The sequence below is a fragment of the Bacteroidales bacterium genome (assembly GCA_014860575.1).
Lineage (GTDB): Bacteria > Bacteroidota > Bacteroidia > Bacteroidales > JAAYJT01 > JAAYJT01.
Map to the genome: position 1 here is coordinate 1 of JACZJK010000056.1, position 57,671 is coordinate 57,671.

Genomic DNA, 57,671 nt, shown 5'->3' on the forward strand with positions numbered 1-57,671 from the left:
ATTATGTTCATCCCGATTCTGTTGAAATCAAGGCCTTGTTGGCAGGCAATGATATTTTGATCCTTCCGGTAGACACCCCCCACGCTATCCGCAATATCAAAAATGCAATAGACAAAGGAATTGTTTCAGAAACTTTGTTGGAAGAAAGGTGCCGGAAAGTACTGGCGTATAAATTTCGGTCAGGGCTTTATCGCAGGCCGCAAATTACTGTAAGCAACCTCAATGTTGATTTGAACAGTGAGGAGGCCAAACTGCTTAACCGCCGTCTTATTGAAGCCACCCTGACAATCACAAAAAACAGTGATAGCCTGCTGCCATTCATGCGGCCGGATACAATGAGGATCGCAACACTTGAGATCGGATCAAAGGGAAATGCATTCTCGGATCGCGTGGGCAATTATGCCAAAGCTACAACTTTTACAATGGATAAGGCGGCTTCTGAGGAGCAAATGAAAAGGTTGTTAAGCAATCTTGAGAATTACGATATGGTATTGGTTTGCGTTCGAAGCACAGGTCAGGACCCTAAAGAATATGGCATCAGCAAACAAACCCGGAACTTTGTACAATCGCTGGGCAATAAAACCCGTGTGGTGTTGGTGCTTGCCGGAAATCCCTACAGTCTTTCATTGTTTGAGCCTCTTGATAAAATCAGTGCAATCATGGTCGCTTATCACGATACTGATTTGAGTGTCGATCTGGCAGCCCAGGCTTTATTTGGCGCTTTCCGGGTCACTGGCGAATTACCCGTAAGCACTACTGCCTCTTTGAAATCCGGTGATGGCTTCAGCACTGAATCATTGCAGCGGCTCAAATACAGTGTTCCTGAAGAATGCGGGATCGAATCGGCATGGCTCAGAAATGTAGATTTGATTGCAATGAATGGGATCGCACAAAAAGCATATCCTGGTTGCCGTGTAATGGCCGTGCTTGATGGCAGGGTGATTTTCGACAAAAGCTACGGCCATCATACCTACGACCGCAAACAGGAAGTGAAGTCAGATGATATTTACGATGTGGCTTCACTTACAAAGATTGCTGCCACAACCTTATCGGTCATGTATTTACAACAACATGGATTGATTGATATTGACCAGCGGGTGTCTCATTACCTTCCTGAGCTTCAGCAAACTGATAAGCGTAACATCATTATCCGAGACCTGATGGCCCATCAGGCCAACATACAGTCATGGATACCTTTTTACAAAAAATATTTAACAAACAATGTTCTTGATCCCGCGGTTTTTAGCACTAAAAAGGATAATGATTTCAGCATCGAAGTGGCCAAGGATTTGTATATGAACAACAACTACCTTCCATATATTTTTGACACTATTGCGACTTCTCCTTTGCTTAAGAAACAAGGATATTTATACAGTGACCTCGGATTTTACTGGCTCAAAGAAATTGTGGAACGCGTTTCAGGAATGCCTTTTGACGTTTTCAACAATACATATTTTTATGAACCACTTGGAATGCACAACACGGTTTTCAATGCGCATAAACATTTCGGTTTGAACCGCATAGTTCCGACTGAAGATGATAAGGAATTCAGGAAACAGCTACTGCATGGCTTTGTTCATGATCCGGGCGCCGCAATGATGGGTGGAGTTGCCGGTCATGCCGGCTTGTTTTCAACCGCAAATGATCTTGCTATTGTAATGCAAATGTTGATGAATGGGGGTTCGTACGGAGGCAAGCAATATTTTGCACCACATGTGCTGGATGAATTTACCCGTACACAAAGTCCGCTGAATGATAACCGTCGAGGCCTGGGTTTCGATAAGCCCCAACTGAAGCGAGAAAAAGATGGCCCCACAAGTTTGTCGGTTTCTAATTCCAGCTTTGGTCACTCAGGTTTTACGGGTGTTTATGCCTGGGCTGACCCGGAAGTCAACCTGGTGTACATTTTCCTGTCCAACAGGGTTCATCCTTCGGCAACTCCGAATAATCTTGGTAAACTCAACATCCGCACTGCAATTCATCAGGTGTTTTATGATGCCATCGAAAAAAGGAATGCGGCAGGGATTTACCATTTGGAATGATGATTTGAATTGAATGATGCAAGCGCCTAGTAAACCACAATCCGCTTACTTTCAATCCGCGTTCCACCGTCATACAGGCTCATAATATAAATGCCGGCAGGGTAATCTTTTAGTGATACCAGCAACTGGTTTTGCAATTTGCCCAGTTTTATCGAACTCAGATTCCGCCCTTCTGCACTGGTAATGATAATTTGTTGGTCATCGTTTTGCGATGGGTTCAGGATGCTAAGATCATAATCCACCAAAATATAATCCAGCGCAGGATTTGGAAAGACATTCATAATTGAAATCCTGGGGGGATATTCAACAATATCAGGAGGCTTAGAGGGTGGAGCTTCAGATTGCTTTGGGTAAATAAGATGTGGTTCGTAAGTAAGAGCGTCTGCGGAAATTAAGATGTTTCGGGCGTAAGTTGCGGCCGGTTCTAAGCCGGTATTTCTGATCCCGAACAACCATTGAATGGTGACGCTGTCGGGGACTAGCAGGTTTTTTCTTTGCAGCGAGAGAAAATACATTTTTTCTATCATGGATTTTACATTGCCATGAGCTGCAGCTTCGCTGGTGTTAAAAGCAAACCTGGCCGGCATGGCATTGAGAGTTCCGCTGGCATCAAAAATATTTCCCTGCTCCATAAGCATCATGGCTGCTATATACCAGTATTCCGGTAAAGCTTGTTCAAGTAATAGAGTTAGAAGCTCATCGTCAGTTCCGGGATCATATGAATCATTCATTAAATGCAGCATCAGTTGCATTAGCGTTTGTTGAAGGCCCGCTTTTGTATTCAGGATTTCAGCCTCTAATGCTTCCCTTGCAGATAATGATTGCTTTCCAAGAATAACAATTTCAGCAAAATCATCCTTCAATTTACCGAACCGGGAAATCAGCGCTGCATTTAGCTGTGGCGATTTGGAGGCATGGGAATTTGCTTTTATGATTTCACGGATCATAAAATCTGGCAAGACATGACGCAGACCGATGGCGCTTATTAAAACGGTATCAGACAGCCAGGGCGAAAAGTTGAGCAATAGTCGGCGCAATTCGATTGCATCACCAGGATGGCTCAGATTTATTTTTTGTAAAAGTAATTCCGTATCCCCACCATCAATTAGCCGCTGGTATTTATCAAGCTTTTCTTGAAGTAGGACCAACCTGGTTTCGTAATTAATTCTTAGCTCATGGTAATCCGGTTCGAACCACTTATTCATTGTTGAAGTACAAGACGCTGGTTTGAAATAGGGCTTGTTATTTGGCAGCAGGAACACAGCATTTGGAGTGAGTTGGGTTGGTTTTACAAGCGCCTCTGTACTAGTGGTATTAGGATAAAAATACACCATTGGTTTTCCATGAACGTAAAAATGTGACTCCCATAAATCAGAGTTCAGGAAAGTATTTCCACCCAGTGCATTTGTGCTGTTTCCAATCCCTCCCTGGTAATGTGCAATACCTGAGGGACCCGTCGAAGTACTGTCGTGGATCACCAAAATAGCATGTCGGTTCAGGCCAAAATCATTGCAACTAATGCAGAGCCCAGAGTAATTGTCACGGCCGCGGTTTTGGTTCATGGCATGAATCGCAATGTACAAGGAATCAAATTGGTTGTTGTAAAGCACATTGCTGTGTGAACCGGTATTGTTAAATGCAATACCAGTTGCGGAGCCACTGCCAAAAGATGTTCCTGAGTAATTGCCAGTAAATTGATTTTCGGTTATCTGAAACCCATATACAGGGCCATCCACATATAAACCGCTTTTTCTCGGTTTCGAAGAACTGAGATTTTGGATCTTAAAATCCGATCCCACTATCGAAAAGTTATAATTTGCGCTGGAAAAGATGCCGAGGGTGTTGTTGACAAAAAGTGCGTTTTCAACAGCAAATGTTTTTTCTGAGCCGGTTCCAAGGGCTTTAATGCCATATCGAAGGTTTTCAAACCTGCTGGCTTGAGTTTGCTTTGATATGGTTGAACGATCAGCACCGTATTCTCCAACCCTGAAACTTGAATTGAGGCTTAAAATTCCGGTTGTTGAAGCATTCAGCGTTGGCGGCTGGGAAAAGATGTTTCCATTGATTTCCAAGCCCCTTACGCCAATTAATTTAATGAAATCCATCTGGCTGAAAAGCATACTGGTGCAATTGAAACCGCAGTTCTCAATCCTGCTGGCATTGTTAAGGATCAAACCGTTTTCATGATTGAGGTTCTCATATGGTGCCAGAAAGATTCCTGTTTGGTTGTTATTGAAAAAGGCCATGTTTGCAACTACAATTCCACCTCCAAAAGCCGGGTCAATATCTGTAGCATCCGTTTCAAAAGTTTCGCTGAATGTCTTTCCGGCCAATACGCCAATGATTGCGTTTTCGATCAATGCACGGTCAGAAATATAGAGCAGACCTTGCGCACCGGGTTCCAACTGGCTTTTTTTTGCATCGCCCCACACTTCAATACCACTCCAGGCTTGGTTCGCACAAAGATTTGTAAGCTTGCTGTCGGCAATCGATAGGCTGGCGCCTCTTTCCACAATAAGTTTTTTGCCCGCTGCAAAGCGAAGTTCACTTCCACCACTCAGATTGAAAACTGCGGCCGAATCAATGCGCAGGTCTTCAGTATAATTGTAAGTTACATTGTTCCACTCAACATTTCCCTGGATGAGAAAAGTTGGCGGCGCTGCAATTACAGTATGCTCAAAATTTGCTGGTGTGAACTCCATGCAGTTTCCTGTGCTGAACCCAAAACTAAATTGAAGGTTCTGCATAGAGTCAATAATAAAAAATGCACCAGGATGAAGGCAGATTTCAGCAAAGCCCTGGATAGCCAACATTCCCCCGTTGCGTATTTCAATGGTTGCGCAGCTTTCAATTTCGAGCCTGCCGCCGGGTTTAATGGTTGTGTTGCCGCCGTCAATGATGTAATGGCCACCTTGCTCAATGAGCAAAGTGCCAGAATTTTCAATATTTGTCATGGCATTTTGACGCTGCTCAAAAACTCCTCCCGAAGCAACGCGCAGGAAGCTTCCGTTGGTTATGCTTAGTAATCCGCCTTCGGATAGAAAATGGCTTCCGGATTCCAGCAGCAAAGTACTATTATTATCCAGTTTCACTGTTGATTCATCGTGTTGAACCATGAGTGAACCACCGGCACAGCGCAATTGTGTTGGCGCAGAAAACATTCCGCTGACAGGATGACGATAAATGCTGCCCGCTGTACCGCTCTGATCGAGCAGGAGTGTGGCACCTGGTTTCACATAAAGCATTTCGTGAAGCACAATCTGCCCCGTCCAGCGAACTTCAGTGTGCAGGTCATAGTTGTCCCACGAAATGTCTACCAGGTAATCATCTTCATCAATTGGGGTCATAGCGATCTTCAGGCCTGAAATATAGACCTCAGGCAAATTTCTGAACGTTTCAACCGTCTCAGTAAGCCTGGTGTTATTTTCCACATACGGGCTGTGGTAGTATGTTGCCGTATTAAACGGCGCTGGATTTGTGTTCAGGCTCATTTCATTAAACCCCTGAAAAGCATTGATGTCGCTCATCAGGTAGGGCAGGTGTTTGACAGTATCATTCGGGGAATGGAAATAAGTTTTTGCCATCGCATTTTTAGCATGGATGCCTGGCTTCAAAGTGTCATCGCCGGGGATATCAAGAAAATACGCACTAAGATCATTATTACCTGACAATGGATTGGGCGATTGATCGGCAAAATAGTCGAACGCTCCTGTACCAACACAACTGCCGGGGATCGTGCCTTTATACACCTGATCATAAAATCCGTTGGCACAAATCATTTTCAGGTTATCAGTATCATGGCCCGGGTAAACAATTCCAGTTGAACCGTCAATTGTATCTTTTCCAACCTGATAGTAGGCATAAATACCTTTCTTTGCCTGGGGCCGGCATTCAGGGTTGGTGTTGGAATATTGCAGGAAATTCAGCGTGCTGTCAAGCATTTTATGGTTTTCAAGCCAGATGTACTGGTTGGATGCCGGCGCCTGAATAAAAGGAAGTTTAATGCGAACCACATCTCCGCTTGTTATAAAATCGCGGAGCATAAAAGACTGGTTTCCATTTTCCCTGCTAATGTCTGAAATAACTCCCAATGCTGTAATGGGCCAGCTGGTAGTGTTCTCATCACTCATCCATCCAACCCTGAAGCGATCAAACCCATTGCAGTTCACCAGGCCGGAGCTTGCGGCACCCATCAGTCCATAACCATATTGAATAGCCGGAAAGCACATTTTGCCTCCCCAGCTATGCCCGCCCGAAGTGTGAAAACTATTTGGGCCAAAGATCAGATGAGAAAATTCATGAATGATGATCGAGGTTGGATTCAGAGAAATATCAATATTTCCGACACATTGAACAGAGGATTGAAGCGCAGAATATGTTTCTCCATCGCTGGTTTTTAACCTGATCCAATCGCCTGCGCCTGCTGAACCGTTTCCGGGCCAGTAATCACCATATCCGGACCGGGCATTTCTGATTATGAAATGCACAAGGTCAAATTTGGTTGGGTCAGAACTTGCGTAATCCTGAATGCTGTTGTAACCGTTTAGTGTATTCAGTCCTCCATTTAGGTTGATCATTTGCATCACGCTGTCAAGAAGCGGGATGGATTTGAATTCTCCACCCAGGCTGACGCTGCTGTGCTTAATGTTCACAATCATGAAATCGCCTGTTAGAATCAGCTTGTTGAAAGATGATTCGGCAAAGAGTTTTGTGAACATTCCGTGAATGTTTTCAGGATCGTATTCAACATCAATAAAATCAGTAAGATAAGTTGGCCAGGAAGCCGTATCAACATTGATGCCTTCGGTTTGCGACTGAGGCCAGATTTCATTGCTTGCCACAGAATCGGCAACAGAGGCATCATAAATAATATTCACATAAATGAAAAGCGAGCGGTACGAACCATGCGGCGACAACATAAAACCATTCCAACTCCTGGGCAGTGAAGCGCTGTTTTTATCAACCTCACATAAAGCAGTGTTGCTGCACAAAAGCAGTGATATCAGGAAAATAAAAAGTCGCGGCAGGAGTTTGAAACACATCGGTGAAAAAAGGATATTGATTGAGAGTGTAAAGCTAATGGTTATTATCCGAATTTGAACACGGCAATTAGTTGATCAGATCAAATTCGATAATAAGAAGCCTCGCCTCGGGGCTTGTCCATCTCTCAGAAAATTTATACATTTGCACCCGCTTTCAAATTTGCGGATGTGGCGTAATTGGTAGCCGCGCCAGACTTAGGATCTGGTGCCGAAAGGCGTAGGGGTTCGAGTCCCCTCTTCCGCACGAAAACGCTATAAATAGTTCTAAAAGAAATAGTTGCGCATACGGTTTGTAATTACAGACAAAACCGTTTTCCTGAATGCCTGTTAAATCAAGCAATCCACAACAAATGAGCAGACAAAAACTGATAATCATGCCGCAACTGCATGATTATAAAGGCGATCTTACAAAGCAGTGGTTTGTTTTTTACTCCCTACGAAACCCGTCTACTGGCAAGATGCAGCGCTTCCGGGAATACAAAGGTTTTTCAGGATTTAAGACTAAAGAAGCCAAACACCGATGGGCTAAAAAGCTCATTGAAGAGTTACGTTTGAAATTGAAAAACGGCTGGAACCCTTTTACAGGTGATCAGAAAGTAATTTATACTGACAACCTGGAATATCAGCATATAGCTAAAGAGTATGGCCGGCAGCGATCGAGCATCCGGGATATCAGATTCTATGCATCAAGGTTCCTGGATCAAAAGAAAAAGGAAGTAAGGCCCTCAACCTACACAACATATAAAAGCAAGTTCAGGTACCTTGAAAACTTTATAAAGAATAAAGACTTGTCTGGATCTCACCCTGCGGCATTTTCAAAAAAACATGCCGATGCTTTCATTGATTATCTTCAAACAGATAGGGGTATCGGAAACAAAAGCATTAATGAATATACTACATTGATGCGATCGCTATGGAACTTCATGATAGATGAGCAGGCAATTAAAGAGAATGTTTTTAGTCGTGTGAAGCGCTTACCAGGTAAATCCAATAAGCCGCGTATCTACAACGAAACGCTGATAAAAAAGCTTGTGACGATCATGGAAAGTATGGATCCGCAAATGCTGATAGTTATAAAAATGATTTTTAACTGTCTAATCCGACCCGGGGAGCTTCGCAAGCTCAAGATAAAAAACATAGATTTTTCACGCGGACGGATCACGGTACCGGCTGAAATTGCGAAAACAAACAAGCAACGCATTGTTGACATACCGGATTACTTCCTGCAGGAGCTTATTGATAAAAAGTATGAGAGAGCTTCAGGAAATCATTTTATCATAGGCGTTAATGGCGAACCGGCAGCCCGGATGGTTGGCCGCAACTACATGTATAACCGGTTTAAAAATATAAGAAAAGAGGCCGGGTTAAGCCAGGAGTATTGGTTGTATGCATTCAAGCATACTGGTATGGTTGAGTTAAAATTGGCCGGAACCGACTGGCTTGAGATCATGAACCAGGCAGGGCACCAGAGTTTGGATCAAACAATAGAATATACACAGGAATTGATGGGCACAAGTTCTGTGAAGATTAAGAAAGAGGGCCCTAGGATCTAACGCCTGTAAGCAATAATCTCAGCAACTGTGATGTGATCATTCCGGATACTGAACCGGATCTCTTTGAACAAGTAATCCACTCCGAGAATCTTATGCCATTTGAACCAATCGAGGTTGGAGATTTCGAGGGGAGTAAGGTGTTTTTCAATAGTGTATTCGCCTGGTGAGCTCAGGCGCCACTGGATAAAGTTTTTCCAACGTTTTTCGTATAGGCCGTATTGCCCATCGGGCCGCAAACCAAGGTTGGCATCGCTGATCTTATCGTTATTGTAATCATTCACATCGTTGCTGGCCATGGGATAATTGGCGGCGTTACTGTCCGTTTGTAAGCCGCGGTAGTGAACGAGCGCGAAACCGGGTTCAGAACGATAGGCTTCGGGCAGAATTTCAAAATTGCCGGCATGGTGGTAGGCGGGAATATGCCAGCCACGGGAATTGCCGCCGATGGTTGGATCAGTGTTTGGATATTCGGGATGATAAACAAAAGCGGCCGGGGCTGCTAATGGCAACTCAAGCTTTAATGCTTTGTCTTCTTCTTCCGGATCGAAGCTGCTTACTTCTTTAGAATAGTCAATGCTATGGAATATCCAGTTATAGACGCCGAAATCGGGATCATAATTCCAGATGAACCAGGCACGCCAGCGCCTTACAAAGAATGCATCGTTTACCTCATTGCCTGTGGATGGCAGATTGTTCCATAAACTTACTTCTCCCTTTATAGTGATACCATCGAGAGATTTCTGGAAGCTACCAATGTAATTACACTTTGGCGGCGTGGTTCGCATGATATAACCCTCAAAATCTTCGGCGCTAAGCCTGGGAACGCTCACAATATTATTACTGAACTCAATACTGCCGGTATCGTTGATGATATCGTCAATGTGCGCGAAAGTGATGGTTCGCAAAAGGTTGTTGACTTTGAACACAATGCCTAGGGTGGAGCAGATGTTTCGAAGGAAATCCCTGATTTCTGCATCGGGCAGGAAGGTTTTCAGCAACGGCGCATTGCCTGCAGGGAAATAATTGTTGATAATATCGGGGGTGATGCATGCGATGGTTTTGAGATCGGCCTGGTTGAAAACGTTGTTTATAATATGATACCCGGTGTGGTTGAAAATTTCTTTGATGATGAAAGCCAGGTAAGGCGAGGGTGAAAAAAGGTTGAGTAAACTATAATAAATGCCGTTTACCGGGCCGTGAACGACCCAGGGAAACACTCCATCGCGATAGTAATTTACCACGGGTGCGAAGCGCGAAAGTTGATCTTTTGTATCGTTGATATCAATCTTGAAAAGGCTGTCGGGCAGGTTGCCCATGGCCTCGGGGTTGTGATAGGGATAGACTGAAAAATTAACATCGGGCCAGGTTTGCTGGGGTATTTCAGCGAATGGTGTGGTACCATCATCAATAAAGATATTACATCCAGGATCGAAGTGAAATTGAAGCCAGTACACCGGCCAAAAAAACACTGGTTCAACATTAAATATAAACCTTATTACATCCCCTTCAAGAAGTCCCAAAGGTCCATTAAAGACAAAGTTGTTACTTGTAATATCTGTGAAGTACAACGTTGCCATTCCGTTTTTCTCGACAATAAATTTTGGATTTTTACCAGCATCCACCTGATCATCGCCAACGGTACGCTTTTTAAACGCCCAGTTTAAAACAACATTCAAGTAATAGATTCCATCTGCAGGGCATGTCCATTCACCTGAAGTCACATCGAAGGCCGAAAAACTATCTATGGTAAGTACATCTGGAATTATAACAAAATCGCGTGGGTTAACATTATTGTCTGAATATTCAAATAACTGGCTGTAGGATGCAAAGGTGATTTTCGGATCCCAGGGAACTGTTTCATCAATATCCAGGTCGCGGAGCCTGGTATTGCCAAATGCTGCGCTCAGGCTGCCAACATCAACGGGCATGCTTACTTCTACCTCATTATTGTTGAGTTCGGTAATGTTTGCTGTGCCGGCAAATTTCAGGATCCCAAAGCGCAGCAAGAAAGGATGCTGCCACGTTGGCTTTCCTTTTCTTGCCGGGCGGTGGGCGAATGAGAGCTCGCGCTTCAGTTCCTCAGTCAATGGTACACTAAAGTTAAAGATGAAGGATCCGGGGATTTTTCCTTCATCTGTAACAAATAGCGGATTGCGAAGAACCACCGGGATATCGGCGGACTTTGTGTTGACGAGAGTGGAACCGAGGCGGAGGCTTAACATGGTAAATTCAAAATTCAAGATTCAAAATTCAAAGAAAACAGCCAGTTTAGGGTTAAAAGCTTACTTGCTTTCCAATATCTTGTGCCGACTTAGCACCAATTCCGGAAACACGTTCCAAGTCCTTAACGTCAGTGAAAGGTCTGGCGTCAAATATACGCTTTGCCAATACTTTGCCCACCCCCGTTATACCCTGCAACTCTTCCAGTGATGCAGTGTTAATATTGATCATATTGCTTACCGGTGCTTCCATCACAGTTGGTTCTTTAGCCGGGAATACACCGTTTGGAAATGGAAATACAGTAGGTGCTTCGCTTAATATCCAAACTTCCCATACCGGTTTAAGCACTAGTCCGGAAGGATTAAAATCTTGAACGTCTCCCATAATGTATTGCGCTTGGTTGATCTTTGAAGGATCAACATCGTCAGCCCGCCAAATAACTTTAAAAGGGTAATTAGTAGTTGATGCACCGTTAACAATACTTTCCTTATGTACATATTTACCGTTTACATCAAGTCCGGTGATTGATTGATTGACCGGGTGATTCATCTGTATCATCAAATCTGCTAAATTTGTTGCCCATGTAGGGCGTGGTGTTTGCCAACTTATAATAGTTGCTGCAATAGGAACAACTGTTGGTATCGGTTCAACAGGAGTTTTCAGGCTTTCTACAAAAAAGACTCCACCCACCATCTCAGGAATGGTAAAAGTTCCCGTCGCTGTAAATTTCAGTGTTAGATAGCCAATGTAGCGTTTTCCCGTTTGTTGCTCAGGGAGTACGGAATGTGTTCCCCAATACCAATCTGGACCTCTCCATAGTTTCCAATCTCCTTCTCTTGACCAATACGTGGCAGGGGTGATCTTCAGCGTGATTAGATTGTCCTGGTGCGTTCTTTCTACATAAAATATATTAAGGGCAGTAGCACCGTAACTAATCTGGTAATTTTCGACGGCACTGCTTACGAACTCAATGCCCTGCGGCAAAGTGATTGTATGAGTTCCCGGGGTGCCCCACAGATCAACAATAAATTCATTACCTGTTGCAAGGTTAGAAGAACTGTATTTGAACTTGTTTGAAATAATAAATGCACCTTCCGGGTTCACCTTCATCATGTCAATCCTTGCCTGAGTAGTGGCTTCATACGGTTCTTTTACTTCAAAGGTTTTACCGTTGTTAATGCCTGGAACCCGGACAAACAAAGTTCCCTTTGCTCCTTTAACCCACGACGTAAAATCAAATACAGAAACTTCATGCTTCTGATTGTTTTTCTTTACCGTGATTTCAATTGTTTGTGCAAAGCTCATCATCCCAATGAGCATAATGCTAAGAAATGTCATTAACTTTTTCATTGTTTTTGGGTTTAAGTTGATTGAAAAATTGGTACACTATGTTTAGGTATCCGGCATCAAATGCACCGTTTGATGCTAGTCCGATAAATATTCCCCATGACATTGAGTAGAAAAGATTAAGCTCAGAAAAGAATCCAAGGTTAAACTTCCATCCCAAAAAGGATAGTAACATTGCAACTACTTGACTGACTATCTGAGCTGTTACAATTTCTCGTTTGAATACAGTGAATAACACTTTGTGCTTCCACTTAAGTTGCTGCTTTAGTGCCTCCACAATGAGAGGAACCAACGCAGCAAGGGCTAAGGGATGAATAAAATATTCCATGTTACTCATCTTTTATCATCCACGCTATTGCCGTGAATGACATTTCTGAAATATCAGGGTTCACATCTTCAAGTGAAATGGTATGCAGTTTCAGTTCTTCCGGGAATTCAAAATCTAAATTGAGGAAGTCAATGTACTTTTCCCGGTTGTCTGCCATTTCTTTAATTGCATCAGCATATTCCTTTTCAAGTTTTGCCTTTGCCTTCAAGTATTTATCTGAGGTAATATCCACATCAAAAACTTCGAGTGATTGACCTGTTTGTGGATTTGTTATTGTCTTAGTTTTTGGATTTCCTTTCTCATCTTTAGAAAGGTCCTCAAACATTTGCTGATTTTTTTTCTCATATTCCTTGTATGCAGCTGATTTCGGGAAACGTTTTTCAAAAGATAAATCCCTTGGTGGTTTTCCCTCAGCAGCATTTCCAGGGTGCGCCAGTGCTGCAAGCTTTGTTAAGTTACGATCCCGTGCATAAAGCAGTTTCACGCCTTTGAGGTTTAATACCTGGTTAAGCATGTTGTAGCGTTCAACAATGTCACCATTTTTTAATTTGATTTCTGTGTTCATAAAAATTTGTTTTGATGAATATTAAGAAGGATTTTCGGTATCAAAATATGCTGGTATTTCTACTATATTCCCATTTATTCTTGTTCTGATTTTCCGGTTTGGGGTAACTGTGCCTGTGAGAAGGCTCTCAAACAAAAACGTGCTGTTTCCTGCTCCCGTTACTATTGCACCGTTGTGCATTACCGCAAAGTTTTCCTGTCCGGTGTTTTTCAGTGCAAACAATTTACCCGAAGTCATATCATTCCATGTTCCCATCATAAAAGCGATGTTAGTTGCTCCTGATACTTGCCTTGCATTGAAATCCAGCACAGTCATGCTGCCACTATCCTCAATAGTTGCTTTTATCAAAGAACCAGCCTTTACCCCTGAACCACTAAGAACATCCCTTATTCCCAGTATAGTTCCGGTAACATTGTAACTGCTATTGTAAACTCTCTGCAAATACATGGTTTCAACTGAGTTATTTGCTGTCAAAGTTCCACTACGAATAATATCCGCAGCCCTACCAGCCAATGAAGTTGCTTTTATAGCATGAACAGAACCAGAAACATCCAAACCTAATGCTGTGTATTTGAAATTAGATGACGCTCCAAATACTCCATTATTATTATACTGAATCTCTGTATCACTGCCTGCTGGTTGAGTTGCAGTGATTGTGTGAAGCACAAATTTACCGCTGGCATCTATGCCTACATTCCTTACTCCGCTACCTGCTAATGGATTGCATATAATGGAGCCTGCTGTATAAAGTGATATTCCAGCGTCAGGTGTGAAAATATTAGCATTCGGTACTCCCAGGATTAAAGAGGTTTCGATAGCAGCCCTACCACCATTACCAACTACTAAATCAGCCAGCGGACTTGTTATACCCAATCCAAACCTACCATCATTACGAAACGTAAACATCTGCGTTCCTGTACTACTGAAAAGCCTCAATACAGAAGCGGCAGAAGTAGCAGTACTTCCGTAAAACAAATAATCTCCGTATCCCGTGCTTCCTCTTGAACTTAGCGATAATACAGATTCAGAAATACGAGCATTAGGAAATGTATTAAATAATGAAAAAGTGCCTAAATATATGACTGATGAAGCTCCGTATCCAACGGCACCACGTATTGAAAGCCTGATTGCTGATGCGCTTCTTGCTCCTGCCGTATAAGCGACCGAATCCATAGGTGCAAACGAAAACATAGAAGTCAATGACAATCCTGCGCCTGAATAATCTTTTGTTGTGTACCAGTTACCATCGTGTGTACTTTTGATTTCAAACTTGAATGAGGTTATCATGTTGTTATTCGTGTAACCACCCAAATAACCCCAACCTTCCTGAGTACCTATCAGTACTGTTGCTCCTGCCCAATCAATTCTATTAAACAAAGCTGTAGCAGTGTTACTGTGTGCAATTTCTATAACTGCCCATGTGGAAGGATTGCCCTCACTCATAGCAGATATATCAATCGTAAGGTTCCCTGTGGAGTTATTCCCATCAAACAAAGCCGAAGCACTTCCGGGTATATTCTGCATTGAAATAGAAATGCCAGTATCAACCAATGCTCTTCTATCAATATTGTACAATAAATCCTCTCTGCCCATTACGAAAGTAGGAGCAATTAGATACTGGTTATTTGCGAATCTTATGTTACTTGTTATTGCAGGCGTACTTGCCCAAGCTAACTGGCTTCCGAAATTGTAGTTAACTCCATTATGACAAAACGTGTCCTTAACTACATATCCTAAACTATTACTATTATCAGCAACAGCTACTCTTGTGAATGAAGTATTCACTGCCAAACCCTGAAACCTGACACTGCCTGTGGTATGAAGTTGCGATGTAGGAGAAATGCCGATGCCAACGTTTCCTGTAAAACTAACGACACCCGTATTAAGAAAACTGTAGTTAACTATGCCACTCCTAACCTCAACATTTCCGGTAGCTGCGTTTATTTGGAAGAATTCTTTCCATGTGGATGAAATAGGGTCAAATATGGATTGCATACCTTCATGTGCACCATCACTTCTTTTTCTAAGGGAATTTATTAAAATTGCACCGTTTCCGGCAACAGAACTTGAATTTTGTAACCTAATATTTGCTATTGTTTCCTGCGTACCAGGTGTTGCAGAATAATCTCGCTCCAAATATAAAATAGCCGATGCATCATTCCTTGATACTCTAATGTTTCCATTTGATACGTGTAACCTCTCAGTAGCAACAGCAATATTAACTCCCAAATTTCCATCAATTCGCGCATTTGCTCCAACGTGCAAAGCTTCTGTAGGATCAACATTGAATATGGCCCCTGTCATTGGTAAAGCGATGCCTAGGTAGCCATTTGGGGCAAGTAGCATAGCATCTGTTACGACTTGTTCCCGCGATGTTCTGAATGTAATAGAACCGGCGGCAAGAGTACCCGTTCCTGCTTTGACTTTGAATTGAATATTACCTACTGTTCTCCATCCATTATTATAATAGGCTCTTGAAGCAATTGCTCCGATAACATCATCTACATCACAATTTACAGGTACGTCAAAAGTTCCTCTTGATTTATTATAAACAACACCGGCAGCAATAGCATCGTCTTTATGTCTATCAAACCAAACCTGATCATCTGAGACAACTTGGAAAGGTTTCTGTGGAGCAGTCGTACCGAATCCAATTCTGCCATTAACGCTGTCCTGGTAAAGTAAACTATTTCCAAGTGTATTAACACCTGTAGCAACAGGAATATAACCATTAGCTAGTGTTCCTGAAATAAATCCAGAAACACTTGGAATGTTATCGTCAACATATTTTTTATTTACAAGACTGTGGTCGCTTGTAGGCACATATAAAGTTGAGTCATACTTTCTAATCTGTTGATCATCTGCTCTGAGTGTTATGCTATTTTCACAAATCAGTTCTATTATCCCATCATCGCCTAAATAAAAAAGCGTTGTAGGCAATAGTCTATTCCTGATATAGCCGTAACCATACATTTCTAAATTTGTAGCAACCCAGCCTCCGCTGCCATTAGAAGTATTGAAAGTATTAAGAGAGCCTTCTGACTGAATATCTAACCTCTTTGTAGCACCATTCACCCTTGCAAATACTCCGCTTGAAGTAGTCCATATATCGCCATTGGCAAAAGCAGTAGGAGTTGCGCCATGAGGTAGATTAATAGAAGCATACCCGGTTGCAGGTGTAGCAAATAGTGTTTTCTGCTGCGAAAAGAAATAACCGTCAGCTGAAAAGTCTATATTATTACCACTCCCTGTGAAATCAATTTGAATCCTAACAGGATGAATATCAATAATATTTACAGTGCCTTTTACTACTACTCTTCCTGAAGTTAGCTTAAATTTTCCAAGGTCAACATCGCCAGTTGCACCGGTGTAGGGAACAAGGCCAGCAGAACTAATATTTCCTGAGTGGTAAATTAAACTTTCGACACCCGCTGGGGTCTTGTGATATAATTCACCAGATTTTACTCCAAAGCCAATTGCGCCAGCTTCTACTGCTACCAAATCAGAGGTATCAGCAAACTCAACTAAGTAAGCAAACCGCTTTCCCTTCCCCATTGTATTAGTCTCCTACAACCGATCCTTTGAATCCTGTAATTACCAAGTAAGAGCCTGCAGGCCAGTTTTCACTTGAATCACAAACAACAGATTTAGAGGAAGCGTTAACTTGATAGTCAACTTCGTATTTCCGGTAAGTTCCGCTTTCAGCTCTCCAAATCATTACATCCACAATTTCATCAAAACCGTGGGTAGCTGCTGTAACCGTAACTGTATTTGCTGCTGAAGACAGGCGAACCGGGTATGTGGCAAGTGTGCGGGCTGGAAGCTCCGTGAAAGAAATGGCCTCTAAGCCAATTGCTCCTGTTGATGTTGCCCTTAGAAACTTTCCGACATCTCCCTCTGTAATTGTTGCAGGCATTGCATAAGATGAGTATGAATTTCCCGTTCCATGAGATTTGAGAAAATGGTTTGCAGTTCCTATTGCTAAAACAACTAATGGATTTGTGCCATTGCCAAGTAACAAGGCTCCATTTGTTACGGTTCCTAATCCTGTACCACCCCTGGGTACTTCAAGATTTTCTTGTGTGGTAACTTTACCGTCGATTCCTACAACAACCACAGTGCTTGTGGGCAGATTGGCCATTTTACTCCATGCAATAGCGGCTGTAGCTGAAATATTAGCGTTGGTTATTTCCGCAAAAACAAGCGCACTTGATGTTTGCATTAACACCCTACCATCTGCACCACATTGTAATTGAGCCGGAACACCTGATGAATTTGTAGCACGGGCAAGAATTGACCTTGCTGTAATTGTAGCCAAACTGATTACATTCCCGGTTGAAATAGCAATTCCTGTTCCGGCTGTGTAAAATCCTGTTCCACCAATTTGAACCCATGCGGTACTGTTAAAAGTCCATTTGGTATCCTCATATGTTTGGCCTTCCCCTACCCAAACAGTATGACCTTCCTGTGGTAAATCAGCACCAGTTCCGTCTTGCTGAATTGTCCATGTCCAGTTACCAGTAGTACCGCTTGCTTGGTATATTTTGTTAATTTGTGTCGCACTACTTGAATCAAAAACAACTACCCTCATTCCAGAAATTGTTGTAACGTTATCAATTGTGTTTGTCGTAGTTGTTAATTGTGCAGCAGGATTATCAAATGCTACCTTACAAGCAGGACGATTGTGTATACCAAGTGTAACAAGGTCATACAGATTATTTACCTGCCCCTGAGTTTTCCCAAAGGCTTGCAATATGTTATCTGTTGCAAGAATAGTTGTTGATGCTCCTGATGTAAATCCAGTTAAAACTGTACCTAAAACAGTTGCAGAAAAGTTGGAAATATGACTTGATGTTAGCGAAGTCCAAGCAATATCAAAATTTTCGGACATTAATACCTGACCAGTTGACCCTTTAGCCCTTCTTTGGTATTTGGCTCCCAATGTATTATACACAAGCAAATCACCACCAGAATCATCACCTGATTTACCTATGAGTGTATTCAAGTCAGCAGAAAACGTTTTATTCGTCAACGTTTGCACCGCGTTTAGATACACAATATCGTTTGGAATGCTCCCAATATCAGACCAAGTAATATTAGCCCAAGTAGCAGTACCTGATGCACTATATTTCAACCAATTGCCTGCTGAGCCACCCGTAGGGATATGTTTGTGTCCAGCTGTAGTCAAATGGCTAATTTGAGCAGCCCCGCCAATAAGTTGTCTGGTACTGTTATCCAAGCTTATTGATCCGGTTGCTGTCAATACTCCCATTGTGGGTTGGATGTCACTCCACACCTGGGCAGTGGTTCTGAACTCCAACCCGTTTGGAGTTGAATTTACCCGCATGTAATTACCGGCTGCTCCTGAGTAGTTAGCAGGTGTATCATTCAATTCAATGAAGTTATTTTTCACATCTGATGAAACCGCCAGGGTGTGGTTTGCGCTTTCACCACGGTACATTAACCGACCACCGGATTCCGCATGATATACAATTTTGCGCTTAATGGTTCCAAGGTAAGTGGCTGCGTTTGCAGCTGTAGCAACACCATACATAAGCTGATTAAGAATGTCGTTGTGCTGGATATCCAGCCCCTGACCAAAAGTTCTTCTTTCTGCCATGATTTCTGTTTATTTGAGGTTATTTAATTACTGCAATATGGGAATCAAGTATAAATGTGGATTCCCAATAAATTCTGCCAACACTATTAATATCGTAATGCACAAATATCATTTTCCTTTTTGTTTCCTCACCATCAGGATAAACATGATAGAAATCCACCTGTATATCTGCGCCAAGATTATGTTGATGTGTTTCAATGTAACCAGCCATTCCTTCAACCAACACTATTGCTACACCCTGTAATGGTAAGTCATCAAATATGATCTTTCCAGTTCCCGGTTCTGCTCTGACGTACTTCCCCCAATGTTCTTGAGGCGCTGGGGCGTGATCCGCTTCGCTGGTTATTGAGTGCAGCCGTGAGTGAACTTCGCCAATGCTGTTTATTCCTCCACCAATTAGCACGACAAGCTTCTCACCATTTTCATCAATCCTCAAACCCCAAAGCTTTCCATCTGCCTGGTTCCATATCGCAGTTTCACTGTCAGGGAAATGGTTTACATTGGGCTTTACTCCTGGCTTTCTAGTTCGTTTGATTTTAAATACCTCTGACATAGTATTGTTAGTTTAATGCCTTTACCCTTACTGGCCGGTAGTAGTAAGCTGATTCTTTATCTGAAAGCAGTTCGTTGTTTGGATCCATGGAGCGTGCCCATGCGCTGGCGCCATCGTCTTCGCTGGTCCAGTGGTAGTGGTCTTCAAGTTCTGCCGTTTCGTTATGGCTGAGAAAAATGTTCATTCGAATGGTCAGCAGCTCGTCCCGGGTTGGGAGACGCCAGTCCGTAAACACACCACTTTGATAAGCGGCTGCAGCAGCAGTGGCCTGGTTCCAACTTAAAGGTTGGGTGGGAGTAAGGGCAAGGATAAGTATGGTGGTTTCATTTACTCTGGCAACAATGCCGCCTTCATAAGGGTCACCCACCTGCAATGGTGTAGCTGGCGCAACCACTTCTGGAACGAGTGACTGCAGATGATAGTAATCAAAGTCAACGTGGTACAATCCGCTTTTATCCCGGGACCGGAGAATGGTTTGATTGTTGAAAACAATGGGAATTAATTTACCGTCCAAGATCTCATACACTTCTTCCGAACCAAAGAATTCAGGCAAGTATGCAAGCAGGTCTTTAGATACGTAGCCGGTATTGCACTTGATTGATTCTTCCTGTGTGGTGCGGATGTTCTTTTTGTTTGCCGTTGAAGCGCCTGGCCAGAAGGGAGTGTTCACAACTTCATACTCATAAGCTACTTCGCTGGATGCCTGGCCAGTGGTAACAATTGTATCAAACGCCCCTGCCGAGTTGCGGAAAAGAAACTGGCGGCGGTAAGGAGAGTAACTTTCATCAATGATATATGTATGTTGAAAGTCAAGTAAGGCAGTAGTTTCGCCATCGTAAGGTGTGACGGTATATGAGGCAACGGTTTTACCAGGAAAGAATGCTGGAATCAATCCCGGGAGCCCCAGGTCGTTATAACCGGCATCAATCTCAATTTGCTGGCCTTTTTTAGCTGTAAGGGTTTCAGATAAAAAGAAGTCTTCTCCAACTGAGCCATCGGTAAATACAAAGTCGAGTTTGATTTTGACAGTTGAAGCCGGATCTTCGGTAAGCAAAATGAAAAGCTTGAGTATATCAGACTTTGATACAAGGCGTACATATTTCTGATTTCTGACAACAGAAATCAGATGCATAAAGCTCAGTAAGGTATCGCCTGCTTTTAGCTTTGCATCGAAGCTTGAGTATTTCCTGTAGAACAGATTGTGTGCCCACTTTGGGATTAAGCCTTTCACGGCATAATAAGGTTCTGGCACCAAAAGCGTATGCCTCGGAATTGGTGGATTGCCATAATACTCATTACACCACAGCGTGTATCTGCGAGCGGCTGCTTCATGCTTTTTGATAGCGCTGGTGCCCGGAAAGGTAAACCCGGGTTTAATAATGGCATTAAAGTATTCGCTGATTTCAAAATCACAGTTGCCATCTGAACCGGGCGTCTGGCTGTCGGTTCCGATCAACTCAATAGTGTCATCCCACTTAAAATGAATTACACTCAGATCAATCCGGATATTGGGTTGAGCAGCCTGGTCGGTATGCACCTTAACGAAGGTGGGGGTACCGGAGAGGCGGAATTCGTGTATGTTGGTTGCGAGGGTAAGCATGGGGTCAAATTCAAAATTCAAGATTCATCATTCAAAGATCGTTTGGAGGGGGGTTAGAGAAAAGGACAGTTTTTTAATTCCGGTTATAACGCATTGTCGTTTTCGGTTTGAGATACTTTGTCTTCGAATTTGCGGAACTTCTGGTAAACCAGGTATGATTCTATGCCCTGATCGAGTTTATCGTTGAGGCGGTTTAGGGCGGCGAGTAGGGCGGGGTCGGTTGCTGGTTGTGGGTTGTTGGTTGCTGGTTGCTGGTTGGTGGTTGCGGCCGGTGGATCCGATAAGCGCCCTTGTGAGTATTGTGGAACCCTGGCAGCGTGAATGGCCTGCATTACTTCCGGGAAGTTTACACGGATATTGCGCAGTGTGGGGTTATCAATGATAAGCTCATCGCCTTTCTCACCTACCAAAGCGTTTCTGTAAATTCCTGTTTTGGCAGGGCCCATAAAAGGAACATCCTTGTAGAGTTTGTTGTCATCCTTACCGATAACATTGTAGCGGCCTTTGACAAACTGAGGCATTTTCTGAGAAGCAATTACCGCAGTTTGTAAAGCTCCTGAAATACCGGCAGCAACTACCATAGGTAAATTAGCCCAGCCTCCTGGAGCTGCTGACCATGCCCGGCTTACAGCAAGCGCTGTATTGATTATACTTTGTATTATATCAGCACGATGTTGGCGTTTCCATGCCTGTTCTTTAATCTTCGCCTCTTGTACCCGGTAGCGTTCCTGTATTTTTTCCCGCTGTTCAGCGGTAAGGTTTTCATTGTTGAGTTCAGCATCCCGGCGTTGATTTAGGGCATACATTTGCCGGTCATACTGAGAATTGATATAGTTTGTGAACATCTGGAAACCGGCATTGAGAGAATCATCAACAATTTGCTTACGCGCACTTTCCCAATCCTTTTCCAGCTTTTCCTTTTTCGCGTTTTTCTTAGCCTCTTCATCAAGCTCAAACTGAATACGGTTACTGGTTCTATCCAAATCCTCCTGGTGATCCTGTTCCTTCCGCGACTTAATTTCATCAAAGGTGCCTTTCCAATCTTCAAGGAATTTTTTATTAAAAGCATCGCTTTCCTGCAGAAGGCTTTCTTCTGAATCAGTGAGATTATCCAGGAATCCAATAACATCACCACCATTGGCAATGATACCATCAATTACCAGTTTTTGAGCCTCAAGGGTTTTAATTACGACATCAGCTTGCCTGGCAGCAGCATAATTCCCCTCAGCCACGAAAGCAGCCTGGGCTTTACGCGCGTCGTTGATGGCTTTGGTAATATTTTCGTATGCTGTAGAAACATCTCCGTTTGGATCCGGATCCGGTGTATCATCTTCACCACCACCAGCAGGAGGGGGAAATGCTCCCGGGGTTTTGGCAACCTGGTTCATCAATTCATTATATACTTCGAGTATTTCATTAATCTCTTTCTTTAATCCATTAATGGCTCTTTCACGTGCTGCTCCGCGTACACCTTCAACGATGTTGTTCTGCTTGTTATATTCGGCAGCAGTCATTCCTTCAATAGCCTTCAGTTCATCTTTTTTAATATCAGCTTCAGCAAATAGCTTTTTCGCTTTTTCCTGTTGAACCTCCATCTCAATTTTATTTCTGAGAGCGGTAGCAACATTATTGTATGCAGTTTCAATTTCCTGAAGTGTTGATTTTTCTGAAAGCAGGCTAGGCAAATAATCTTTGTATTGATCATTTATTTGCTTGATTAGTCTATTACGTGTTTCAGCAGTAATATTCGTATTTTTTAATACTGTAAAAAGCTTATCGAGTTGCGCCACTTCTTCTGCAGCGCCTTCAGTAGCTTGCTGCCTTATTTCATTATAAGCCTTTTGCTTAATTGTAAGGCTCTCTGTTTCGCGGCCGAGCTGCCTGATGTAAACCAGTAGGCCGATAATAGCGCTAGCTGCCAGCGCCCATGGGTTAACTTTAACAACTAAATTAAAAGCTTGCATTGCTTTCGTTCCCAGCCAAAGTACAGCAGTAAATGTTTTTTTTGCTATGATAGCTCCATTGGTGGCAATAGTATAAGCTATGATGGCGCTGAGAGTTGCAATGATCAGACTGCGATTTTCCTCCCAGAATTTAATTCCGCCCATGATGGCCTTTATCAGGTAGCTGAACGCATTGGTGCTGAAAGTAAGCGCCGGTGCAAGTTTTTCACCCAATTCCATCCTGAGTAAAGCAGCACGGTTTCGCGCCTGCTCAAGCCTGGTTTTATTATTATCGCTGTTAATGATGGCCTGCTCAACAGCTATATTGGTATCTGATACGGCAGCTGTGTAGCGTTTAATTTCTTCACGGCTATCAATCAGGGCAAGGGCCATGTTGATGCTTTCCAGACCAAAGAGTTTAGTGAGATCAGCAACTGAATATTGTTTTGCAGCTAGGTTATCCAACGCCTGTTCCATTCCAACAATGGCGGGGTTCACATCATCGGCCCCTGATTGAAGGCGGATAAACATGGTCCTGAGCTGTGTGCCAGCAATTTCAGGCTGTGAGAATTTAGGAGCTATCCCTTCAATAACTCCAACCAGTTCTTCAATTTCAATTTTAGCATTATAAGCTGATGTACCCGATTTTTCGATCACGGCATTGAGGTAGGGGATATCACCGGCGCCTACCTTAGATCCGGCTCCCAAGGTATTGATGATCCTTCTGGCTTCGCTGGCTGAAACATTGAACTGGTTCATTGTAGTAGTAAGCGCGGTAGCGGCTGGTACCAGGGTAATATTTGCTGCCTTACTTAGAATCATGGCTTCCTCGGTAACAGCAGCCAACGCTTCGCGGTTGGCAAGCAGTTCCGGCCGCTTTGAACCGATCAGTGTATAAGCGTTTACAATATCAATGGCTGCATTTGTGAACCTTACGCCATCTTCGGTTGCTCCTGTGGAAGCGGCTTTTGCCCGTTCACTCAGCCAGTCAAGCTGCTCGCCCGCCAAACCAGTCAGCGCACTGAGGTTTGATACTGCTGCCTGGTATTCGTTAAACTCTTCAACCAATTTTTTAAAACCCATTACGCTCCCCAGGATTGAAGCGGAAAATGCCGCGATCATTCCAAAGTAACGGTTGAAGCCACCGGCAATGCGTTGCATAAGAGTTTGCTGCTGGTTAAAGCCCCGCATCTGTGCTGTAGTCTTTTGTATTTCGGTTTGAACCCGCTGCAATTGTGCTGTTTTGTCGGCAAATACTTTTTTGCCTTCGGCAGTATTGCGGTTCATTGTGCGCAACTCAGAGTTAAGTGTACGCTGCGCCCTGGTAAGTTCTTTGAGGCTGGCACCGCTAAGATCCTTCATAACTGCATTGAGGTCGAAAGTGCTTTTGCGAGTGTCTTTGATTTTCTTATCAAGTGCGTCAAACTCACGTTTTTTTGCTTCATAACCCGGATCTTTTGCCAGGCGCAGCTCTTTGAGCTCTTTTTTCATCTCACGGGCTCTTGCAGTGAGCTCCTTTAGTTGGTTGTCAGCCTGCTGCCCATCGAGTTCAACCCTTGCGGTTGCGGTTTCGTTTGCCATGGTTGTGTGATTTTCAGGCAAAGTAAAGGCAGGGAATGGGCTGCAAAAAGGACAGTTTTGAAGATCAAAAATAAAAAAGCCCTGCACGTTGTGGACCCGCAGGGCTAGGTTTGGAAAGTGTGGATACTATGTCCGGATGAGCCAGCAGAATTGGCGTTCTTCGGTGTCGTAGTTTGAGATATAACCTTTTTCGCGAAGCATGGTAACCAACTTGGCCGGTGTTATTGCATCGGGGCAGTGGCTGTTAATCATTTCAAAGATTTCGGCGGTGGTCATATCTTTCTGGTTCTCCTGGCGCGAAGCTGCAGGCGGGAAATTCTCAACAAAGGTTGCGAATACTTCGTTTATAGCTTCTTGCAGGTCATTGTTTGAGGGCGTTAGGGGCCCGGATTCTTCTTCAAAGAGTGGCATAATTTAATCCTCCTTATGCAGGGAAACCCTGTATCCGCCACAAGGCCGCGCAGCCTTTCCACCACCCCGAAGGGTGGCTTCTCACAGATACAGGGTTTCCCTGCAATATTTTGGTTAGTAAAAGAGGATTCTGAGAACATGATCGCGCTTTTGTGGTACAGCTGTAGTCATGGTGACCACTACTGATGGCGCAAATATATATTAAAAAGGATGGAATTCGACAAAATGGTTTGCATTATTTCTCTTTTATTTTGTCGTTAAGCTTTTTCAGCTCTTTTACAATGTCTTCAAGGTTCGCTACAATAGCGTAAATCTTGTAATACCATAATACAATAGGGCGGATAAGGAAGAATACTATGACTGAAAGAAATATCCACAGAAAAATTGAGCTGTGTTCCATAATAGATGATTTTTAGAAGTTATAGACTAGACCAAGCCCGTGCTCAGTTGGGTAGATAGCAATATTTTGTCTATTCATCAGCTTAAGAGCTTTGGTTTGTTTGCTGGATCCTAAATGATAAAGAAAGATTGAAGCGCCTGAGGTAAGAGCAAATACAGAGTTAAGACTAGTAATAGACTTTTCAGTATCAATCATTTTCTTAGGTAAAATAATTCCTTTGTAAATATAGGCGTAAGCTACACAGTTGCCAGCTATTACAACAAAGGCAATAGTTTTCAACACTTCAGCCTGGTTAACGAGTTTATTTATTTCAACCTGGTTAGATGCTGATACTTGAATAAAGGATTGAGATTCTTGAGACGTTGGAACACCATCCAGTTCCTGTGCATTTATACTAAAGCCCAATAAAATTAAAACCAGTGTAAATAGATTTTTCATAGAAAGACAGTTTTGGTTAATGATGCTGCTAAAATACAAAAAGGTAAAATTGGGCAAGCCGTCAAAAAGGATGATTTATTTATTATCTTGCGTTGCCTAACTGAAACCAGATGAAAGAGAGCAAACAATGCCCAAAATGCGGACCGACTGGAACCCGGGAGATCACCATCACGTTTTATAATGCATCAGATTATCGGTTGAAGTTCTGGCACTGGGTCCAATTGCTGCTCTTCAGAAAAGTTAAAGTGAGAGTTTGTGAGGGGTGTGGGAGAGGGGTGTAGTATTGCAACTGTTTTTTTTGTTTGACTAAGGCTGAATTTATTATTCAACAATATATTCGCCAAATATTTCTTTCATTTTTTTTCTCCAATTTTCAGGTATGTCTAACCATCCTCCTCCCCATTTCTCGGTTTCTTGGAATGCTTTAAAAGGCTTCTCATAGGTAGCACTATAACCAATTTCATTTTCTACATTTTCAATCATTAAAACTATTCTACCATTAGAACCAACAGCATCTTCAATCGGTTTATTATATTTTGTGGCACCTTCTGTTCCATTATCTCTATCATGCACGACAATCGGCCTAATCCCCATTGCAGTTAAGTATTTAACAAGGCCAATAATTGCAGCCTTACCTCTTGCTTTAATTACCTCAAATCTTGAGATGATATTTAAAAAATTTTCTCTTTTTAATCTTTTTAAAGATTCCTTAATAAGTATATCCTCGGTGTCACCTTCTATTATAACAACATTTTCAGTAAAAAAAACTCTTGAGACATAGTCATCTAGTTTTAATAGCATTTTGACATATTGTTTATCATCGGAAACCAATTGCTGGAAAGTATCAGAAACAATAAATGGTAATATTTTAATTTCATTACCATCAATTGATAAACGATTTAAAATTTGTCTTGGCTTTTTTGATAAATCAATTATATAAGGGGAATGCGTTGTTGCTATTATTTGAGAAGAAAAGCCACTTAATTCATAAATAGCATTTCTCATTTGATTTGCAGCACTTGGATGTAAGTAAATTTCAGGCTCTTCAAAGCAAATTACTAATGACCTAGCATGTTCATCTTCTTTCTGAGATAACCACTTTTGTCTAAAACGTAACATTCCAAAAGCAGCAGCCCTAACCATACCTGAGCCTTGGTTTTCTACTGTTGTCCTAATATTACTAGACATTTCAACACTAAATGAAGGCTTAAGAACTTTATCTGGGTCGCTCAAGTCTGCTGTTGCATGAAGTTTAGAATCAGGAAAAACACTTGCTAAAACAGTGTTTAAATCACCAATCATTTTGCCGAATTCTGAATCCTTATCTTCTGGATTTAATTCTTTAGCAAGTTTATTTAAATGAATTTGTGCATTTTGATAGTTCAACGATTTTACCCTAACATCTTCAAATAGCTCATTTAAAGTTTTGCCGAGTACACCTGAACTAGAACCTTGAATTTCATTTATTGATGTATCAACAGGTATCACTAAAAAACGAGGAAGCATTTTCAGAACATTGCCAGGTATTCCTCCTGGATTTTTAAACCATGTATCAGTAGCCTGAATATCCCAAATATCATCAAGCTCCTCAAGCTTATCAAAAGCGCCCTGATTCTTTCCTATTACTTTGTTTAATTCGGGGAATAACTCTGACACTATTGAAGAATCAATACCTCTATCAATATAATCTTGTCCGGTTTTGCATGAAGAAAATTCTTTTGAAATTTCTCTAACTTTAGATTTGAATTCAATCTTAACATCTTTTCCAAGCTCGTAGGTCTTTCTATAGGTAACAGAAAGTCCTGTTTCACCTTCTTGAAAATATTCAAAGATTCGACCTTTAAATCCTCTCCAACTTTTAGATTCGATTGGCAGGTTTCTAAACTCTCCTTCAAGGATAATAATTGTAGACTCAATTTTTGTTTCACCTGTCTCGCTGTCAATAATTGAGTAATATTCTTGACTTGTAAGCTGTTTCCTTGCAGAAAGCAGGTACTCTATTGCTTTTAACACTGTGCTTTTCCCAGAATTGTTACAACCTATCAGAAAAGTAGCCTGGCCAAATAAAATCTCAGCTTGTTTAATTCTTTTAAATCCAGCAATCTTAAGTGAATGTAATCTCATAATCTATAGAGTTTTCCTGTTTTAGAATGATTGATTTATTATTCTGTTAATCGAAGCAACGATAAGATTCAGAACGAAATTATTGTTTTGGAAAATAGAGAGGCCAGAGGGATGTGGTTGGGTTATAGTTCATATGGTATAAAGAACTGAGAAGTATCGTCGATCAATTCAATATTGCTTCTCAATTTAGAATTCATATGGCCAAAAAGCATTGAATGAAGCCTTGATTTAAGTCCGGAAAGAACGGTAGCATCTTTTGATTGAAGAAATATTCTTCTTAGTTGTGGCATCTGGAAAAGTATAAACTCATCTATTTTTCTGTTAAAAAACGGAAAGGAATAACCTATAACAACTAATGTTTCAGTGTTTTCCAGTGACTTGAATACACCAGAGGATGGTGAGTGATTTAAATCACTAATATTATTTTCCCAAGCAAAGGAGATCATGGTTTGAAATTTGTATTGGATGGCATTATTCAAAAGAGAATAAATTAGAATAGCGTCCCTGATGCCATATTTTTTATCTACTTTGTATAATGAATAATCCGGTAGTGGGAAAACCTGTTCATTATTAATATTATAGATTTGGCTGCTGCCGTTAATCTTCAGCACTGAAAAAGTACTTTCGGAAAAGGGATCAAACTTCGTACAGATATTTGCTTTATTTTTTATTTCATAATAAGATTGTGTAGGATCAATATACCTGCTAAAGCACAATTCGAATTGTGAATCATAATTCCATGTGAGGATTTTTACTTTTCCAGGGATAATAGGTGCTAATGGCATGATAGAATCAGATTTCTCAAGCACTGAGGCAAAAAAATGATCATACCTGTCATCAGGGGTTAGCAGTGTTTGAACCCAATAAAAGTAGCAAGACAAAAACACCTTAAGTTGTTGAAGTTTCTGAGTTTGATCAGTAAAAAAAAGCATTTTTGCATAAGTATCTATTGTTTGGTGTTTAGATGCGTCAGTTAATAACAGCATCCCACCATAATAAAGACCAGCATGATGATCTTTAGGGTCAATAACAATATTATCATATTTTAGAGATAATTTACTCATGGGATCATTTTGGTAGCTTTCTAGGACCTTTATAAATGTCCACATCGAATCTAAAAGTCCAGATGTAACGGGAATAGACTTAGCACTAGCCCCTGCTCCAAGTAAGTACGTAACCATAGGTGTTTATTTTAGGAATCAGTATACTTTAACTTCTTTCTAGTTCCCCGTTCAATTTCAGAATTATGTAATCAAAGTTGTGTTATCAATAAAGGCACGAACACTATAGATATTAAGAAAATGAGTAGTACCTCATAATGATAATCATAATTACGGTTGTAAAACTATTTGCCTGATTTCCTTCTATTGTCTTCTTTACATAACATTTGACAATTTCCGGCAATTGTTTTTCCGCCTTCGTGCCAGGGTGTAATATGATCGCCTTCCATGCCATCGAGTTCAAAATGTTCTGTGCAGATAGGGCAGATTCCTTTTTGTCTTTCGTATGCTTCTCTTTTCTGATTTGGACTAAAGGCACGAATATTCAAAAACCTCTCTTTACGATTTAAGACATAATAATAAATACCTTTTTTATTTCCAATGTCTTCATCTTCCATCAGTTTAGCAATTTCTTCTTCCAGTTTTTTCGAGTCAAATATTGCGTCTTTGAATTCATTATAAAGGAATCCCCAATCTACACCTTTCATTTCTTTACGAGACTTTATAAAGATTGCTTTTATCCAGTTAATGACGCTTTGGTAATAAAGCCAGATTTCGTTGGCGTTTGGATCATGCTGATGATTTGACATATAAGCCTCAATGTTCCCTTTGGATATCCAGTGAAGAGCAGTTTCCAAGTATTCTTGTCGGATGGGTGAGCCGCTCAAATAACTGCTGCCTATTTGGTAAGCCGCACAACCATTTTTGCTGAAATATCTTTTCGCATCAGTAACCCAAGAACCAGAATAAACTGCATTACGTAATTCCTGATCGGTAAGTTTTTCGCCTGCAATGTTAATTGTTCGAAACCATTGTAATCTTTCACTGTCTGTGCCACTACAATGATAAACCATCAATTTATAGTTAAGTATTTGTTCCTTTTCATCATTTTGAAGATTATGAAAATATCTGAACATATACGAGAAATCGCCGTTAACAAACTGGCAGATTGAGATCGTACGTTGCTGACCGTCAATTATTTCGAAATTCCCATCTTCACGGACAGCCCAATACATGACATTTAGAGGAAAATCTTTTGTAATTGTGTCAATCACTGCCTCACGTTGTTTGTCTTTGTAAATAAATTCACGTTGATATGGAGGGCGAATATCCAATTTGCCACCATAGCCGATAACTCCGTTTTCTTCATTGTCCTGGTAGCTATTTGCTAGATCACGGACTGTTATTTCTTTTAGATCAATTTTCATTTTTTCTTTCGCTTTATTATGATGCGAGAATACGGAACTGTTACAACGCCATCTACCATCATATACAAATCACCATCAACAGCACCTCGTTTCTGAACTTCTTTTCTGTATTTTTTATGTTCGGGTTTATATGGTTTTATTCCAATTTCGAGACCTAAGTTTGCAATACCTACACCAATTATCTCAAATTGGTCAGGATTATGTTTGTCCATAAAAGTTATAGGAACTCCCATCATACCATCATAATCAGCTGGAATATCCTTGGTTACGTCTACATTGATTGCATCAAAATTTTCGAATTTTGGATATTCTTCTGGTGTGTATTTTCTATATAGTACTAAATCTTCATGTCTTTTGCTAATTTCAAGATTGGTAAACCAATGAACTCCTGAAACTCTAATCATACCTTCTTTTCGGTCAGTTGCAGTTGCGTAGTCTTTATAATGTACATTGATAAAATGTCCTGCCCCACCTTTAAATCCGTAACCTAACCAAATTTTGTTGTCTCTGATTAAAGGAAAAATCTCTTTGTATTTTATTGCATTTTGATGTCCTACTATCACAAACTTTTTGTCGTATTCTATAAGTTGGGCAACGTATTCTCGGAAAAGCGAAAAAGGTGGATTTGTTACAACAATGTCTGCATGCTTAAGAAGTTCAATACATTCCTTGCTTCTGAAATCTCCGTCCCCTTTTAATATTTTAATTCCAATTTCGGCAGGGTCTGGAACCATATTGCCGTTTTTATCTCCGTTATACTCCAAATAGATTGCTTGCTCAGAGTCGTTTTGGCTGAACAGGTCCATATTTTGGCTTTTATAGCATGTAGCGATGAGTTTTTTTAGTCCAAGTTTCTCAAAGTTGTATGAGAAGTAATGAAAGAAGCTACTCACTCGAGGATCATCGCAATTACAATAAACGATTTTGTCTTTAAAATGATCCTTGTAATGTTTTAGTTCTCTTTCGATGTCAGTAAGTTGAGTATAAAACTCGTCTTTTTTGTTGATTTTTGCTTCTTGTAGGTTTCTATTTTTTGTTTTGTTTGCCATCTGCTACTTTTTTATTTCAACTACAATGGTTGCCGATTATTGAGTTTATAAACATCCGCCCAAGGTAGGATTAAAACTTCCCACAATGGATTTAATAACATTATAATACCGGTTGCTGAAAAAGGGTGGGTCAATGTAAATAAGGTCAATATACTCGTTCGGGAAGGTTTAAGGATCTCCAGGTTGTCACCCAGGATGAGTTTGTTAACGGCTTGCATGGAGGTAGGTTTGGTAAACAATGCCGCTAAAATACTACTTTAAAAGTAGCTGCAAAACATAAAAAAATGAATTGTATTAATGATTTTGGCCGCAACAGAATTTATATTTCTTTGTACTACCACAGGGGCAAGGGTTATTGCGGCCAACTTTAGAAGATCTTGCAGGCGTACTGCTTGTAATTTCATTCACAAAATCAACATGCCCAATTGATGGCACTCGAAAAGAGAAAGAAGTTTTTCCTTGAAAATTTGTGATTGAGAAATCCCCTTGAGTAATGATATCCATACCAATAAGAACATCAAACCCATTTAACTTACCTTCAGTAGCTTTGATTATTGGGAATCCTACTTCATTTGGGAGTCTTAAACAGATATGGTAAGTGTTGACATTTGATTCACCATCAGCATGAAAAACCCTTTGTTGGCCGGTCGGTTTTAACCCTAATGCATCTACAACTCTTGATGTTATAACCGTACCAGTGGCCCCAGTATCCCATAAGGCATTAAAGTTAACTAATTGTGGTGGCAGTTGACCGGAATTGGGATCAAAAGCAATGCCGATATGACATTGTGTAAAAAGAGCCGCTAACAACCCCTTATTTGAAGTCAAATTAAATGCTTTACACTCTATCATCAATTAAACACTACCCTTGAGTGGTAGGACTGTGTATATGATTCATCACCAGGCTCGCAATATTGGATTAGAAAAGTACCCGGTTCGTGCTCTTTTGATGTTACTATAAATGCATCAAGCTCAGAATCAAAGGAGTTAATAACAGTTTGGTTCTTAATAACAATAAATTTGTTATTGTATATTTTCACAAGATCATCTTGATTATCAAGATAATATTGAAATTCTTTTTCTAACATGGGGTTAGAGGGTTCTAGGTTTTGGTGAAATAGCTTACAAAGATATGAACAGTTTAGTTAATAACGTCAAAGTCGGTAATTATTATATTATGATACGCCATCATAGTAAATCTCAACCGCTAGCAGAATCCTGATAAAAATAACCTTCACGGTGAAGCAATGTAGTTTAGTTTTCAACTTTATTCTTGTGAACAAAAACATCAAACCCGCTCCCCGGTCCAGCGCAGGGCGTTATCATCTATGTTTTCGATAATGGTGATGGCTGCAATGCGTCCATATTTTTTAGCCAGGATCTCGCGCAGCTTTATGATTTCGGCGTACATCGTTGCACTATACCATTTTTTGGGGCGGCGGCGGTGGTCGCTGCGGTCCTTAACCATATCAATGGTTACGCCTTTTCCTACCCCCATATCCACAAACTTGCCATAATAATTGAATGTGAACTCAACACGTTCGGGCAGCCCGCCTGCATTGCTGATAAGGGTGGATTTTAGGCTGTCCTCAAGCTGCCACGATAAACCAATCTTGAGCTTATCAATCTTATCTAGCCAGTTATCCATCACGATATCTGCCCAGGCTTCAACGGTTAATCTCAAGTCGGTGTTTTCGGCCATTTGTTTGTTGTTATGCAGTTATACAGTGATGCTGTAGGTTACTGGTTGCTGGTTACTGGCTGTTTCTTGGAACTTGGGTCTTGGAGTTTGGGACTTGGGTCTTATTCCTTACTCTTCATTCCAGTCCTCTGGGTTAAACTCCAGCCCCGGGTTTTCCAGGATGGTGAAGCTTACGGCAAGCCCAATCAGGTTATCACCTACCGGGCCCACGTTTCGGTAAGATATGCTGTTAATTTCAAGGTTCCTTAGGCCGTACGAGCTTTCCCAATCAATGTCGGTTCTGTGATCGCGCAGCATGCGGCTTTTAACTTTTCGGGCAATGGTGCGGAGCTTGCGCTTAGTGGCTTCACGAGCGTCATGGTTCAGGAATTCAACCCTGTCGAAAATATAAAACACGTAATATTCCCGGTCCATAATATTATCGCTGAGCTGATCAAGCAGGCGCCCTTCCAGACTGTCTTCCACAACAATGGCAGGGAATTGCCCGTGGGTCATTTTGGCCAGCACTTCCTCAAGGCTGGCGATACCGCTCATGCGGTAAAAGCAGGGTTTGTTTTCGCTGTGGCCTATATCCTTAAGTTTGGTGGCCACGGTTCGCATGTAGGTAATGAAATCAAACATGGTTTCTGTTTTTAAGTTCTTTGTTTCGAGTTGCCAGGGCTTCGAGCTGGTAAAAAATATCCCATGCACGGGTTTGGCGAATTAGCTCCATGCGGGAGGCGTCGTCGTTGCTTAAGGCGTTCACAAGCCTGGTAAACTCATGAATTGGCGGCATGCCTTCATCTTCGCTCCCATCTCCTGAAAAGGCGTTGGGGAAAAGATTGGATCCTTTGAAAATAAACCAGCGGCAGCCTTCGTAGAACAGGCGGACAGCCAGCTTATATTCTGGTTTTATTTGTTTTACGATCATTTTCCTGGCGTCAAGAAGATGATCGTTGAACGGCACCCTGATATCGCCCGTAAATTTTGGCGATGTTGGGTCGTTTTCCAGATCCCGTTCGCGGTACAGTACTGCAACTATTTCGTCAAATGATTCATCATCCTGCTTTTTGCTGTATTTATCGTACAGTGATTCAAGCTTAATAAATTCGGCGAAGCTGATATTGAATAAGGCATGATCAGGACCGTGCAGTTCTTTGCTCCCTGCTTTTATTACCGGCAGCTTATTTTGAAAAAGCTTGCTTTCAATAATTACTTCTCCTTTGTGTTCAGTAAAAATAAACTGCAGTGGCGAAGCGGCAAAGCCGATATCTTCAACGCTGATAAGTGCAATCTTTACTTCGTGCTGTTTCAGGTAATAATGCGGAATCTCATCAACCATTACCGGATGCCTTCTGCTGGGAAACTTCAGGCCGGTAAACAGCATCAACAGTTGTATCAGAAGGTTTTCTGGTTTAAAGCTTGTGGGAACCAATGCACACACCTTTAGCAATTGCTCAGCGCTAAGCTCGTTCCAGTTTTCAGGAAGTTCACAGATGTGTTGACCGTTGATGGAAAGGTTTTTCATAGTTCAAGGTTCCGGGTTCAAAGTTCAATGTTTAGTGCTTGAGAGATATTTTCCACTGCATGTGGATTTGGCCGGTTTTATTCATAGCATCATAGCCCAGGCCATATAAATGATCTCGCTTCGTTTTTGCGAACACTGCCGCACCAGCGCCAAAGTAATCCTGGTTTCCGGTAACAAAGCCTCCAACGTAGAGCTGGAAGCGGGGATCGGCAGGCGGGTGGATGATTACGGTTTCATGAATGATAACAGGCATCCGGTTCTTATATTCAAGCTTTGAGCCCCATAGTTGGTTCTGATGCACTGTGTCAATGATCCTGATTAGGGCGGTGCTGTCGTCCATGAGAATGCGATCGTAAATGTTCTTCGACATATAGGCAAGGAATATTGCCAGTGAATCAACCACTGCCGGTATTTCAACTTCGCGTATTTGGATAACTTCAACCGGGTAGGGTTTGGGAATTTCCTTGATAATGGTGGTGTCGTTGTAAACAGTTTTAGTTATACGCAGGGTATCAGGAAGCGGATCCACAGCAGGTGGCCTGCTGCACTCACGCTGCAGGAAAAGCAGGGCCAGGATTACGAGGATAACTGTGAGGGTTGTTTTCATTTGCTGGTTACTGGTTGCTGGTTAGTACTCCCATCGTGCTGTCCATCCGCGTAAATCGTAATGCAGGAAGCCGATGCGTAAAATCCTGCCATTTTCAATATCTGGGCGTTTGATTGCGAATCCTCCAAAATGGCCGGTGGTTCGTGGATGATATTTCTTGTATAAATGATCCATAATCTTCACTGCAAGCTGCGGTGAGCAGTTTGTTGGCTGCACATCGGCAGCGGCAATGGTATGCTGGCTGTCGCCCGATCGCTTTCTCAGACGCTCCCATGCTTTGCAGCGAAAGCCGCTGGTAATGCGCAGGCCGATTTCATTGCCGTTGTTTTCTGCGCGGAACTGCTGATTGATACTGTTACGTAGCGATTGTAGGAAATTAGCAAGCTTAATGAACTCCGCTTCCCGGAACTCAGAAATATGTTTCCAATTAAGCGCTACTGCTTCAGCCGGAAGCGTGGCTTCGATGAACTCGTATAAGGAGAAGTTATCAGTGATTTTGCGGTTGGGTATTGTTCGCATATTGGTTGTTATTGTGTTGATTCTGGTGTTTCAGATTGTCCGAAATAAAAACTCACAGCCATACTCCCCCAGCCAAGCACAACGCCAACACCCATGCTGAGAACTTGCACATTATTGCCGGGCAGTTCAATGAAATACAGCGGCAACAATGCCACCAGGCCAAGGGCTATCAGGATAACCCCAAGCCAGAACAATCGTTTACGGCGTGCTTGTTGGTTCATTGTTGTCAGGTTATTCTTTGCTTCGGTCAATGGGCTTGCGCCGCTGGTTGTTTTCGCGGTCCTTATGGATTTCAAGGTGTGTTTCCATTGTTGATGCAATCTTGTTTACAGCGTCCTTAATATCATCAAGCTTTTTATCGGTGATCATTGCCGATCTATGGGCGTTGATTACGTGTTCATCGTGCTCCTTTCTCAATTGGGTGTGCGCAGTACTGGTGTTTTTTTGCTTGAGGTCCATGATATCCTGCCGTGTTTGAAGGGCATCACTTTCAATTTTTGTGATGCGGGCGCCAAAGCGATGCCATGAAGCTGCTATGGCAGTGGTATTAACAACCAAAAAGGCAATGAGCGTGATGAATTGCGTTGTTGTCATTTGGAATATGGTTTCTACTGTAATTGGATCCATTCTGATGAGTTTTTATAAGTTATTTACTATTTTGAGTTATCCTCCGAACACAAAATTCTTTGCTTCTTCGGTATTTTCGTGGTAGGCATATCCAGTTTTGGTAGCAACATATTGCTCACTTTCTTTGTAAAGCGGGTATTTGTCCGGGTCTTTATCAAGCAGCTTTTTAGCTTCAACCAGGTAATGATTGCCATAATGCTCAGCGCCTTCTTTCTTCATTTCGCGGGCGGCTACCAGGTTGGCAATAGCGCGCTGAAGTATTGGAAGCAGTTTTTTATTATCGTCGGTCAGGCTGTTTTCGCGCTGCTGGGTGCGAAGTGCATCGGCCAATGCAACGCTGATCACCGGTTCAATATTTATTAACTCAACATCATCCATGGCCGGGCGCAGTTTGATAAACTTCAGCCTCGATGCTTCGATGTTTACATAGCGATCGAACACTTCGGCGGTGTTGATCAGGTTGCGGGTAGCAAGCACAAAAGCATCGCTATCCTTGTAAGATGTGATGATGGCATGATGCTTTTCAAGGTAGCGGAGCAGTGTTTCCATATTATCCCATCCCTGGGATTCGTAGCTTTCAACTGCTTTTTTTACCCGCTCGGCGCTGGCCGGTGTTGTGTTTGAATTTTGCTGAACCACAAAACCCATTTCAGTGAGCTGAAGATCATAATGTGGTGATGCCAGCAACAATGTGAATTTTGCCAAAGCGTTTTGTGCAAGCTTCAGCACCTGGCGGAATATTGCTTTCTTTTCATCATTATCTGCCCATGCAGGATAAGGAAGTGGAGTTGATGTGGAGTTGTGGTGGGTATCGAGTTCTGTAAGCAGCGCTTCACCAATGTAGCGATTCAGAAATTTCTCAGATGCATCGTTGGCGTAAGGCAGGAATGATTTCTCCATCACCGAAACGTTTACCCTTACATATTGCTGCAGATCCTGTATTGATTTTATGATTGACATGGCGATTGACGATTTTGGATTTACGATTTACGATTAAAATGCTAGGTTTAGAGAATTTAGGGTTACTGGCTGTTTTTTGAATTTTGAACTTTGAATTTAAGAAATAACTTTCTCACTTCCCGTTCCCTTATCCAGTGTTGTAAGCACCATGTTTGGGATCGTAAAATGAATATCATCCGGCCATTTATTGAAGCGCTTAATAATATACAAGGGGCGCAGGATGCGATCGCGAAAAGGTTTCATCAGCGCTTGTTTGATAATGAAAAGCTCACGGGCCTCGGTTCCTGAAATCGTTTTGTTTTTCCCGGGAGCACTGCCAATGATACCCTGGTGAACGCCGTGGCCATAGGCTATGATGTTGCTGGCTTCTTCGCTGTCGTCAATAAATTCACCGCCTTTGAAATTGTTCTCAATGGGCGTGATCTTCATCCGGCGCATTTCCTTGCCATCAGGACTTTGCTTAACAAATGAAATCACTGATTTTCCGGTGTTCTTTGTGCTGCTCAAAAACTTATCGAGGTCAGCATATTCTTTCCTGATTCGTGTTTTTTTCGCATCATCTTCGGTAATACCTTCGGTTCTGAAAATTTCAGCAAAATAATCGTGGGATAGTTCAATATGATATTTGATGGTCATTTGGTTATCCATCAATGCATTTTTGAATTCTGGGATCTTGCGGGCATAATCCAGCCAACCGCTTTCAATGATACTCAGCCAGTAAGCTTTCTGGTAATACCTGCGGCCGGGAGTTGGAAAAGAAACCGGAACGATAAAGCGGAAATGCTTAGGGGTCGGAATCTTTTTAGTTGTGCCTGGATCTGGAATAATCCCCATCCGTATTTCAAGATCCCGCACGGTATTGTATGGGTTCAGCACTGGTGTAACCTCAATCTCATCGTTACTGGGGTTTTTCTGCCATTTGCCACTGTAAAAATGGTGTTCGATCAGTCCGGTTTCGGGGTTCATTTTTTCCCAGCGGCTAAATGCCATTTCTTTCGAGTGCAGCTCCACAATCTTTTTCTCCGGGCTTAAACCTATTTCGGGGCAGATATTAAAAAACCATTGCAGGTCTGTCATCTGCTCCAGGAGGTAAAGCTGCATGTCGTTGTTTTCAAAAAATTCGTTGATCTCTTTGTTGTCAAAGTTTTCAACGAATACCTTTTTGCCTTTTTCGATTTCATATTTACCGTAGGCAATGCCATCGCCATAGCCCAAAGTAATATTAAACAGCAGCGCGCTTGTTGATTGCGGCGAAGCTTTACAGGCTTCCATGATCCTTTGAGGCAGGGAATTGTCTTCGCCCCAGGGTACCACACCAAGGTATTTTATTTCCTTGCCTGATTTGTCTTTTTTGCTGAATGGAAGCGGATCGCGGTCGGGTTCGGCAATCATGTTGCGGGTGCTTACGGTGATGGCCGTTTTTGTACCCGCCAGGTAAGCGCTGCCGGCATTGTCGAGGATAATGATTTTACTGCGTCCCATTTATATAAAAGTTTTAGTACCGTTGAATTCAGTGATCAGTGGCAGGATCAGCTTACGGATTTCACCCGATGCCAGGATCTTCACATTAAAATACTCAAGGTGGTTGCTTGATGTAAGCACCGCCTGATCTATGTATATCTCCTCGCCGGTTGATTTTTTAACATACTTCAGGCTAAAGGGCAGCGGGTTTCCGCTTGCATCTTTGCGATCCATAAGCATAGGTAATTTGCCGAAGTGTATCATGGCCTCCATTATTGATAAAGCAAAGAAAATATAAGGGGGTGGGTAGGGAAAGGACAGTTTTTTCTAAGGCCCAAGTTCCAAATTCCAAGCCCCAAATTCAAAGTTACAGCCGGGTTTGGGGCATAGGGCGTGGGGCGAAGGGCGGAACAGCCAGGGGAAAGTAAAATAAGAGTTTAGTTGTTTTCCTTTGAGGGGTAATAAGTAAAATAAAAAAGCCGGCACTGAGGCCGGCTTGAAGCGATATACTTAACTTCGGGAACGGTACTTAAACATATTGAGAACGATCGGATCGGAATAATACATGATTCCAGAATGTCGCCTCAGATAGTTTGTCGGTTCGCTTATATTTTGTGTAGTTGTATAAATTTTCAGGCTGCAGGTCTGATAGTTGATCCGTGACATATAGGATTGCAATGCTATTCTGCTGCATTTCACTGGTAAGTATGGGTTGGTTAGCAAGTTCAGCGGTAACAAAAAGCTCGTAGAGTTCCCCGGGCGGTTGCCACGTCCTCCGTTCAAAATCAACCAGCATAGGTTTAGCTTTTGTACTCTGATCAGGACTAAAGCACTCCACATTTCCGAAATCATACATGATCATCACCTGATGATCATTATAAGCGTAGATAGTGGATGCCTGGTCGAAACCGGTGGTGATAGTTAAGGCCTGCTCAAAATCATCGCAGATGATTATTGAGTGGCCGGTAGGAGTGTGATCGCGGGGCGGATTAAGCCCCAAAGCGCTGAAACTGATGCTAAGCACCATGAGCGCCAGAAAGAACTTCTTCATCTTCTTCATTTTTTGTTAATACTTGGTTTAATTACAATGAGGAAGCGAAGATAAAAAGGGGGGTAGGAGAGGGAAAGGACAGTTTTTAATTGACGATTTAAGATTCCAAATTTTCCAGATCTAGATCCCAAACCAGGCAATTTTTCTTCTCCCATCCGGTTCCTGCCAGGCGGGAGTAAAGCTTTATTCGGCCGGCCTGGTTATGTTTTTTGTAATACTCCGGAAGGGTTTCACCGGCATCTGCCAGTACTCCGGCAATGGCTTCCTGCTCGGTTGCGGCAAGTTTACCGGCAGCAATGGCAGCATCCATATCCAGGTTTCCGTTTCCGGTGTAGGCAAATTGGTGCTTACAATTGCCATTTCCATATTGTTGTGTTCTATCTATCATAAATCTTTGTTGACATTCATTACTCATGCATGCATGATATACACATCCCCAATCTGATATTTTGCATACCATGATTTTAAGTTTTCAAAGTACTCCGGTACCAATCTGCCATCCTGCGCATAAGTCCGGCCAGTCGGTCAGCGCCCTGGGTGTGGGCCTGGCTGTCGTGAGTTACAACTTCCAGATCAATAAACCGGTCGTTTGGGCCTTCTTTAACTTCAGCAATAAGCATAGGATCCTGGGTGTGAACCACGTACTTTTTTTCAAAGTCGCGATCGAAGGCAAGCAGGAATTTTGGAGTGTGGGTTTTTGTTGTCATGCGGCAAATATCAAATCAAAGATAAGAATTATCCGTATATTAAACGTTTGTAGTCGAATGTAAACACTTATACACGGATCTGGATTAGAACGCCCGGCGATAGCCGTAAAAAACCGCCAATAAGGCGTAAAATAATGAATCCGGCACTTTAATTTAAAAGATACTGAGCCGGATACCGCTCTCGCCGCCGCAGGCGGCGCGCCCGGGAGCTTTCGTTCCCAGGTTGCGCCTGCCGGGCTTGTTCTTATAATCCCGGATCTGCGTCCGAATAGTTTGGATAATCGGCTTCTATTGCCGTGGCGTTTTCTGCATTGTAAGCGCAATAATCGCAAGCGTCGGGGGTGTCAATCAAATAACCTTCTTCCCATAACTCCTGATCATCTTCTGACAATGTAAACCAGTCACCACAATGGCTGCATCTAAATTCTTGGCTCATAGTATTAAAATTTTAGGGTTTACGCTCTCATTGGTTTATGTTCTGCTTCTGCTTCCGGTTTTATGGTCATAACTCCATCTTTTATGGTTATCGTTGCCATATCTCCGGGTTTGAATCCTGCAAAGCTTAACCAGTTGCCCATTAACTTAATCAGGGGCTTAACCTTTGCCGGGCGTCCGGTTGTGGATGGGATTATAAAAGGCTGTATTTTTACAATTCGCATCTGTATAACTTTCCCGCTCATGCTGCCCTCCTTTCTTCCGCTTCTTCCCTATTTCCCTCTAGGATATAATCTGCTGCCTTTTGGGCTTGGGCTGCTGCCTGTGTAAAGAATTTCATATCATTATCCAAACCTTTGAGCCATGCCCGGATATATGCGGCGTCGTTGGTTACTTCTGTGGTAATACCTAGTTTTGCACAGCAATAAGCAGCGGTTAATTCTGCAACAAGTTCCTCAAATGCATATTCTTTTTTGGCTTGGCTCATCTCCCTGTTTAGCCTGTCTTTATGGCCTGTCCAGTGTCCTAGTTCGTGAAACAAGGTTTTGTAAAAATCCTCTGTTGTATCAAACTGCCATCTTTTTGGAATTTTGATGTTGTCAAGAGTTGGAGAATAATAAGCGGCGTTTGTGTTGGTTTCATCAATGGCTGCTCCGGTTCTGCTTATAATTTCATCAACTGCCTTAATTCTATCGGCTGCTGTTACATTTACATTCTTTGGCGTTGTCCAGTCAGGGGGTAAACCTTCAATATCAGCTACATTAAAAACATTGTATCCTTTAAGGAATGGGATTTTATTAAATCCGTCCGGTATCTGTTGCCCTGCGGTTGCCATAGCTTCCACCTGCTTAGTTACGTTCTTCCCATTTTGATCTAGCCAAATGTGAGAAGTAAAAACAATCACATCAGCAAAGCTGCCTTTTTTCACTTTTGCGCCAATGTCTTGCACTTGTAAAAAAGTCATCCAACGGTTAAGATAATACCCCTTTCTTAAAAATATCAGGCTAATTTGCAGCAAGAAATTATTCAGGGCGCTGTAGTAGTGTTTTGAATGTGGGTTATAGCCGAAAGGCTCACATTTAACATTAAACCAGGTCTGTTTGAAGTCATTCAATTGCGCCTGGAGTAGTTTAATGATCTTCTCATTGATTTGCTCATATAGTGCGTTTCCTGCTTTCATTGTTCTAGAGTTTAGCCGGTGACTGGCTGAACCAGTCACCGGCTGTTAAACAATCAGTTAATTAAGCAAAAATCAGGTTTTCCACCTCTTTAATTTGCGCCTCAATGCTTTGGCGGCAATACTCAATTTGACGCCTCACGGCTGCGGGGTCTGCGCTGCTGAAGCTGCGGCCGCTGCCGTTTTCAATCCTCACGCGGGCATCGTTCGTAATATTGGCCTCAAAGTTTTTGAGGTCTGCAAGCTGCCCGCTTAACTGGTCGTGCTTTTCCACTAAATTAAAACGGTCGCAAATCTGCCCTTTCAGTTCCTGAACGGTGGGCTTTGGTGTTTCCGGTTGCTTGGCTTCTGCTTCCGGTTCTGATTTTACCACTTGCATAGTGGTTTTCACTTCTGCGCCAGTGCTGGCGGCTTCGGCTGTGGCTTCTTTAGCCTTCTTAGCTGTACTTGTCATAATACTTGCCTGTTTTTATATCCTGCTGGCTCTGCAGGGGGTTAAATTAAACATGCTACAAAAGTAAGTTGCAACGTGCTGATTACTCGTATAATAAACGTTTGTAGTCGTTTATACTCGTTTAAAAACGGCTGCCTTTTTACCCAAATTATGAGGAACGAATAATTTACAACCATCTGAATCTTAAATTTCCACTGTTTTGAATTTTAGATATTTCAGCTATTGTGCCTTATTCCCTCATTTCGACGCTCTGCGTCTATTTTTATCTCTTAGATACCCGCGCCGCCCTGACATGCGTTCGCAGTTGCAAGGGTTTTGAATTTGCGTTATATGCTGCCAAGTAGCTGCAAATGAGATCAACGCTTGCCTGCGGGGGGCACTAACAAGCCATCACGCGTGAGGGCGGTTATAGGCGGGGGGCGTGATACCGATTAGTCATGAATTCATGCAATCAAACGATCATAGTACATGAAATGCATGATATTGGTAATGTGTATTTGCATTCAAATAAAAGCCGGATTGTTATCGGGCTTTTATGGCTGTTAAAATGGGAGAAAGCCTGTTTTTTTCCTGAAAACTGGCTTTGTGTGAAGGGATTATTGACTGGGAATGTGTGAGGATGGCATTTGTGAACCGGCCTCTGTGTAGTGGAAGTTTAAGCCAATATACAATGTGTCCCAAGCGTCGGTAATGTGTGTCTTGAATTCGTCGGGGTTTTCGGTTGTGTCGGGTAGCTTTTCAGGATCCTTGTTCTTTTCGAATCCATTCCTTCCAACTTTGATACCGGTTTGCTCCATCGCCAGAAGCAGGTATTCATTATTGTCCTGGTTAAAGGTGGGGAAAAGATATTCCGGGTCACCTTTGAGGGCAAGGTCTATGTAGTTGTGTTTAAAGTGGTGCTTCATAGGTTGGCCAATATACACTGGTGTTACGTTCCATCCGCGGTTAGTAAGCACTTTGATGATAACGTCGGCAAAGCTATCAGCATCGAGTGGAGTATTGGCTATTGCTGTTGAGTCATAGTAAAACACAACATCGCGGTGCGGCATTGGCTCGTAGTAATCACACCAAAGGTTTACAACGTCAGGAAGTTTCCTGGGTGTTTTTACATAGAATGAATGTAGGGCCCGGGCTTCACGGTTCTCAATACGCTGGCCGCAAACCAGGCTATTGATGGCTGCATTGTAGTCGAAGGCAATGCTAAGCGGAAGTTCTTTGGCAATATCACCATCCTTTGCGCAATTTTCTCTTTTGGCTTTGTCAATGTCATATCCCAGCTTTTCAAGGTATGAATTATCATAACTTGGATAATAATGCAGTTGATCACTGAGGGCAGAGTAAAAGCCATTGGCAATTTTTCGAAGCTTCTTATTCAGGATCGCAGAAAGGAAAATAAGTGGTGGAAGATCGCGGTGCATCTTTTTAATGAATTCCTCTCCAAGTATCTCAAGGTTATCGAATGCGTCGTACTCTGCATAGAATACTGCCTGAGCTCTGAATTGGTTCAGTTCCCGAAGTTTGCGCTCCCGAAGTTTCTTGTTTCCTGTTTGTTTGTAATCAATATACAAGGCTTTGATCCCGCTGATAAGCTCAGGATCCATATCTTTTTCTTTCTCTAGTATCCACATACCGGATTTGCTTGTGGGCATATCAGTGGTGAATAACAGTCCATGATGCCAGGGACAATGGCCGAAATAGTTTATGTTGCCCCGGTTCGCAGGCAACACTTCGTTTTTGATTTTATCATAGTTAAGAAACCTAGCCTCAAAGCCCATTACATAATCCAGGTTCATAGAATTGGCGCTCATGGGGCGGTCGAAGCTTAGCAGGTGTTGAATGGATCCATTGAACCATGCAATTACATAATCGTAATTAAACGGGTCAATGTAAGGTTTCTTAAAGTTAAGCGATTTGGGAGGCCGGTGTCCGACCACATAATGGATGTTGCGATGATAACCAAGTCGTTCGAGCGCCGTGAACACTGCAGGAAGTGTATTGCGTAAAAGTTTCCCGTAAGTAGGTGAAAGTAACGCTCCAGCGCTGCGGGGCATAGCAAATACGTTTCGGATCAGCCTGGGTGCATCAATACCTTCAGATTTCCCAAAACCACGACTGGCAATTATATACTCATCTTTGGCACTGATGGCCATTGCTTCAAGCTGTTTTGGGTTGAAGTATTTTTTCATTTTGCTGGTTGCTGGTTACTGGTTAATCTTCAAGTATTTCAGCATCAGTAATTGTATTGGGGTCGTACTTTTGCAGATATTTCTGGCGCATTTTACGGCGGCGTTCTTCAATGTTAGGATCTGGTTTGAAACCCAGTACTGAAATATCGGAACTGGGTTCGAAGTTAGGAGGAACAAGTTGATCCCAGGATAACTGGTCCAACTCGGGTTTATCTAATCCATGGCATTTTATAAGTTGACTGGCAGCCATTGTCATAGCTTTAGGATCCTTGATTTGCTTGGCAAGGTTAAAGGCTTCAGTTGCCATGGTATTGACAGTATATCTCACCCACTCTTTACTTGCATTGGTAACATTGCCAAGTAATAGCTTGATATGATTAATATCCTTATAGGCCTGTGCGCGGTTTACATCGCACTCATTCATCAGGAACCTTACAACCTGCTTATCGCTGAGCGATGGGCTGTTTACCCAGAAAGTGAAAGCTTTCATGTAGCGCTCTTTTACTTTTTCAAGTACAGGAGTCAGTTTCCTTTCTTTTGAACCTGGTTCTGAGAATAGGGCCAGTTGTATTTTGTCAAGGTTCGTTAGCTTTTTAGTCATCCAACAGTTCCTCCTGTTCCTGTTCTTTTATGTAATCTTCAGTAAGGCTTTGCGCTTGAGGGCTGCCAAGTTTGGCGAGTGGTACTACTTTTTGTCTCAGCTCGAGCTTTGATTTTGTTTTACCACGAAAATAAGCCTGATGTAATAGAGATTTAGTATTGTGAAAATCATCCGCAATAAGTGAATAATCAGTAGTCAATAGGCAAGCTATTTCGCGTAGCGAAAGAAAAAGAGCTGCGTATTCTTCAACTTTTTGAAGTTGATCAGTTGTGAGGTTCATGGTTGGAATGGGATTGCTGAATCAAATAGCTTATTCATTTGCTTAAGGTAATAAACCAGGGTGCTAAAATTCGTGTCCAGAACCATGGCTTCAATACGGCGGTTCCTGCTCATGTTGGCTGAAGCATTTATTACTACAGAAGTGTTGTGGTTGTAAAGTAGAATAATTTTAGAATGGTTGAGTGTTAGCTTAACTTCGGCACCGGTATTTTGCAAGAAAAAAAGCAATGGAGTTTTTGTTTTACGCAGGCTACTGTCAAGCAAGCACCTGAGAGAAAGCAGGCGGCCATCTTCAATCATTTGTTGAAATGAGCAGATAGCCGCCTCGCTGATGGAGAAAGAAGAAATGAAAGCATCTACAGGACCGGTGTACTCAAGTAAGTAATCAAGCAACTCATAAAGCGACCAGGTACCATCCAATATGCGATGAATGGTGGTGTTGGGCTGGATGGGGCCGATTTCGGTGGCAATGAGTTCTTTCATTTTGTTGTGATGCTGTTATGCAGTGATGCAGTATCATTTAATGTCTAATGCTATCCAGAATTTATAGAAGATAAGCTTTAGCTCAAACATAAAAAATCTTTTGTAGGGGTAGGATTCCGCAAACATAATATCTGTGTCAAACTTTATCCCAAATGCCCAATACGCTGGGAATTTGAAAGTGCATGAGCAAAGAGTTAATTTGCTTTTTTTGAAATTAAAACTTTTAACCATAGTGATTATCGTTTTGGCTATTCGATTAGGGCTTCGGATTTAAAATTTGGGATTTGGGTCTTTACCTGGGAAGTTTGCCTTCCATCTCCACCAATTCTTTCTCCCAGCTTTGGAGGCTGGCCAGGCGGGTTTCAAGTTTTTTGCCTTTGAGTTTACCGGAGTCAATTTCTTTCTGAGCACGGGAAATATTGATCTTAACTGTGCTGATACGGCGATTTAGCTTCAGGGCTTCTTTAGCTGGATCGAGTGTTACTGCGGTTTTATCGGATTCATCAGCAGTTTTGCCATTAACAAAATCATTGATATCCTTCCAGTTTTGTTCCTTCTGCCTGTTTATAGCAGCAATTTCTTGCGCAATGGGTTTGCGATCCTCGTTGGTTTTGCAGGCAGCCATGCGTTGCCGCGCACCTGCCAACTCGGTAATAAGGCGCTTGTTTTCGAAGTAGGCATTTTTGATGTTTTCGGGAAGATCGTCAACGTTTTTTAGATTCGGGATATCTACGAATTTTCTTTTACCCGGGTCCGTGGATTCATCGCTTCCGATTGCTGGGGGGGCTTGTTTTTTTGATTGTTCAAGCTTCTTTACTGTTATTGCTGGTTTGTTGGTTGTTGCTTGCTCCTGGTTACTTGTTTCTGTTTGCTTTTTACTAGGTTCAGGTTCTGAATTCTGCTGTTTACGCAGGGCGCGTTGTAATTGCTTTTCAAGAATATTGAAAGCAAGTGTTCCCGGAGCGGCATCGCCGGACTTGTTAAAAAAGTCGTCGTACTCTTTTGAGGTTTTTACTGTGTTGTAAAGTGCAAGGCCGTCTTTAAATTTACGGTTGGGGTCGAAAAGGAATTGTTTGATGTTCATTTTGCAGCGTTTTGATTTGTAGCTGCAAAATAAGGAGCCGCAAGATGAGTGGGAAAGGACAGAATGTTAAGCCCCAAGCCCAAAATTCCAAATTCCAAATTCAAAGGAATAGCCGGGTTTAGAAGTTTAGTGATGCTTGTAGTTGGCTGTGCCTCGCTTTAAACTGCTCCACATATTCACGGCGAGCGTTGCCGTTGTGAATAATAGTAAGGTTTTGGCCATGCATCATGCAGTTTGCAAGGCATTGGTTTACGTGATGAATCTGGTTTTGCCTGTAATATATTAAAAAGCGATCCCAATATTCTGTATCACCTCCAAAACGGGTACTGTCATAGGGACCAATCCTGTCAAACACTTCGGCACGGTAAAGGCACATTGAAGCCCGACGACCTGTAAATTCTCCAAGCAATTTGCCTGTATAAAAATCCTTACGGTTGTAGTTGCAATACGTCATCATCAGAAGGTTATCGCTGATCAGCGGCGCTACAAGTTCAGCGAAGTGATTTTCAAAGCTGATATCGTCAGCGCAATGATAATACCAGGCATCAAAATCGTGATAGGAGTTGAGTACGACGTTAAGCGCAAGATAACAACCGGTATTTTCTAAGTTCTTAATTACTGTAACTCCACAGGATTTAGCCACCTCAAAAGTGTTATCGGTGCTTTTATCATCAATAACCACAATTTCAACATTCTTGTAGGTTTGCTTTTGTATAGAGCGAATGGTGGCAGCAATATACAATGCGGCATTATACGCCGGTATGATGCAAAGAATCTTCATGGCTGTATATTTTCCAGTTTTTAATAGTGTTTACTTGTTGGGTTTGAAAACTGTCGTCGGCATGGCAAAAATTCCAGATGGTGTAATGGCGGTCGTACTTTTGGCTCTCGCAGATCCATTTGGCCGGATGCTGAATGCAAAATATCGGGATCTTCTTTTTCTGGCAAAACAATGCCAACCAAACATCAGCCATATTACTGGCTTTAAAAATATTTAAAGGCGGTCGGCAGGTATCGCTATGAAAGGCTGTAACACCGGTTCCGGGAAAGTGAATAAAAGCCTCATGGGTATATTTAACGCAGCCAAAAACTTCGGCAAAATCAGTGTAAATACTTTGAATCGGCCGGCCGGAATGAAAGATGCGGCCATGACAAGTTACAACAGCTCGGCGTTTGAAGCGTTCAATGTTGCGGATCATGGTTTCGGCATAATCCGGGGGGTAAACAAGATCGTCGTCAACTGTAAATATGTATCCTTTTAAAGTTGAAACCTTATAAAACTTGCCGGCATCGCCCAGGTCTCCTGCTTCATCCTGCGATTTGTAATACTGTATTTTGGGGTGATAAAGAAACTCGGGTACGCTTTGGAATTCATTCAGGTAAACGTTGATTGCATCGGCTTGAGGGAGAATAGAAAGAATTACTTCCTGCAGTGATTCGGTTCGGGATGGGATGGCTGCCAGGTTAAAAGTTACTGTTTCGTAGTGCATGATGGAGTGTGTTGTTTGAATGTTTCAAGGAATGGATAGTTGCGGTTAGCATTAATGATGTCGGAATGATATTCTCGCTGAACAGCGATCATAGGGTTTATAAGAAAGCAATTGAACCTGGGTTGTATTTCGCGTGCAATGTATGTGTCAATGTTGTTCCAGGCTTTGTGTATTTGTTCAGGACTATATTTTAATAGTTCATTGGCTATGGTTTTCCCGTTGTAGGCAATGGCATGGGTAGTCCATCCCCAGTTAAGCCTGAACAGGTGATCGCTGTATTTTTCAATAGGCTTGTGAAGCATTGCGCCCAGGTACAGGCAATGCCAATTTGATGGCAGTTGGTTGATTGCGTTTTCAAAATGATCCCATCCAAAAATGATTTGAGCATCATCTTCAAAAATTATATTGATACCATCGCTGAATAGCTTCATTACCTCAAGGTGTGAAGCAATGCACCCGGTCATAGGATTATCACACTCCAAACCAGTGAAGCGTGCAACGCTAAATGGAATGGGTTCCTGAAGAAACTGCTTCCATCTGTCGGGCCTTTTTTCAAGGTTTATACACCAGGATAGTATTTTGTTCATTGATGATGTTTAAAAAAAATCCCGCAGCCTGTTTCCAGGCTACGGGATTACCTAATTAACCAAACCTAGTCATTTCTATGGATCATTTCTTGCCTTTCTTTGCTTTTGCTGGTGGTTTTGCATCCAGCATCTGGGGCTCAGGGTGTTTTTCGCCGGGGTACATTTCTTTCAAATGCTCCACTTTTGGTTGCAGGTAGGGCAGCCCCTCGCGAAAAAGTTTTTCAGCAAGGGTATCGTCAATCTTTTCCAGTTCTATGGTGCCATAAACCGGAAGGTTGATTTTACCCGGGGATGCCAAACCGATAAGCTCAAACTTTTTCATGTTTTTAGCTTACAGGTGGAACAGTACTGCCACTTAAAGGAATTGCACCATTGTAAACAAGGGCTGCATGGGTGTGGTCGGCTTCAAACTCAATGGTGATACCACGGCGATCGGTAGCTTGCTTGCCAAACATAACCTTCGGGGTAAAGAATAAAGGGTTGTCTTCCGATCCAAACTGAATGCGGTTGCCAGTGTTTGGATCCACCCCGATAATTATACCGCGGTTATTGTTAAGCTTGCGAGCCAGCGCAAGCGCTTCTACCTTGGTTCCCGGATAAAAGAATTCCCCTTTTTGCAGGAAACTCTTTCCATCAATTTCTCCCTGAGGATCTGACTGACCTCCGAAAGTCCGGGGAGTTACATAAATTGAGTAAAAAGATTTCCCTTCAGCACATGCATAAGTTCCGGCAAGTGTCACCAATTGCGCATCAGATGATGGGCTTGATGCAAGCGCAGGCCAGGTAGTTATTTCCGAGGCTATTCCAAGATAAGCCTTGGTGGTAAAACCGCCCATGTTATCGCCACCGGTCCAGTCCATGCTGGCAAAGGTGAACCCGGTTGCCATAATTACAGATCCGGCATCAGGTGCGCCGTTGAATACGGTCCATGCAGCCAGGCAGGTAAATACCATAGCAAGCAAGCTGATCATGGCCATTATGTTTCGTTTCGATATTGCTGTCATTGTTCAGTGTATTTTAAGGTTATACAATTTATTTTCAAACCAGCCCGGCAGGTAGCCGGAGCAGCGATTAAGAATAATCGCCGCTCAACGGTGTACCGGTATTGGTTTGTTCATTAACCATAAACTCCTTGGGATGAATAGAGGTTACCCTCGCTCCGGCTTCCCACTGTGTCCAGAACTGAGCAATGTTAGGATCCTCGTAAGGTGCGCGGATTTGAACAAATGATTCGTCTCCCTTGGTGTTCACACCGAAATCGAGATTGCGGGGAACAGTAAGGATCAGTTGGCTTCCGGATCCCAAAATTGGGCTGGTAAGCAACTGCAGCGAAGGAGCCTGTGTAATTCCACGCAAATGCGCAAGGAATACTTCATACTCAAGGGCATTTTTGTACTTGAGCTTGTTGCCAAGTCCATCCATGGCATTGAAAAGTGCATTACCAGGAAGGTAAAGAACTCCATTTTTGCGCAGGTATGGATTTGCGCCGCGGATGAAAGCAACGATCCTGTCGAACGGAGTCGTGTCGGTTTCATCACTCGGTGTTGCAATAGCGCCTGTGGTTTTCAGGTTGCCTTTCGCTGCGGAAACTTCGCCGGCAACAATTTCCTTTGCAATAAGGGTATAAAACCCATCGAGCATGCCCTGGGGCGATTTGTCGTCTTCGTCGCGTTCAGCAAAGAACATGGCATCGAGAATATCTTCTGCGATGGTGCGGATCTTGCTTTCGATAATCAGGAACTCAAGAGGGTGCTTCTTGGTTTGGTTGTCAACCTTTTCTGAGCTGTTGCCTGTGACCCGCTTGGTGCGGTAGTTCATGATATGATCCTTAAGCGCTGCATAGCAGGCTTTGACCACGAGTTCGCGTTCAACGGCTTTGCCAATGGTGCCGGAAACGGCATTTTCATCACCGATTACATAAGGCTTGGCCAGTCCGCTTTTACGCTGAAACTGTACTACCTTATCTTTCTGATCAACTTCAAGAAGATTGATCTGGAGTTTGTCGAGCTCTTCAACCAAAATGGCGAAGGGCAGTTTGCGCAACAGCGCGTCATAGCTTTCGGCGGCGCGTTGCAGTACACTTACGTTGATAATTGCTGTCATTTTTTTAAGGGATTTTTTATTTACGAATTACGATCTACGTTTACAATATTTTACAGCCCGAGTTCACGCAGCTTGGCAACGCAAGCATCGGTATTGTCAGCATTTTCCTGGAAGAACCTTACGATAGCAAGCGGGTCGCTTTCAGTTGCGTCGTTTTCTGTTATAGCCTTCGACGGAGGATCCACCGCAGAACCTTTGAGCGTGGCAACAGTTTGTTCAAGCTCGGTAATGCGTTCGTTTGCCTGTGAAAGCTCAGTGGTGCGGGTTTCAACATCTTTTTCAAGGTTTGCAATGGAGGTATTGGCTTCAGTAAGCTGCTGTGTTAAGTTCTCGATCCGCTGAAGCTGATCGGGATTGACTTGCTCAGTGAGCTGCTGAACCTGAAGGGAGAGATCACCATCGCGGGTGACTGCGGCAGCCAGGGAAGCGTTGGCTTCGTCCAGCTCTTTTTTTGCAGCGGCGAACTGATCTTGGAAAAGATCACGTTCAGCAACTGCAGCGTTGTACTTTTCGCGGGATACTGGGAACATAGTTTTTAATTTTTGGTTTACAATTAATTGATTCAATATTCAATATTCAAGATTCAGAATTGCTATGGTGCGAATTCGTCGAAGATGTTTTGCAGGAATTGATCCCAGGGCATGATATCGTCAACAAGTCCGATCTCAAGGGCTTCTTCAGCGAAAAAGAATTTTCCGGTGTTCCAATCGTTTGATTTGAGTTTGCCCTTGCGGGATTGCTTTACCTGGGCCAGGAAGAAATCATTGAACTGGTTGGCAAGCAACTGGGCGCGTTGAATGGCTTCTTCAATTTTGCCATCTTGCATCAGTCTGTATACTTCGTTCTTTTCTTTTGATTTTTCGGCATACACATCCACTTCCTTGATGCCTTCCATTTTCAGGGCCTCGGTATAATCACGAAGGGTCAGGTAGGTTCCGATGCTGCCGGCCATTCCCATTTTACTACCAATGGCAATGTGCTGTGCTGCTGAAGCTATCCAGTATGCGGCTGAAGCGCCATAATCGTCAATAAAAGCAAAAACAGGTTTTTCGAGGTTCGATAAGACTTCGCCCATGAACCTGGCAGCATAACCAGATCCGCCACCGCTGTCAATTTTGATCGCATGCGCGAAGATGTTCGGGTGCATATCTGCCTTCTGGATCCATTCTGCTTTTGCAGCCATACCAGTAGGCCCACACATCATAGGATATTTGGTTATGGGACCGGCTACATTTAAAATAAATACAGATGGTTCAATAATTTGATCGGCGTTGTAATAAATATCAAAAGCATCGGCGGTGAAGGGTTTTTTGTTGTTCAGGATGGCAAGACTTGCCTGTCCCTTCATTTCTTCTGATTTGCTTTGTTGCGATGCAACAGGATTAAACAATTCGCCCCGCAGCATGCGTACTACGAGGTGAAAGTGATCGTCGGCATATTGTTTATCAATAAACCAGGGCGATGCAATTATTTCGTGAAGGAGGTTCATACAGCCGTATTTGAGTTACGGCTGCAATATTATAATGAGGTTGTGTAAGCCCAAAGGACTGTATTTACAGGGCTTTAATCAACCGGGTTGAAAATCGGCGCCTGAATAAATACCTGGCTGGCTAGAAATGGAGATGGCAATATACTCTGGCCTGTAAATTCAAAGGTAATTCCGTTTCGGGTTGCTGCATTTGCGCCCGTATCAAGGGAAAAGGTAAATTGAAGCGGTTGTTCTTTGGTTCCCAACAGGCGCAGCTGTTTATTGTTATCATGAACAATGACAACAAACATCCTTTCTTTCATTTTTGAGAAGAGCGAAACCACCGATGGTATTATTTTGGGGTAAAAACCACTTATTTTTGAATTAAAGTGAGTTCCGGCAGCAGTTTGTTCCGGATTTTCGCTTAATCGTAATGTTTTGGACGAAGCGTATCCTTTAAGAAAAGTTTTCCCGGTTAAGAGAACGGGAGCTGTTTGGATCACAAAATTGACAGGGGATTTAATTTCTACAATTTCATCCTCCGGGATAAACATGAAGCTCTTGTTTCCGCCCATGTTATCAATGTTGTCGAAAATCGGGAAATGGTTCATGCGGTTAGAAATATTAGAGGACAGGTTAAGGACACAATACGGCTAAATAAATTGGTTGTAAGCCCCATTTTCTGGCGGCGTCGGTAGTACGATTTCTGAAGTAAATCGTAAGTAAGATTGTCGAAATTGATGTTATAATCGGCGCAAAACTGAAGGATGATCTTTTTTATTTGCCCACGCCTTACATTCTTACCATCAATCACAAGATCGTATCTAACCTTGTCGTCCACGTACTGAAAAAACAGTTCTTTAAAAAAGCACTCAAGGCTACGCTGGAAGTTTACCTGGTTTTCTTCATTTACATAAACTGTTCCGTTGCGGGTGTTCAGCTTATCGTAATAAGGAAGCTCGAAAGTAATATATTCATTGCTTTCCGGAAAGGTCGGTGTTGCATCCCTGGGAATGTACTCGATGAATGGCTTCAGCAGCACTCCGATGATATTACGTGAGTCGGCGGAAAGCTTGTCGTTAAGCCTTCCGCGTAGGTAGTCCTGCAGGTAAGGTTTGAGTTTTACGGTTACTGTAGGCCTGGTGTTGTCCATTTTGTGTTTGCTTATTTGGTTTGACAAAGTTTAATTGTTTTTGGATGGATGGAAAGGTCAGGAGTTTCAAGATTTAAAATTCAAAGTTCAAGATTCAAGATTCATAGAGCAATGTGGTTTAGAGGGTTACTTGTTACTTGTTGCTTGTTGCTTGTTGCTGGTTCCTGGGTGCTTTTCATGGTGTTGATACTTTTCGCAACCACAGTAGATACAGATTGTCATGGATTTAAACCTTAAATTAGGTGCAAACGTGGAACACACATTATTTCGCTCGTAACACTTGGCGCAAATGCCATTTTTGAAATTTGATTTTGTAATGGCTTTGTTATTGCCATCTACCTGGAAATAATAATGCTTCTCGCAGCATTTTCCTTTGCATCTTGAGCAATTGTAAACGGTTTTGTTAATCGCGCTTTTGGCGGTAGAAATTTCGCATCCGCAGGATCCTGTTTGTGTTTTCATTTTACGATTTCAAATTGTTGTGATGCTGTGTTGCAGTATTGCTGTGATGCTGTGGAAAGTTCCCCGAGTTCTGACATTACCCGGGTAAGGATGAGAAGGGATTCTTGCCAGTATGGCCACATCCATTTCATCTGCCCAACTTTACCATCAGGTACCTGTAGTGATTTTTCTAGGTAATCTTTGTTGAACATCCTTTGTTTGGGAGTCATTTTCTTGTAGTGCTCAGTTGTGGCGTTTTCCATTGCAAAATCGGTTTAATGTATCAGTAAAACTGTTCATGCTTCTCCGACCTCTACGCCGTTCATCATATGAAAAGACTTCCAGGCGCTCTTTTAAAGATATTAAGGCCGTGATGTTTTTATTGGCTTCTTCCTTGTTATCAGAGATCCTTTCAGTAAAATCATACATAGCCTCGTCTAATGCTGCGGCCAGGATTCTTGCTTCGTCTTTTGTGATGTTCATGGATTTGGTTTTAGGGTTTATTTATAAAGCATTTTGAAAATCAAGTGAACTGATTCATGCGTTAGGGATTGCAGCGGATATCCTTTTTGCCGGCTGTTATGTTTTGGCAAAAAGATATGAGCGGAAAGCCCGACCCCTTGGGGTAACGCCCAAATATTTTTATAATTCATCGGTATGGCATTTTACATATACATTCCGGTCCTCATCGGTATAGAACTCAAGGCCACAATTCCAGCATTCGAATTGCTTAACAGATTCATCGCAGCTTATTAACTCGTCATACCAGTTTCCTTGTGGATCATACGTCACAAGTAATTTATGCTGGCGCCTGCAACGTGGGCATTCAATATAGGCTACCAGGGCATCTGCTGGATGTTCATCATCCGGCCAGCAGTGTTTCGGCGCTCCTGATGCTGTGCTTGCGCCCCAGTAATGGCATTTCATCCAATCAATCTCACCGGCTGGTTCATCACCTTGCAGTATCCGGGCCATGCGCTTATACCAGGCAATATGTTTAGGATTACCGAATTCTGGTTTCTCGCCGTTTATGAGGTTTCTTTTGTCCATACGTGTATAAAATTAATAATGCTGCTAACCCCCGCTAACCTCAATAGAAAACTGAGGTTAGCTCTTAGTTAGCATCATCTTTAAAACGGTAATCTCTCTCTATCAAAGTGATCTTTAATGCTTTCAAATTTTTCATTGAATGATTTATTAAGCATTTCGATGGCACGCTCAGTATGGTAATGCTTTTGGCGGTGGGTGGCGCCGTCTTCGCCTACATAACTGAGCATCATAGTGGCTGATTTTAATACTGTCATAGCATCAATGGTTGAAAGAACCTGGTTGAGCTTTGCATCTTCTTTGAGTTGACGGATTTTGATATCTTGCTCATGGATTACATTTCGTAAATCCCTGTTTTCATTGAACAGCGACTGCCGCTCAATATCCAGAGAATTTCTGTAAAGTCTCAAACTTTGGTTTTCTTGCTCGAGCTCAGCATTGCGCTGGATCATGGTTTCGATTTCTTCTTTTTTCATTGGTTTTGAAATTAAGGGTTTAGAAAGTTTAGAGGGTTTAGGGGTTTAGATTGTTTAGGGGGCTTTGGATGCGGCAAATGATGTTGAAGTGTGCATTTAAAAGAGTATCTCGCAATCTTGATACTACTAAATCGTATGATTCTTTATCGTTATTCTCAAAAGCAGCTGATGCCATATGGCTCTTATTACTCCACATCACCAGAGTTTTGTTGTTTTTGCTTCTTATTTTCACATTATATCCTATTTCTTTCAACCTAATCTGTAATTGTTCCATATTGCTCTTATTGAAGGTTAAGTATAATTCCGGGTGCAGCTCTACATTCTAATATGGACCGTTACCCCAGCACCCAGCACCTGCCGGTATCAATGAATGGTTTAATTTCTTCGGTTGTAAGGGTTGGGCGCACTTTGTATTCTTCATAGGTTTCATTGTTTGATTGCTTTAGTATAAACTTCATTCCGGCTTTGGGCCTGCCCTGAAAATGAAAATCGGAAAGGGTGGCGAGGCGAAAGCCTGGGGGGAGTTGATTCAAAGTTTCAGGTTCAATGTTCAGGGTTTCTGGTTCTGAAAGCATGGTTTAGATGGTTTATGAGGTTTAGAAAGTTTAGTGATTTTTATTAATTTTTTCTCACTGTGCCTATATTTTGCTGTTACAACTGCCTACACTCGCCTACAAAGTTTAATTAACTGATTTCCACTTTAATATACTGACTACATTATTGTTTTTTTTGTAGTTTTTGTAGTTTGTTGTAGGCAGTGTAGGCGAGTGTAGGCAAGTGTAGGCGGCGGCATAATTCTGTTTTTATGGGTTATCGTTTTCATTGTCAGTTTTTTATTTCTTGTAGGCGAGTGTAGGCATGTGTAGGCGGGGGTTTTAAATTTAAGTTTTAAGATTCAAAATTTAAGATTCAAGAAATTTAGTTAACGTGTTGGGTTTAGTGGGTTTAGGTGTTTAGAGGGTTTGGGGTTAAGAAAATTGGCTGTTTTTTGCTTTTTTTTAGTTTTAGATTTTAGATTTTGTTTTTTGGGTTTAAAATGCCTGGTTTTGCGTTGTTACTTCTTCGTCTTCTGCTTCACCAAGGATTACGTTTACATCATAGTTGTTTGATAGCATTTCATAATCGAAGAGCATAGCAGTCGTTATCTGGCGCTGTACTTTGCCATCGGTATCTGGCGCGCTTTCCATACCTGATTTCATAATAAAAGCAGTGCTGCGAACTTTACCATAGTATTCTTTTGAGTTGGCCAGGTAATATTCAAGTGTTTTGATGGGCAGCACCATATCGCGGGTTTGGGCTCCGTGCTTGCGGTACTTCTGAAAAATGCGGGTGTGGTTCAAATAGATGATGTTGCGCGGCGATTCGGCAAAACCAATCTTGCCCCGGTCGGTTGTAAGGTCTTCGTTGCGAAACAATACCTTGAAGTCAACTTTATCAACCAGTTCGTTTTCTTTTACAAGGAAGGTAAATATATCCCAGAAGTTGGCAACATCGTTGGTGCGCTTGGTTTCTTTGTTCTGGCGCATGATCAGTTCAACGCTTTGCTGCAGCAGCTCTTTGTAGTTGATGTGAGTTTTTATCCTATCCTTCAGGGTTCGGAAAGCGGCAATAACTATTACCCAGTTGCGGAAAATACGGTCTTCGATTACTTCGGTTCCCAGCAGCGCGTTTATTTCAGAGCAAACTTCATCATACTGGTGCCAGTAATTTTCGATAAAATGTTTGCGGTTGCTGAGCACTTCGTGCGTGAGGTGGGTCACACCGGCATGCAGGGTATCTTTAAGCTCATTAAAGCGCTGTTTTTCGTCGTCGTTGTACTCGG

General features: G+C 42.4%; 58 protein-coding genes and 1 tRNA gene (1 of these 59 running past the window's edge). 3 read left to right on the forward strand and 56 right to left on the reverse strand.

Features of this window, described 5'->3' with window-relative positions:
- Positions 1–2,042, forward strand: a 2,042-nt coding sequence (locus IH597_14770) for a serine hydrolase (protein ID MBE0663716.1), incomplete at its 5' end; no start/stop codon positions are given.
- A 26-nt stretch (positions 2,043–2,068) separates the two neighbouring features.
- Here the strand turns inward: IH597_14770 and IH597_14775 are convergent.
- Positions 2,069–7,084, reverse strand: coding sequence for a T9SS type A sorting domain-containing protein (locus tag IH597_14775; GenBank protein ID MBE0663717.1), 5,016 nt, complete (start codon positions 7,082–7,084; stop codon positions 2,069–2,071).
- A 162-nt stretch (positions 7,085–7,246) separates the two neighbouring features.
- Between IH597_14775 and IH597_14780 the strand changes: the two genes are divergently transcribed.
- Both IH597_14780 and IH597_14785 read left to right on the forward strand, forming a co-directional pair.
- A tRNA-Leu gene (locus IH597_14780) sits at positions 7,247–7,328 on the forward strand.
- A gap of 106 nt (positions 7,329–7,434) precedes the next feature.
- A complete protein-coding gene (locus tag IH597_14785; GenBank protein ID MBE0663718.1) occupies positions 7,435–8,637 on the forward strand; it encodes a tyrosine-type recombinase/integrase in 1,203 nt (400 codons plus the stop codon).
- On the opposite strand, the gene IH597_14790 is transcribed toward IH597_14785, so the two are convergent.
- From IH597_14790 to IH597_15060, 55 genes are all read right to left on the reverse strand, one after another.
- A complete protein-coding gene (locus IH597_14790; GenBank protein MBE0663719.1) occupies positions 8,634–10,859 on the reverse strand; it encodes a hypothetical protein in 2,226 nt (741 codons plus the stop codon). The genes IH597_14785 and IH597_14790 overlap by 4 nt on opposite strands.
- 52 nt (positions 10,860–10,911) lie before the next feature.
- Positions 10,912–12,207, reverse strand: a complete 1,296-nt coding sequence (locus IH597_14795; protein ID MBE0663720.1) for a helix-hairpin-helix domain-containing protein — start codon at positions 12,205–12,207, stop codon at positions 10,912–10,914.
- Complete coding sequence (locus IH597_14800) at positions 12,182–12,532, reverse strand: hypothetical protein (protein MBE0663721.1); 351 nt, start codon at positions 12,530–12,532, stop codon at positions 12,182–12,184. Before IH597_14800 ends, IH597_14795 begins: the two co-directional genes overlap by 26 nt.
- A gap of 1 nt (position 12,533) precedes the next feature.
- Positions 12,534–13,097, reverse strand: coding sequence for a hypothetical protein (locus IH597_14805; GenBank protein MBE0663722.1), 564 nt, complete (start codon positions 13,095–13,097; stop codon positions 12,534–12,536).
- Positions 13,098–13,118: 21 nt separating this feature from the next.
- Positions 13,119–16,652 carry a hypothetical protein gene (locus IH597_14810; GenBank protein ID MBE0663723.1) on the reverse strand — a complete coding sequence of 1,178 codons (3,534 nt, stop codon included), beginning with the start codon at positions 16,650–16,652 and terminating at the stop codon, positions 13,119–13,121.
- Positions 16,653–16,656: 4 nt separating this feature from the next.
- Positions 16,657–18,717, reverse strand: coding sequence for a hypothetical protein (locus IH597_14815; protein ID MBE0663724.1), 2,061 nt, complete (start codon positions 18,715–18,717; stop codon positions 16,657–16,659).
- A 19-nt stretch (positions 18,718–18,736) separates the two neighbouring features.
- Positions 18,737–19,270: a hypothetical protein gene (locus tag IH597_14820; protein ID MBE0663725.1), complete on the reverse strand. Its 534-nt coding sequence runs from the start codon at positions 19,268–19,270 to the stop codon at positions 18,737–18,739.
- Between the two features lie 7 nt (positions 19,271–19,277).
- Positions 19,278–20,891, reverse strand: coding sequence for a DUF1566 domain-containing protein (locus IH597_14825; protein MBE0663726.1), 1,614 nt, complete (start codon positions 20,889–20,891; stop codon positions 19,278–19,280).
- Between the two features lie 62 nt (positions 20,892–20,953).
- Entirely contained in the window at positions 20,954–24,394 is a 3,441-nt protein-coding gene (locus IH597_14830; GenBank protein MBE0663727.1) for a phage tail tape measure protein, read from the reverse strand.
- A 126-nt stretch (positions 24,395–24,520) separates the two neighbouring features.
- Positions 24,521–24,805 carry a hypothetical protein gene (locus IH597_14835; GenBank protein ID MBE0663728.1) on the reverse strand — a complete coding sequence of 95 codons (285 nt, stop codon included), beginning with the start codon at positions 24,803–24,805 and terminating at the stop codon, positions 24,521–24,523.
- Between the two features lie 235 nt (positions 24,806–25,040).
- Positions 25,041–25,205 carry a hypothetical protein gene (locus tag IH597_14840; GenBank protein ID MBE0663729.1) on the reverse strand — a complete coding sequence of 55 codons (165 nt, stop codon included), beginning with the start codon at positions 25,203–25,205 and terminating at the stop codon, positions 25,041–25,043.
- Between the two features lie 12 nt (positions 25,206–25,217).
- A complete protein-coding gene (locus tag IH597_14845; GenBank protein MBE0663730.1) occupies positions 25,218–25,643 on the reverse strand; it encodes a hypothetical protein in 426 nt (141 codons plus the stop codon).
- A gap of 321 nt (positions 25,644–25,964) precedes the next feature.
- The gene (locus tag IH597_14850; GenBank protein MBE0663731.1) at positions 25,965–27,767 is read right to left on the reverse strand and encodes an AAA family ATPase; all 1,803 of its coding nucleotides are present in this window, start codon (positions 27,765–27,767) and stop codon (positions 25,965–25,967) included.
- A 122-nt stretch (positions 27,768–27,889) separates the two neighbouring features.
- The gene (locus IH597_14855; protein MBE0663732.1) at positions 27,890–28,948 is read right to left on the reverse strand and encodes a hypothetical protein; all 1,059 of its coding nucleotides are present in this window, start codon (positions 28,946–28,948) and stop codon (positions 27,890–27,892) included.
- Positions 28,949–29,112: 164 nt separating this feature from the next.
- Positions 29,113–30,195, reverse strand: a complete 1,083-nt coding sequence (locus IH597_14860; GenBank protein MBE0663733.1) for a DUF262 domain-containing protein — start codon at positions 30,193–30,195, stop codon at positions 29,113–29,115.
- The gene (locus tag IH597_14865) at positions 30,192–31,244 is read right to left on the reverse strand and encodes an adenine-specific methyltransferase EcoRI family protein (GenBank protein ID MBE0663734.1); all 1,053 of its coding nucleotides are present in this window, start codon (positions 31,242–31,244) and stop codon (positions 30,192–30,194) included. Before IH597_14865 ends, IH597_14860 begins: the two co-directional genes overlap by 4 nt.
- Before the next feature lie 294 nt (positions 31,245–31,538).
- Positions 31,539–32,096, reverse strand: coding sequence for a retroviral-like aspartic protease family protein (locus IH597_14870; protein MBE0663735.1), 558 nt, complete (start codon positions 32,094–32,096; stop codon positions 31,539–31,541).
- A 436-nt stretch (positions 32,097–32,532) separates the two neighbouring features.
- Positions 32,533–32,946 (reverse strand): hypothetical protein, encoded by a 414-nt coding sequence (locus IH597_14875; protein ID MBE0663736.1) that lies wholly within the window; start codon positions 32,944–32,946, stop codon positions 32,533–32,535.
- 108 nt (positions 32,947–33,054) lie between these two features.
- Complete coding sequence (locus tag IH597_14880; protein MBE0663737.1) at positions 33,055–33,567, reverse strand: hypothetical protein; 513 nt, start codon at positions 33,565–33,567, stop codon at positions 33,055–33,057.
- Entirely contained in the window at positions 33,560–34,453 is an 894-nt protein-coding gene (locus IH597_14885) for a hypothetical protein (GenBank protein MBE0663738.1), read from the reverse strand. The genes IH597_14880 and IH597_14885 overlap by 8 nt, the downstream gene beginning before the upstream one ends.
- A 31-nt stretch (positions 34,454–34,484) precedes the next feature.
- Positions 34,485–35,060, reverse strand: coding sequence for a hypothetical protein (locus IH597_14890; protein MBE0663739.1), 576 nt, complete (start codon positions 35,058–35,060; stop codon positions 34,485–34,487).
- 21 nt (positions 35,061–35,081) lie between these two features.
- Positions 35,082–35,579 (reverse strand): hypothetical protein, encoded by a 498-nt coding sequence (locus tag IH597_14895; GenBank protein MBE0663740.1) that lies wholly within the window; start codon positions 35,577–35,579, stop codon positions 35,082–35,084.
- A gap of 8 nt (positions 35,580–35,587) precedes the next feature.
- On the reverse strand, positions 35,588–35,800 hold the full coding sequence (locus IH597_14900) for a hypothetical protein (protein MBE0663741.1): 213 nt from the start codon (positions 35,798–35,800) through the stop codon (positions 35,588–35,590).
- 10 nt (positions 35,801–35,810) lie between these two features.
- On the reverse strand, positions 35,811–36,206 hold the full coding sequence (locus tag IH597_14905; GenBank protein ID MBE0663742.1) for a hypothetical protein: 396 nt from the start codon (positions 36,204–36,206) through the stop codon (positions 35,811–35,813).
- 36 nt (positions 36,207–36,242) lie between these two features.
- Positions 36,243–37,166, reverse strand: a complete 924-nt coding sequence (locus tag IH597_14910; GenBank protein ID MBE0663743.1) for a hypothetical protein — start codon at positions 37,164–37,166, stop codon at positions 36,243–36,245.
- Between the two features lie 96 nt (positions 37,167–37,262).
- Positions 37,263–38,648 (reverse strand): hypothetical protein, encoded by a 1,386-nt coding sequence (locus tag IH597_14915; protein ID MBE0663744.1) that lies wholly within the window; start codon positions 38,646–38,648, stop codon positions 37,263–37,265.
- Positions 38,649–38,891, reverse strand: a complete 243-nt coding sequence (locus IH597_14920) for a hypothetical protein (GenBank protein ID MBE0663745.1) — start codon at positions 38,889–38,891, stop codon at positions 38,649–38,651. It abuts the gene before it with no gap.
- Between the two features lie 265 nt (positions 38,892–39,156).
- Positions 39,157–39,678 (reverse strand): hypothetical protein, encoded by a 522-nt coding sequence (locus IH597_14925; protein ID MBE0663746.1) that lies wholly within the window; start codon positions 39,676–39,678, stop codon positions 39,157–39,159.
- Between the two features lie 97 nt (positions 39,679–39,775).
- Positions 39,776–40,066 (reverse strand): hypothetical protein, encoded by a 291-nt coding sequence (locus tag IH597_14930; GenBank protein ID MBE0663747.1) that lies wholly within the window; start codon positions 40,064–40,066, stop codon positions 39,776–39,778.
- Positions 40,067–40,142: 76 nt separating this feature from the next.
- The gene (locus tag IH597_14935) at positions 40,143–40,385 is read right to left on the reverse strand and encodes a hypothetical protein (GenBank protein ID MBE0663748.1); all 243 of its coding nucleotides are present in this window, start codon (positions 40,383–40,385) and stop codon (positions 40,143–40,145) included.
- 244 nt (positions 40,386–40,629) lie between these two features.
- Complete coding sequence (locus tag IH597_14940) at positions 40,630–40,821, reverse strand: zinc-ribbon domain containing protein (protein ID MBE0663749.1); 192 nt, start codon at positions 40,819–40,821, stop codon at positions 40,630–40,632.
- Between the two features lie 19 nt (positions 40,822–40,840).
- Positions 40,841–41,065, reverse strand: coding sequence for a hypothetical protein (locus IH597_14945; protein ID MBE0663750.1), 225 nt, complete (start codon positions 41,063–41,065; stop codon positions 40,841–40,843).
- Entirely contained in the window at positions 41,062–42,039 is a 978-nt protein-coding gene (locus tag IH597_14950; protein ID MBE0663751.1) for a DUF1738 domain-containing protein, read from the reverse strand. Before IH597_14950 ends, IH597_14945 begins: the two co-directional genes overlap by 4 nt.
- Positions 42,040–42,061: 22 nt before the next feature.
- Positions 42,062–42,451, reverse strand: a complete 390-nt coding sequence (locus IH597_14955) for a hypothetical protein (GenBank protein ID MBE0663752.1) — start codon at positions 42,449–42,451, stop codon at positions 42,062–42,064.
- A gap of 596 nt (positions 42,452–43,047) precedes the next feature.
- Entirely contained in the window at positions 43,048–44,637 is a 1,590-nt protein-coding gene (locus tag IH597_14960) for a hypothetical protein (GenBank protein ID MBE0663753.1), read from the reverse strand.
- A 22-nt stretch (positions 44,638–44,659) separates the two neighbouring features.
- The gene (locus tag IH597_14965) at positions 44,660–45,238 is read right to left on the reverse strand and encodes a hypothetical protein (GenBank protein ID MBE0663754.1); all 579 of its coding nucleotides are present in this window, start codon (positions 45,236–45,238) and stop codon (positions 44,660–44,662) included.
- A complete protein-coding gene (locus tag IH597_14970) occupies positions 45,231–45,518 on the reverse strand; it encodes a hypothetical protein (GenBank protein ID MBE0663755.1) in 288 nt (95 codons plus the stop codon). The genes IH597_14965 and IH597_14970 overlap by 8 nt, the downstream gene beginning before the upstream one ends.
- On the reverse strand, positions 45,515–46,000 hold the full coding sequence (locus IH597_14975; protein MBE0663756.1) for a hypothetical protein: 486 nt from the start codon (positions 45,998–46,000) through the stop codon (positions 45,515–45,517). Before IH597_14975 ends, IH597_14970 begins: the two co-directional genes overlap by 4 nt.
- Positions 46,001–46,292: 292 nt before the next feature.
- Entirely contained in the window at positions 46,293–47,084 is a 792-nt protein-coding gene (locus tag IH597_14980) for a hypothetical protein (protein MBE0663757.1), read from the reverse strand.
- A 118-nt stretch (positions 47,085–47,202) separates the two neighbouring features.
- Positions 47,203–47,865, reverse strand: coding sequence for a glycosyltransferase family 2 protein (locus IH597_14985; GenBank protein ID MBE0663758.1), 663 nt, complete (start codon positions 47,863–47,865; stop codon positions 47,203–47,205).
- A complete protein-coding gene (locus tag IH597_14990) occupies positions 47,834–48,574 on the reverse strand; it encodes a hypothetical protein (protein ID MBE0663759.1) in 741 nt (246 codons plus the stop codon). Before IH597_14990 ends, IH597_14985 begins: the two co-directional genes overlap by 32 nt.
- Positions 48,556–49,161: a hypothetical protein gene (locus IH597_14995; GenBank protein MBE0663760.1), complete on the reverse strand. Its 606-nt coding sequence runs from the start codon at positions 49,159–49,161 to the stop codon at positions 48,556–48,558. The genes IH597_14990 and IH597_14995 overlap by 19 nt, the downstream gene beginning before the upstream one ends.
- Positions 49,162–49,243: 82 nt before the next feature.
- The gene (locus IH597_15000; GenBank protein ID MBE0663761.1) at positions 49,244–49,483 is read right to left on the reverse strand and encodes a hypothetical protein; all 240 of its coding nucleotides are present in this window, start codon (positions 49,481–49,483) and stop codon (positions 49,244–49,246) included.
- Between the two features lie 4 nt (positions 49,484–49,487).
- A complete protein-coding gene (locus IH597_15005; GenBank protein MBE0663762.1) occupies positions 49,488–50,165 on the reverse strand; it encodes a hypothetical protein in 678 nt (225 codons plus the stop codon).
- A 67-nt stretch (positions 50,166–50,232) separates the two neighbouring features.
- On the reverse strand, positions 50,233–51,264 hold the full coding sequence (locus tag IH597_15010) for a hypothetical protein (protein ID MBE0663763.1): 1,032 nt from the start codon (positions 51,262–51,264) through the stop codon (positions 50,233–50,235).
- 50 nt (positions 51,265–51,314) lie between these two features.
- Positions 51,315–51,794 (reverse strand): hypothetical protein, encoded by a 480-nt coding sequence (locus IH597_15015; GenBank protein ID MBE0663764.1) that lies wholly within the window; start codon positions 51,792–51,794, stop codon positions 51,315–51,317.
- A gap of 62 nt (positions 51,795–51,856) precedes the next feature.
- The gene (locus tag IH597_15020) at positions 51,857–52,753 is read right to left on the reverse strand and encodes a S49 family peptidase (GenBank protein MBE0663765.1); all 897 of its coding nucleotides are present in this window, start codon (positions 52,751–52,753) and stop codon (positions 51,857–51,859) included.
- Positions 52,754–52,827: 74 nt separating this feature from the next.
- A complete protein-coding gene (locus IH597_15025) occupies positions 52,828–53,343 on the reverse strand; it encodes a hypothetical protein (GenBank protein MBE0663766.1) in 516 nt (171 codons plus the stop codon).
- Positions 53,340–53,885 (reverse strand): hypothetical protein, encoded by a 546-nt coding sequence (locus IH597_15030; GenBank protein ID MBE0663767.1) that lies wholly within the window; start codon positions 53,883–53,885, stop codon positions 53,340–53,342. The genes IH597_15025 and IH597_15030 overlap by 4 nt, the downstream gene beginning before the upstream one ends.
- 458 nt (positions 53,886–54,343) lie before the next feature.
- Entirely contained in the window at positions 54,344–54,589 is a 246-nt protein-coding gene (locus IH597_15035) for a hypothetical protein (GenBank protein ID MBE0663768.1), read from the reverse strand.
- Entirely contained in the window at positions 54,570–54,809 is a 240-nt protein-coding gene (locus IH597_15040; protein ID MBE0663769.1) for a hypothetical protein, read from the reverse strand. The genes IH597_15035 and IH597_15040 overlap by 20 nt, the downstream gene beginning before the upstream one ends.
- Positions 54,810–54,968: 159 nt before the next feature.
- A complete protein-coding gene (locus tag IH597_15045; GenBank protein ID MBE0663770.1) occupies positions 54,969–55,376 on the reverse strand; it encodes a hypothetical protein in 408 nt (135 codons plus the stop codon).
- Positions 55,377–55,456: 80 nt separating this feature from the next.
- Positions 55,457–55,849 (reverse strand): hypothetical protein, encoded by a 393-nt coding sequence (locus IH597_15050; protein MBE0663771.1) that lies wholly within the window; start codon positions 55,847–55,849, stop codon positions 55,457–55,459.
- A gap of 335 nt (positions 55,850–56,184) precedes the next feature.
- A complete protein-coding gene (locus IH597_15055; protein MBE0663772.1) occupies positions 56,185–56,424 on the reverse strand; it encodes a hypothetical protein in 240 nt (79 codons plus the stop codon).
- 456 nt (positions 56,425–56,880) lie between these two features.
- Positions 56,881–57,671, reverse strand: partial view of a toprim domain-containing protein gene (locus IH597_15060; protein MBE0663773.1) — the final stretch only. Its footprint extends 1,702 nt past the window's final position; 791 of the gene's 2,493 nt are visible here — the last part of the coding sequence; its start codon lies off the right edge, out of view — the gene reads right to left on this strand; it ends in the stop codon at positions 56,881–56,883.

What these genes read in the sequence shown, in the direction of transcription:
- IH597_14805 (MBE0663722.1), bottom strand. Translation starts at nt 13,097, where the DNA reads ATGAACACAGAAATCAAATTAAAAAATGGTGACATTGTTGAACGCTAC.
- IH597_14925 (MBE0663746.1), bottom strand. Translation starts at nt 39,678, where the DNA reads ATGAAGAAGTTCTTTCTGGCGCTCATGGTGCTTAGCATCAGTTTCAGC.
- IH597_15015 (MBE0663764.1), bottom strand. Translation starts at nt 51,794, where the DNA reads ATGTTCCCAGTATCCCGCGAAAAGTACAACGCTGCAGTTGCTGAACGT.
- IH597_14945 (MBE0663750.1), bottom strand. Translation starts at nt 41,065, where the DNA reads ATGAGCGGGAAAGTTATACAGATGCGAATTGTAAAAATACAGCCTTTT.
- IH597_14850 (MBE0663731.1), bottom strand. Translation starts at nt 27,767, where the DNA reads ATGAGATTACATTCACTTAAGATTGCTGGATTTAAAAGAATTAAACAA.
- IH597_14940 (MBE0663749.1), bottom strand. Translation starts at nt 40,821, where the DNA reads ATGAGCCAAGAATTTAGATGCAGCCATTGTGGTGACTGGTTTACATTG.
- IH597_15000 (MBE0663761.1), bottom strand. Translation starts at nt 49,483, where the DNA reads ATGAAAAAGTTTGAGCTTATCGGTTTGGCATCCCCGGGTAAAATCAAC.
- IH597_14875 (MBE0663736.1), bottom strand. Translation starts at nt 32,946, where the DNA reads ATGGCCGAAAACACCGACTTGAGATTAACCGTTGAAGCCTGGGCAGAT.
- IH597_15020 (MBE0663765.1), bottom strand. Translation starts at nt 52,753, where the DNA reads ATGAACCTCCTTCACGAAATAATTGCATCGCCCTGGTTTATTGATAAA.
- IH597_14955 (MBE0663752.1), bottom strand. Translation starts at nt 42,451, where the DNA reads ATGACAAGTACAGCTAAGAAGGCTAAAGAAGCCACAGCCGAAGCCGCC.
- IH597_14855 (MBE0663732.1), bottom strand. Translation starts at nt 28,948, where the DNA reads ATGGTTACGTACTTACTTGGAGCAGGGGCTAGTGCTAAGTCTATTCCC.
- IH597_14995 (MBE0663760.1), bottom strand. Translation starts at nt 49,161, where the DNA reads ATGAACAAAATACTATCCTGGTGTATAAACCTTGAAAAAAGGCCCGAC.
- IH597_14775 (MBE0663717.1), bottom strand. Translation starts at nt 7,084, where the DNA reads ATGTGTTTCAAACTCCTGCCGCGACTTTTTATTTTCCTGATATCACTG.
- IH597_14980 (MBE0663757.1), bottom strand. Translation starts at nt 47,084, where the DNA reads ATGAACATCAAACAATTCCTTTTCGACCCCAACCGTAAATTTAAAGAC.
- IH597_14790 (MBE0663719.1), bottom strand. Translation starts at nt 10,859, where the DNA reads ATGTTAAGCCTCCGCCTCGGTTCCACTCTCGTCAACACAAAGTCCGCC.
- IH597_14895 (MBE0663740.1), bottom strand. Translation starts at nt 35,579, where the DNA reads ATGCGAACAATACCCAACCGCAAAATCACTGATAACTTCTCCTTATAC.
- IH597_15030 (MBE0663767.1), bottom strand. Translation starts at nt 53,885, where the DNA reads ATGGACAACACCAGGCCTACAGTAACCGTAAAACTCAAACCTTACCTG.
- IH597_15035 (MBE0663768.1), bottom strand. Translation starts at nt 54,589, where the DNA reads ATGGAAAACGCCACAACTGAGCACTACAAGAAAATGACTCCCAAACAA.
- IH597_14965 (MBE0663754.1), bottom strand. Translation starts at nt 45,238, where the DNA reads ATGACTAAAAAGCTAACGAACCTTGACAAAATACAACTGGCCCTATTC.
- IH597_14880 (MBE0663737.1), bottom strand. Translation starts at nt 33,567, where the DNA reads ATGTTTGATTTCATTACCTACATGCGAACCGTGGCCACCAAACTTAAG.
- IH597_14815 (MBE0663724.1), bottom strand. Translation starts at nt 18,717, where the DNA reads ATGGCAGAAAGAAGAACTTTTGGTCAGGGGCTGGATATCCAGCACAAC.
- IH597_14970 (MBE0663755.1), bottom strand. Translation starts at nt 45,518, where the DNA reads ATGAACCTCACAACTGATCAACTTCAAAAAGTTGAAGAATACGCAGCT.
- IH597_14835 (MBE0663728.1), bottom strand. Translation starts at nt 24,805, where the DNA reads ATGCCACTCTTTGAAGAAGAATCCGGGCCCCTAACGCCCTCAAACAAT.
- IH597_14800 (MBE0663721.1), bottom strand. Translation starts at nt 12,532, where the DNA reads ATGGAATATTTTATTCATCCCTTAGCCCTTGCTGCGTTGGTTCCTCTC.
- IH597_14900 (MBE0663741.1), bottom strand. Translation starts at nt 35,800, where the DNA reads ATGAACCAACAAGCACGCCGTAAACGATTGTTCTGGCTTGGGGTTATC.
- IH597_14935 (MBE0663748.1), bottom strand. Translation starts at nt 40,385, where the DNA reads ATGACAACAAAAACCCACACTCCAAAATTCCTGCTTGCCTTCGATCGC.
- IH597_14870 (MBE0663735.1), bottom strand. Translation starts at nt 32,096, where the DNA reads ATGATAGAGTGTAAAGCATTTAATTTGACTTCAAATAAGGGGTTGTTA.
- IH597_14910 (MBE0663743.1), bottom strand. Translation starts at nt 37,166, where the DNA reads ATGTCAATCATAAAATCAATACAGGATCTGCAGCAATATGTAAGGGTA.
- IH597_14820 (MBE0663725.1), bottom strand. Translation starts at nt 19,270, where the DNA reads ATGTCAGAGGTATTTAAAATCAAACGAACTAGAAAGCCAGGAGTAAAG.
- IH597_15010 (MBE0663763.1), bottom strand. Translation starts at nt 51,264, where the DNA reads ATGACAGCAATTATCAACGTAAGTGTACTGCAACGCGCCGCCGAAAGC.
- IH597_15005 (MBE0663762.1), bottom strand. Translation starts at nt 50,165, where the DNA reads ATGACAGCAATATCGAAACGAAACATAATGGCCATGATCAGCTTGCTT.
- IH597_14920 (MBE0663745.1), bottom strand. Translation starts at nt 38,891, where the DNA reads ATGATACACTTCGGCAAATTACCTATGCTTATGGATCGCAAAGATGCA.
- IH597_14795 (MBE0663720.1), bottom strand. Translation starts at nt 12,207, where the DNA reads ATGAAAAAGTTAATGACATTTCTTAGCATTATGCTCATTGGGATGATG.
- IH597_14930 (MBE0663747.1), bottom strand. Translation starts at nt 40,066, where the DNA reads ATGATAGATAGAACACAACAATATGGAAATGGCAATTGTAAGCACCAA.
- IH597_14890 (MBE0663739.1), bottom strand. Translation starts at nt 35,060, where the DNA reads ATGAAAACAACCCTCACAGTTATCCTCGTAATCCTGGCCCTGCTTTTC.
- IH597_15045 (MBE0663770.1), bottom strand. Translation starts at nt 55,376, where the DNA reads ATGGACAAAAGAAACCTCATAAACGGCGAGAAACCAGAATTCGGTAAT.
- IH597_14860 (MBE0663733.1), bottom strand. Translation starts at nt 30,195, where the DNA reads ATGAAAATTGATCTAAAAGAAATAACAGTCCGTGATCTAGCAAATAGC.
- IH597_14960 (MBE0663753.1), bottom strand. Translation starts at nt 44,637, where the DNA reads ATGAAAAAATACTTCAACCCAAAACAGCTTGAAGCAATGGCCATCAGT.
- IH597_14915 (MBE0663744.1), bottom strand. Translation starts at nt 38,648, where the DNA reads ATGGGACGCAGTAAAATCATTATCCTCGACAATGCCGGCAGCGCTTAC.
- IH597_14885 (MBE0663738.1), bottom strand. Translation starts at nt 34,453, where the DNA reads ATGAAAAACCTTTCCATCAACGGTCAACACATCTGTGAACTTCCTGAA.
- IH597_15055 (MBE0663772.1), bottom strand. Translation starts at nt 56,424, where the DNA reads ATGCTTTCAGAACCAGAAACCCTGAACATTGAACCTGAAACTTTGAAT.
- IH597_15025 (MBE0663766.1), bottom strand. Translation starts at nt 53,343, where the DNA reads ATGAACCATTTCCCGATTTTCGACAACATTGATAACATGGGCGGAAAC.
- IH597_15050 (MBE0663771.1), bottom strand. Translation starts at nt 55,849, where the DNA reads ATGAAAAAAGAAGAAATCGAAACCATGATCCAGCGCAATGCTGAGCTC.
- IH597_14785 (MBE0663718.1), top strand. Translation starts at nt 7,435, where the DNA reads ATGAGCAGACAAAAACTGATAATCATGCCGCAACTGCATGATTATAAA.
- IH597_14975 (MBE0663756.1), bottom strand. Translation starts at nt 46,000, where the DNA reads ATGAAAGAACTCATTGCCACCGAAATCGGCCCCATCCAGCCCAACACC.
- IH597_15040 (MBE0663769.1), bottom strand. Translation starts at nt 54,809, where the DNA reads ATGAACATCACAAAAGACGAAGCAAGAATCCTGGCCGCAGCATTAGAC.
- IH597_14845 (MBE0663730.1), bottom strand. Translation starts at nt 25,643, where the DNA reads ATGAAAAATCTATTTACACTGGTTTTAATTTTATTGGGCTTTAGTATA.
- IH597_14840 (MBE0663729.1), bottom strand. Translation starts at nt 25,205, where the DNA reads ATGGAACACAGCTCAATTTTTCTGTGGATATTTCTTTCAGTCATAGTA.
- IH597_14830 (MBE0663727.1), bottom strand. Translation starts at nt 24,394, where the DNA reads ATGGCAAACGAAACCGCAACCGCAAGGGTTGAACTCGATGGGCAGCAG.
- IH597_14990 (MBE0663759.1), bottom strand. Translation starts at nt 48,574, where the DNA reads ATGCACTACGAAACAGTAACTTTTAACCTGGCAGCCATCCCATCCCGA.
- IH597_14810 (MBE0663723.1), bottom strand. Translation starts at nt 16,652, where the DNA reads ATGGGGAAGGGAAAGCGGTTTGCTTACTTAGTTGAGTTTGCTGATACC.
- IH597_14865 (MBE0663734.1), bottom strand. Translation starts at nt 31,244, where the DNA reads ATGGCAAACAAAACAAAAAATAGAAACCTACAAGAAGCAAAAATCAAC.
- IH597_14985 (MBE0663758.1), bottom strand. Translation starts at nt 47,865, where the DNA reads ATGAAGATTCTTTGCATCATACCGGCGTATAATGCCGCATTGTATATT.
- IH597_14905 (MBE0663742.1), bottom strand. Translation starts at nt 36,206, where the DNA reads ATGGATCCAATTACAGTAGAAACCATATTCCAAATGACAACAACGCAA.